The sequence below is a fragment of the Rubrobacter tropicus genome (assembly GCF_011492945.1).
Taxonomy (GTDB): domain Bacteria; phylum Actinomycetota; class Rubrobacteria; order Rubrobacterales; family Rubrobacteraceae; genus Rubrobacter_D; species Rubrobacter_D tropicus.
Window position 1 is genome coordinate 1 of record NZ_CP045119.1, and the last position, 57,671, is coordinate 57,671.

Here is a 57,671-nt window from a genome sequence, read left to right on the forward strand (position 1 = left end):
GTGGCGGGACGGGTAGACCAGGTATGGGCCGAGGTATTGGACCGGGCGTCCGAGCAGATCGACGTCTCCTCACTGAGGGTTTGGTTCGAGGGGATAAGGCCCGTGGACGTGCGGGAAGACAGGTTGGAGATCTCCGTCCCCAACACCTTCGCCAAGGAGTACATCGAGAGCCGCTTCCGCTCGCTCCTCGAAGAGGTTCTCGACTCGGTAATGGGCCGGGAGAGCTCGCTGGTGGTCAGCGTCGGCAGCCCTGCCGGAGCAGGGAACGGCGCCTCGGACGGGGCGGAGTCGGTGCTCAACGCCAGGGCGCCCCGGTCGTTCAAGGCCAAGTACACCTTCGACACGTTCGTGATCGGGGCCGGCAACCGGTTCGCCCACGCCGCGACCCTTGCCGTGGCCGAGACGCCCGGCGTCGTCTACAACCCGCTCTTCATCTACGGGGGCGTGGGCCTTGGCAAGACGCACCTGTTGCGGGCAGTCGGTCATTACGTCGAAGACCAGGACCCCAGCATGAGGATCCGGTACGTCACCTGCGAGCAGTTCACCAACGACTTCATAAACTCCATGAGGGACAACTCCCCTTTGGACTTCCAGAAGCGCTACCGGGAACAGGACGTTCTGCTCGTGGACGACATACAGTTTCTGGAGAACAAGGTGGAGACGCAAGAAGCGTTCTTCCACACCTTCAACGCGCTATACGAAGAGAACAAGCAGATCGTCATAGCCTCCGACCGGCACCCGAAATACATACAGACCCTCGAAAACCGTCTCGTCAGCCGCTTCGAGTGGGGACTCGTCACGGACATCCAGCCGCCCGACCTCGAAACCAGGATCGCGATCCTGCGCAAAAAGGCGATCATGGACCGCCTGGAGGTCGACGACGAAGTCCTGACGTTCATAGCGTCCAAGGTCTCGACGAACATCCGGGAGCTCGAAGGGGCCCTGGTCCGCATACTCGCCTACGCTTCGCTCTACGAGAGACGGGTAAGCGTTGCCCTGGCGGAGGAAGTCCTCAAAGACATCTTGCCTGACCAGGCGTACCGCGAGATCCCGATAGAGCTGATCCAGCACGAAGTCTGCCGGTACTTCGGTATCGCGAAGGCGGACCTCGTCGGCCAGAGCCGCTCCAAGGGCTTCGCCTACCCCCGCCAGGTCGCCATGTACCTCTCCCGCGAACTCACCGACGAGTCCCTGCCAAAAATAGGCAAGGCCTTCGGGGGCCGCGACCACTCGACCGTCATGCACGCGACCGCCAAGATATCCAGGCTCATAAACAGCGACAGGGACGCCTTCAACCAGATCCACGAGCTCACCTCGCACGTGAAGAGTAAGCGCTGAACCCCCTCCCCCCAGGGCAGCAACTTTGTAACAAATACACGGGCTCCCGACGCCGATATATCCACACCCTATCCACAGGTTCAGGGTTTTCCTGTGGATAACCCCCTCGAAACTGTCCACAGCTTTCGTGACTTATCCACAGGTTCTGTGGATAAGTGCTTGTTTTTGTGGATAAGTCGCGCGCTTCGAGTGGTTCACAAGAATACCAGTCGTATTTGCCTGTGGATAAACCTGTGGATAAGAGGGGTAAAAGCTGTGGATAAGTCTGTGGATAAAAATGTGGATAACCTCAGCCTGTGGATAACTCGGCACTTATCCACAATTTATCCACAGCAAAACGGGAGTTATCCACAATTTCTTCCACAGGCGTCACCGGTAGCATTGGGCTTAAGTAAAGCGGATTTTGGCGGTTATCCACATATCCACAGGCCTTATTATTATTATTAATCTAATAAATATATGTTCCAGTAGTAATAATAAGGGGAGAAGGGAGGCAAAATGAGGGCCGTTTGTAGCACCGATGTCTTTGGTAAAAAGCTTGCTCTGGTCTCGCGGGGGGTCTCTGCGAGGTCGACGATCCAGTTGCTTGGTGGGATCTTGCTCGAGGTCGAGGACGGGGCGCTGAAGTTGAGCGCTACGGACATGGAGATCTCGATCCAGACCACTTCGCCGGCGGAGATCGAAGGCGAGGGGCGGGTGGTCATCCCGGCTCGCATCTTCAACGACATCGTGCGGTCGTTGCCGGCCGGAAACTTCACGCTCGAGTACGACGGCTCCGAGGGGACCGTCAGGCTCGCCGCCGGCGAGAACGAGTACACCATTAGGGCCTACGCGGCGGACGACTACCCGAAGCTGCCGGAGTTCGACGCCGAGGGGGCGTTCAGGATGCCCGGCGAGTCGCTCGTGGAGACCGTGGAGAAGGTGTCCCGGTCGTATTCGAGGGACGAGACCAGGCCGGTGCTCACCGGGATCCTGATCTCCTTCGAGGACGCCAGGGTTCGGATGGTCACCACCGACTCCTACCGTCTCAGCATCAAGGAGACCGAGTTGGCGACGACGCCTTTCGAGGATTCGAGGGAGGCGATCATCCCGGCCAGGGCCATGACGGAGGTCTCCAGGATCTTCTCCGGCTCCGACGAAAACGACGTCGAGGTCTCGCTCTCGGAGAACCAGGCGCTCTTCAGGATCGGGGACGTGGTCTTCGGCACCAGGCTCATCGACGGGAACTTCCCGGAGTACCGGCGGCTGTTGCCGAGCGGCTTCGAGCGCGAGATCTCCGTCTCCAGGGAAGACTTGATGGGGACCCTGCGCCGGGTCAACCTGTTCGCCCAGAGGCAGACGCCGCCCGTGCCGGTGAGCCTCTCGTTCACGGAGGGCTCGGTCGAGGTGATCGTCAAGAACGGCGACGTGGGCGAGGCCCACGAGAAGCTGCCGGCAAACAGCGAGGACGATTTCCTGATCTCCTTCAACCCCGGCTACTTGCTCGACGGCGTCTCGGCGATAGACACGGAGAAGGTCAAATTCAAGCTCAACGAGGCGCTCAAGCCGGGCTTGATCGTGCCGGGCGAGAACGGCGAGGAGAACGGGGACGGCGGCGAGCCGGACTTCTTGTACCTGATCATGCCGATGCGCGACCCTTCCCGAAGCTAGTTGGACCCCGAACCCGGCATAACGCTCGGGCAGGCGTTGAAGGCCTCTGACCTCGTCGGGAGCGGGGGGGAGGCGAAGGTCCTGATCCAGGCGGGGGAGGTCCTCGTGAACGGCGAGGTCGAGACCCGCCGCGGCCGGAAGCTCGTCCCGGGCGACGTTGTCGAGGTGGGTGACGAACGCCTGGAGGTCGGTTGACCTCGTACCTGCGCGCCCTGCGCCTCGTCAACTTCCGCAATTACCCCGACGACACGGTCCTCCTCGGCCCGGGCCTGAACGTCGTGGTCGGGGACAACGCCCAGGGGAAGACCAACCTGCTCGAAGCGATCTCCTTTGCCGTCACCGGCTCCTCCACCCGCACCGCCAACGACGCCGAGGTGGTCCGCTGGAAACAGGACTTCGCCCGCGTCGAGGCCCGCGTCTCCTTCGACGACTCTTCGGACGAACGCAAGGTCGCCGTCGGCTACGCCCCCGGCCAGAAGAAGCGCCTCACCGTGGACGGGGCGTCCGCGGCTTCGCTCGCAAACTACTCCGCCGGCGGTGCGGGGGTACGGGCCGTCACGTTCTTCCCCGACGACATCAGGATCGTGAAAGGTTCCCCATCGGACCGTAGGGAGTTTCTCGATGGGCTCCTCTCGACCCTGAAGCCCTCTTACGCGAGGGCCGTGTCGGAGTACGCCAAAGCCGTCCAGCAACGCAACCAGCTGCTGCGAAGAATCAGGGACGGTTTCTCGTCAGAGCGGACGTTGTGGACGTGGGACCGGAAGGTGATCGAGCTCGGGGAAGAGGTGCTCCGGGGCCGCCAGGCGGCCATAGGGCCCCTCGAGCACTACTTCGAAAGCTCTCTAAGGGCCCTGTACGGCTCGGAGAAGGCCGCGATCCGTTACTCCTATAGCGCCACCCTCGACGGCTACGCGGAGACGCTCAGAGGGGCGCACAGCTCGGACATCGACAGGGGCACGACCTCCGTGGGGCCGCACCGGGACGACTTCGAGGTGCTGCTCGGCGGGGTGAACCTCACGACGTTCGGTTCGCAGGGCCAGCAGCGGCTGGCCACGCTCGCGCTCAAGTTCGCGGCCAGGGACCACATCAGGGGGGAGACGGGGGAGGACCCGATCCTGCTCTTCGACGACGTCATGAGCGAGCTGGACGAGCGCCGGCGAGACTTTCTCTCGGGATACTTTCTGGAGAGCACGCAGGCCGTCATAACCACCACGAACCTCGAATACTTCGACGCCGAAGTCCTCGGCCGGGCCCGCGTGATACGCATATCTGGTGGCGCCGTCGTGGATACTACAAGCGGTAGTGTAAGCGCGCGGGAGTTGTCGTCTCAGAAAAAGGCTTAGGTAAGCCACAAAACCGCAAAAACGCGCGTTGAGAAACGCGGGAGTTGTGTTACAATCTCCGGGTGCAAACCTCTATCGAAAAGAACGGTCTTGTTACTTTCGCGGAACATGAGATGAGGAGGGTCCTCTTTGGGGGCTAAAGCCGCTACCAAGCATTCCAGCAGCACGTACGATGCAAGTTCGATCCAGGTCCTCGAAGGGCTCGAGGCCGTCAAGCGGCGTCCGGGCATGTACATCGGGTCCACGGGCCCCAGAGGCCTCCACCACCTCGTCTGGGAGATCGTCGACAACTCCATCGACGAGGCGCTCGCCGGATACTGCTCGGAGATCCTCGTAACCGTCCACCAGGACGACTCCGTCTCCGTGACGGACGATGGTCGGGGGTTGCCCGTGGGGTCGATGGCCAAGTACGGCAAGTCGGCTGCCGAGGTCATCATGACCACGCTGCACGCCGGCGGCAAGTTCGACGGCTCGGGCTACAAGGTCTCCGGCGGCCTGCACGGCGTCGGCGCCTCGGTCGTGAACGCCCTGTCCGAGTGGCTGGAGCTCGAGGTCAGGCGCGAGGGGCACGTGTGGAGCCAGCGCTACGAGCGCGGTTTCCCGCAGGGTGAGCTCACGAAGGACCGCAAGCTCAAGAAGGGCGAGGGTACCGGGACCACCATAAGCTTTATGCCCGACCGGGAGGTCTTCACCGAGACCACCGAGCTCTCGTTCGACACGCTCACGCGGCGCTTCCGCGAGTCGGCGTTTTTGAACAAGAACCTCAAGATCCGGCTCATAGACGAGCGCGAGGAAGACCGGGACGTTACGTACCAGTACGAGGGCGGCATCAGGGACTTCGTGGCCCACATCAACGACGCCAAGGACCCGGTCCACAAGACCGTCTTCTATCTCGAGAGGGAGGAGGAGGTAGGCGCCGTCGAGGTCGCGATGCAGTGGAACAACGGGTTCCAGGACTCCGTCTTCACGTTCGCCAACAACATCAACACCCACGAGGGCGGGGCGCACCTCTCCGGCTTCCGGTCGGCGCTCTCGCGGACGGTCAACGCCTACGCCCGGCAGAAGGGAATCCTCAAGGAGAAAGAGGAGAACCTAACCGGGGACGACATCCGCGAGGGGCTCGCGGCCGTCATCTCGGTGAAGCTCTCCGAGCCGCAGTTCGAGGGGCAGACAAAGACCAAGCTCGGGAACACCGAGATCAAGGGCCTCGTGGAGAGCTCGACCAACAAGTTTTTGGCCGAGTTTTTGGAGGAGCGGCCTTCGGAGGCGAAGGCGATCATCAACAAGGCCTTGCAGGCGGCGCGCGCCCGGCAGGCGGCCCGGAAGGTCCGCGACACGATCCGCAAGGGCTACCTGGAGAGCTCGACGCTGCCCGGCAAACTGGCAGACTGTACTTCCAAGGACCCGGCCAGGAGCGAGCTTTACATAGTTGAGGGAGACTCGGCCGGTGGCTCGGCCAAGCAGGGCCGGGAGAGGAACTTCCAGGCGATACTGCCGCTCCGGGGCAAGATACTCAACGTCGAGAAGGCCAACATGAACAAGGTCCTCTCGAACGTCGAGATCCAGGCCATGATCAGCGCCATCGGCGCCGGCGTGGGGGAGACCTTCGACGTCGCGAACGCCCGCTACAACAAGATCGTCCTGATGACCGACGCCGACGTGGACGGCAGCCACATAAGGACGCTCGTGTTGACGTTCCTGTTCAGGAACATGCCCGAGCTCATAGAGGCCGGCTACGTGTACATCGCGCAGCCGCCCCTGTACAAGATCACGCACCAGCGCAAGGACCACTACGTCTACAACGACCGCGAGCTTCAAGAGACGCTTCGCCGGCTGAACGCCAACGGCAACGCCAACATCGGGCGCTTCAAGGGCCTGGGCGAGATGAACCCGAACCAGCTCTGGGACACCACGATGGACCCGCAGAACCGGACGCTCTTGCAGGTAACGGTAGAGTCCGCCGCGGTGGCCGACGAGCTGTTCACGGCGCTGATGGGCGACAAGGTCGAGCCGCGCAAGGCGTTCATCGAGGCGAACGCCGCCGAGGTCAAGAACCTGGATGCGTAACAGGGACGGCGCCGGGACACCCGGGCGGGAGAACCCGGGCCGGCGCCACGCGGACGGGAATACGAGGGGGAGGGATACCTGAACACCAGAGGCGACATAACGAGGAATCCAGATGCTTGATACTTTCTCGGGGAACATCCGTCCCCACTCCATAGAAGACGAGATAAAGGACTCGTTCCTTAGTTACGCGATGAGCGTGATCGTCTCCCGCGCCCTCCCGGACGTGCGGGACGGCCTGAAGCCCGTACACAGGCGGGTCCTCTACGCCATGCACGACCTCGGGTTGCAGCCGAACCGGCCCTACCGCAAGAGCGCCACGGTCGTCGGCGAGGTCATCGGTAAGTACCACCCGCACGGCGACTCCGCCGTCTACGACACGCTGACCAGGCTCGCCCAGAACTTCTCGATGCGCTACCCGCTCGTCGACGGCCAGGGCAACTTCGGCAGCGTCGACGGGGACCCGCCGGCCGCCATGAGGTACACCGAGGCGCGCCTCACGCGGATGGCGACCGAGATGCTCAGGGACATCAGTTCGGACACCGTGAACTTCGTCCCGAACTTCGACGAGAGCCAGCGCCAGCCCGAGGTGTTGCCGGCGCGGTACCCGAACCTGCTCGTCAACGGCTCGGACGGCATCGCGGTCGGGATGGCCACCAAGATACCGCCCCACAACCTCGGCGAGGTCATCGACGCGACCGTGGCGCTCATAGACGACCCCGAGCTCGACGACGAGGACGTCGCCAGGCACATCAAGGGGCCGGACTTCCCGACGGGCGGCGTCATCGTCGGCTTGAGGGGCATCAAGGACGCGGTGACGACCGGGCGCGGGTCGGTGCGGGTGCAGGCGCGGGCGCATACCGAGCAGATCAAGGGCAACAGGACCCAGATCGTGGTCACCGAGATCCCCTACCAGGTCAACAAGAGCTACCTGCTGCAGAAGATCGCCGAGCTCGTCAAGGAGCGCAAGCTCGACGGCATCTCCGACCTGCGCGACGAGTCCGACCGGAACGGGATGCGGATCGTCGTGGAGCTCAAGCGCGAGGCCATACCGAAGGTGGTCCTGAACAACCTCTACAAGCACACCCAGATGCAGCAGAGCTTCGGCGTGAACCTCGTGGCTCTCGTGGGCGGCGTCCCGAAGACCCTCTCGTACAGGGAGGTCCTCAAGCACTACGTCGCCCACCAGTTCGAGGTCGTAACCCGCAGGACCCGGTACGAGCTCGAGCGGGCGCAGGCGCGGGCGCACATCCTCGAAGGGTTGCTCATCGCGCTCCTGAACCTGGATGAGGTCGTGGCGACGATCCGCCGGAGCCGGTCCGTCGAGACGGCGCGCAACAACCTGATGAAGAACTTCAAGCTCTCCGAGCGCCAGGCGCAGGCGATCCTGGACCTCAGGTTGCAGCGGCTCACAGCGATGGAGCGGCAGAAGGTCGAGCAGGAGCACAAGGACCTGCGGGAGAAGATCGAGTACCTCGAGAGCGTGCTCGCCGACGAGGGCCTGGTGTACGGGATCATCAAGGATGAGCTCGCCGAGGTGCGCGCGGCCTACGCCGACGAGCGCCGCACGGCCATCACCGCAGAAGAAGGCGTCGACTTCGAGATAGAGGACCTCATAGCCGAAGAGGAGATGGTCATCTCCATCTCCAACGGCGGCTACCTCAAGAGCGTGCCCGTCAATACCTTCCGCAAGCAGGGCCGCGGTGGGATCGGTGTCGCCGGGATGGAGCTCAAGGAGGGCGATTACATCGACCACCTCTTCATCACGACGACCCACCACTACATGCTTTTCTTCACCAACAGGGGCAAGGTGTACAGGCTCAAGGTCCACCAACTGCCGAGGATGGGCAGAACTGCCAAGGGCCGGCACATCGCCAACCTGCTCCCGTTCGCTCAGGGGGAGAGGATCCAGACCGTCATCGCCACCAAGGAGTTCGACGAGGCGGCGTACCTGCTCTTCGCCACGAAAAACGGGATCGTCAAGAAGACGAACTTCCTGGAGTACAACACGCCGCTCAAGGCCGACGGGATCATCGCGATAAACCTCGCCGACGACGACGAGTTGATCTCCGTGCGTGAGGTCTCCGAGGGCGCCGACGTCATCATGGTCAGCCGCAACGGCAAGGGCATCCGCTTCAAGCAGAGCGACGCGAGGCCCATGGGCCGGGCGACCGCCGGCGTCAAGGGGCTCACGCTCGGCAAGGACGACGTCGTGCTCAGCATGGACGTCGTCAACGACGACGCGGCGGACCTGTTCATGATCACGGAGAAGGGCTTCGGTAAGCGCACGGCCCTCTCCCAGTTCCGTCCCCAGGGCCGCGGCGGTCAGGGCGTCATTGCCCTCAAGACCGACGGCGAGCGCGGCAAGCTCAAGGGCGTTCGGGTCGTGCGTCCGGGCCTGCACGAGCTGGTCATAGTCTCGAACTTCGGGACCACGATCCGGATCGACGCGGACTCGGTCTCGCAGCAGGGGCGCGCGGCGCAGGGAGTCAGGGTGATGAACCTGCGCAGCGGCGACTCGGTGAGCGCGCTGGCGAAGGTGGCGGCGTCGAGGTCCGCCGACGCCGACGGGGCCACCGACGAGCTCTCGCTGGAGGAGATCACGGGCGAGGAGGAGATCAACGATTCCGCCGCCGGCCTGCCGGAGGCGAACGGCTCAGGGGGAGGGGAATAGGGTGCACAAAGATTGCGACGGCGTGGTCGAGTGTACGGCGCTCGTCCTGGCCGAGGGTTGCTCGGAGCTCGAAGGCCGGCTCACGCTCTTCGGGATACTCGATGAGATCCGGCCCGCCGAGAGCGGCGAGACCTCTTTCGTCGTCTACACCAAGTTCGAGGGCTGCGAACACGCCACGGACGACGAGAGACGCGCGCGCCTGATTATCACCGACGAAGACGGGGAGATGCTCGTGGAGTCCGACGAGTACCCCATTTGGTTCGCCGACGCCGAAGACCCCGCCACCATCGTCGCCGCCTTCGACCTGCCGCCGGACTTCGCGGACGGGGAGACGGTCCTCTGGGTAGAGGCCGTGCTGGACGACGAGACACTGTCCCAGACCGCGGTCAGGGTCCACGACCGCTACAGCGTGTAAATACCGACAAGAGGCCCGGGAGAACCCCGGGCCTCTCTCATTTGCGAGGAAATAAACCTATGCCAGAAGATCTTGCGATATTCATCGACTGGGAGAACATCTACATCTCCACGGTCACGGAGTACAAATCAAAGCCGAACGTCTCGGCGATCCTCGAAAAGTCCCGCGAGTACGGCCGGATAGTCTCGGCCACGGCCTACGCGGACTGGACGGAGGGCGACTTCCGCCAGGCGCCGCCCACGCTCTACTCGAACGGCATCTCGCCCCGCTACATCTCGGCCCGCTACTTCCCGGGTGGCAAGGCCTCCAAGCGGCGCACCAACTCGATAGACGTGATGCTCGCGGTGGAGTGCTCGGACTTTCTGCACAAGCACCCGCAGGTGGATACCTACGTGCTCGTTACGGGGGACGGGGACTTTATCCCGCTCGTGAGCCTCTTGCGGAGCCAGGGGAAGACGGTCGTCGTGATCGGGGTTTCGGAGGCCACCTCTTACCACCTGATCGAATCGGCCGACCACTTCATCTCCTACGCCTCCTTGCTCGAGGAGGACCGCGCGGCGCGCACGCCGGACAAGGAGCCGAAGAAGAAGGCGGCAGACCCTTACCAGGAGCTCGTCAGGGCCGTGGAGACGCTGAAGAACGGCGGCAGGCCAAGGGTCCTCGGGCAGGTGAAGCAGCAGATGATCGTGCAGCTGGGCTCCTTCGACGAGCGAAACGTCGGCTTCAAGAAGTTCAAGGACTTCGTGGTCGAGGCCGAACGCCGCAACCTCGTCAACACCGTGGATCAGGACCTGGAGCTCCAGGTCTACCTCCCGGACGAGAAGATCCCCGACCTTCAAGGTTCCGACCTCGCCTCCGAGGACCCGAAGGAAGACACCACCACAAAGCAGCCCGTCCCGACCTCCCGCAACGACGGCAAGAACAACCGCGGGGACCAGAACGGGCGTCAGGCCGAGAAGCCGGAATTCGACCTTCTCGAAGACCTGACCTCCTACGAGCTCAAGACGGTCTGCAACACCGTCGCGGGGTTAAAGCAGCCCGCTTCGTTCGTGGAGATCTTCTCGAGCATCAGGGAGCTCGACGAGCGCGGCGAGCTGGAGCTGTCGAGGGATGAGATCGGCGAGGTCATCAACGCGATGCTCGAAGCCGACTACCTCGACAAGGTCCGCCAGAAGCCATACGAGGCTGCCAAGGCCGACATGAACCTCTACGCCCTCAACGCCGACAAACCGGAGGTCAAGACCGCCCTCAACGCCTGAAGCCGTGCCATCCGACCTAACGCTCTCCATCGCCAGGGAGGCGGCGGAAGGGTTGGCGGGGGATGGGGCCGAAGCCGTGGTCCTCGTCGGTAGCCACGCCCGCGGCGACGCCGGGCCCGAGTCCGACGTTGACCTCCTCGCCGTTGGCCCGCAGGCGTTCTCGTTCAGGCTCGAACGTCGCGGCGGGTCGCTCGTCTCCGTGAGCTCCCGTCAGCTCGGCTCGTATCGTCGGGAGTTGGCTGACCCCGGCTCCGTCTGTGCGGCCGTCCCCGGATGGCGCGAGGCCGTGCCGGTCCACGATCCGCTGGGGATAGCGGCTTCGTTGATCGGAGAGGCGAAAGCCTGGACCTGGAAGCCGCTGGCCGAACGCTGCGACGGATGGGTGGCCGAGGAGATCACATCCTTCGCCGAGGAGGTCCACAAGCTCGTCTCCGCGCTCCGTCGCGGCAATCGCACGGCCGCCGCCGTCCAACGCTCGCTGCTCGCGACGCGCCTGGCACCCATCCTCGCCGTACACCGGCGCATCCTCTACGGCTCCGAGAACGCCCTCTGGGACACCGTCGGGTCGGAGATGGGGGAGGAATGGCGGCGGGCGCAGTCTTCGTCCCTGGGGCTCGACGGCGAACCGTTCGAACAGACCTGCCGGGCCGCGCTAGAGTTGTACGGGCTCGCGGTTGACGACGCAGGATACCTCTTCGATGAGCGCCAGAAGCGAGTAGTGAGTCACGCCTTGGAACTCGCCGGTTTGGCTGACGACTGGAAGCAGATCGCTGAAAACTCTAGTCGTAGAGCGGCTTGCATAAGAGATGAACCCGGAAGTTCAAAAGGTTTTGAGGTTTTCAGTTAATCGCTGAAGCCTTCACAACGGGCTCCATCCTTATGCAAACCGCTTTAATCCGCCAGCTTGTCGACGGTCAATCGGGCGAGGACCAGGGCGGCGGCGATCTGGACCACCGATAGGCCTAGCGTCGCGGCCACCTGCGGCGCGGAGGAGCTGGTAAAGATCACGTAGAGAAAGATCAAGAGTCCGAACCCGACGGCGAACCAGAGGCCGGACTGGACCTTGTAGCCCGGGCCTCGCTCGCGCCAGATCACCGTCCCGATCAGGGCGGGGATGTAGAACGCGAGTATCATCGGCACCAGCCGCAGCAACACTACCCCGATGTCCAGAAGGTTTTCCACGGCAAAAGTCTACACCAAAGGCGGTGAAATACTGGAAAATATGCGCCAAAGTATGTAGGCTGATAGCCATATTGTTAGACAGAAGGCGGTAGGTCATGGGCATAAACCAGCGGATCTCACTCAGGAAGTTCGTGGACGACATCCGGCGCTGGGTCGACGAGGGGAGGAGCGACGATTGGATCGCGAGCGCCCTCGGCACGAGCCCGTCCTCCGTCCAGTCTTTCCGGTCGCGCAACGCGATCTACCGCCGCGGAAACGTCTCGACCCTGAATGACCCCCAGGACTACGCGGCCTACGAGGGAGTGCTCGAGTCGAGCGGCCCCGGCGTCTGGTTCGACCCCGGCATAGAGGACGACCCGCGCTGGAAGAAGCGCTGGAACGACGCCCAAAGAGTGGAGTTGCGCCTCACCCCGACCAGGATAGTCCTGGTCCGCCGCAACGGCGGCGCCAAATTCCGCACCAACCCCCAGCCTTAGGGCCTGCGTTATAATCGACGAGGGTTCGGGCCGTCCGACCCGTCGCTGCGCGCGGGGTTCGCCCCGTTCGTAGAGCAAAGTCCGGACTCGCAGCAGAGGCCGCTCGGGCCAACAACCCGAGGGGCGGGGGTCGCAAGCCCCCCGTCACGTCAAGTGCAACAGAGAGTAGACCAGCCGATGGATCGTAGCTTCGCTACAGATCACAGGTGATGGGTGAAAGGGTGGGGTAAGAGCCCACCGGCGGAACCCCGAGAGGGGCCGGCCAGGTAAACCACCGGTGCGAGCAAGCCAAAATCGTCTGGTCTCCAGACAGGTAGGTGCAGCTCCGCAAGGAGCCCGAAGTGAAAGCTTCGGAGATGGATGGCGGGATAGAGCAGAATCCGGCTTACGGGACGGCCCGAACTCAGGTTTCAGGCTACGGGTTACAGGCTTCAGGAGTTGGGTATCCACCGCGTCCGAACGCCGATCTTACGGCTGTGGCGGGGATCGGCTTCTACGGGAAGGGGACCGAATCGCACCCCTGAAGCCTGTAACCTGATACCCGTAGCCTCAGAATCGATTCACAGAACGCCGCTTGCCAATCCTCTATACTGCCCGGACTGAGAAAACGCCCTAAGTTACAAGTAGGCACAAGCATTTAGACAGGAGAACAAGCTTGTCAGCGATAGCATCCGCTTGGAAGAGGTTGCCGTGGTGGGTCGAGCCGATGACCGTGGTGTTGGTGTTGGGCTTTTTCGGCCTCTACTCTTTTGTCATAATCGCGCTGTTTCCCGGCACGTTCCAGCAGTTCGTGTCTCCGTTCTACTCGCCTGAGGTCCCGCTGCCGAACTGGATGCCTGGTTTCGTGACGGCGCCGATGCTGGTTTTGTGGATACCGCTCGGGTTCAGGGCGACGTGTTACTACTACCGCAAGGCGTATTACCGGGCTTTCTTTTTCGATCCTCCGGCGTGCCGGGTCGACGTGCAGCAGAAGGACCGCTTCTGGGCCGGCAAGAACGCGGCCGAGGGGTACAGGGGGGAGCGGGCGCTCTTCGTGTGGAACAACGTTCACAGGTACTTTTTGTACGCGTCGATCATCGTCGTGTTGTTCCTCTGGTACGAGGCTTTCGTGACGCTGTTCGGGCCTCAGGGGTTCCAGATCAGCATCGGCTCGCTGCTGTGGTTCCTGAACATCGTGTTGCTCTCGGCTTACACGTTCTCGTGCCACTCCTTCAGGCACCTGATCGGCGGAAACAAGGACTGTTACTCCTGCATCCGGGGTGGGAACGCGCGGCGCAAGACCTACAACTTCGTGAGCAGGCTCAACCTGAAGCATCCCCAGTGGGCCTGGCTCAGCCTGTTCTCGCTGCTTGCGACGGACATATACCTGAGGTTGCTGCAGACCGGCGTGATAACCGACCTCAAGATAATAGGGTAGGTGGTGGAGTTGCAGAGGGACGGATACCAGAACGGCTCTCGCGAGCGGTACGAGGTTCGGGAGCACGACGTCCTGATCATCGGCGCCGGCGGGGCGGGCCTCAGGGCGGCGGTCTCGGCGACGCAGCGCGGCCTCTCGGTCGGCATCGTTACGAAGTCATTGCTCGGCAAGGCGCACACCGTCATGGCCGAGGGCGGCATGGCCGCGGCTCTGGGGAACGTGGACCCGGACGACTCGTGGCGCCAGCATTTCATGGACACCATGAAAAGTGGGAAGTTCATAAACAACTGGCGGATGGCCGAGATCCACGCCAAGGAGTCCCCGGATCGGGTCTACGAGCTGGAGCAGTGGGGCGCCCTGTTCAACCGGACGCCCGAGGGCAAGATAAGCCAGCGGCCGTTCGGCGGGCACACCTACCGGCGTCTCGCGCACGTCGGGGACAGGACCGGGCTGGAGCTGATCCGGACGATGCAAGAGAAGGCCCTCGCCACGGACGCGAAGGTCTACATGGAGACCACGGTCACGAAGCTCCTGAAAAACAACGGCCGCGTCGTCGGAGCACTCGCCTACACCCGCGAGTCCGGCAAGTTCGTCCACTTCAAGGCGAAGGCCGTCGTGATGGCGACGGGCGGCTGGGGCCGCATCTTCAAGGTAACCTCGAACTCCTGGGAGGGCACGGGCGACGGCGTCGTCCTCTCCTACGACGCTGGTGCGGACCTGGTCGACATGGAGATGATGCAGTTTCACCCGACGGGGATGGTCTGGCCCCCAGGCGTGCGCGGCCTGCTCGTGACTGAGGGCGTGCGCGGCGAGGGCGGTCTGCTCCGCAACTCCGAGGGCAAGCGGTACATGGAGAACTACGACCCGCAGAAGATGGAGCTCTCGACGCGCGACGTGGTGGCGCGGGCCAACTACACCGAGGTCCAGGAGGGGCGCGGCTCCGAGCACGGCGGGGTCTACCTGGACATCACGCACCTCGGCTACGAGGGCATCATGAAGAAGCTGCCGACGATGTACGAGCAGTTCAAGAACCTGGCCGACATAGACATCTCCCGCGAGCCCATGGAGGTCTTCCCGACCGTCCACTACACGATGGGCGGGGTGAAGGTCGACCCCGAAACTTGCGAGAGCAGCGTTCCCGGCCTCTTCGCCGCCGGCGAGGTCGCGGGCGGCCTGCACGGGGCAAACCGCCTCGGCGGGAACTCCCTGTCCGACCTGCTCGTCTTCGGGCGCAGGGCCGGGGAGGGGGCCGCTGAGTACGTCCAGCAGAGCACGCACTCTACCGAGATCGAGGAGCAGGAGCTGCTGACGGAGATCGGACGCGTGCTCGAGCCCCTCGAGAAGAGGGGAGACGGCGAGAGCCCCTACCTCATCCAGCAAGAGTTGCAGGTCGCCATGATGGAGCACGCCAACCTGATGCGAGATGGTGACTCCCTGCAGGAGGGTCTCGGCAAGATCCTCGCGCTCAAGGACAGGTTGCCGCGGGTGAGCGTGCCGGGGAGCCGGCTCTTCAACCCCGGCTGGCACACGGCGCAGGACGTGAGGTATCTCGTTCAGATAAGCGAGATCATCCTCAGGACAGCGCTCGAGCGCAAGGAGCGGCGGGGCGCGCAGTGGCGTCTCGACTACGACGGTCCCGACGAGGAGCTCGGGGGGATCAACTTCATAGTTTCCAAGGACGAGCAGGGCGAGGTCGGCATCGAGCGGCGCGAGATCCCGCCGATGCCCGAGCACCTGGCGAAGCTCGTGGAGGAGGAGAAGGCCAAAGCATGACGACAGGCAACGGAAACGGCAAGAACCCGGGCGACGTGACCTCCATGGCCCACTCCCCGGTCCCGAACGAGGATTTGGGCAAGAGCGGCGGGACGGCGCGGCTCAAGATCTTCCGCGGCGACGCGGAAGGCGGCGAGGAGGTCGACTACGAGATCCCGCTCGTCGAGGGCATGGTGATCCTCGACGCGGTTCTCGGTATTCAGGCCGAGCAGGCCCCCGACCTCGCGGTCCGCTGGAACTGCAAGGCGGCCCACTGCGGCTCGTGCAGCGCCGAGATCAACGGCAAGCCGGCCCTTCTGTGCAAGTCCCGCGTGGACGAGTACGACGGCGATATTCACGTCGGCCCCATGCGGGCCTTCCCCGTTATAAAGGACCTCGTCTCCGACGTCTCATGGAACTACGAAGTCTCGAAGGGCATAACGCCCTTCCAGAGCGACGAGCAGGCGCCCTTCACGATGTACGAGGAGGACGTCGAGCGCCTCTACGAGCCGAAGAAGTGCATCGAGTGTTTTATGTGCCAGGACGTCTGCCACGTCTTGCGCACCCACCACAAGCACGCCGAGTTCGCGGGCCCGCGCTTCTTCGTCCGCAACCAGTGGCTCGAGATGCACCCGATGGACAACCAGGACCGTTTGCACGATCTCAAAGAAGACAACGGCCTCGGCTACTGCAACATCACCAAATGTTGCACCGAAGTCTGTCCCGTCGGCATCAAGATCACGGACAACTCCATCATCCCCCTCAAGGAGCGCGTCGCCGACGAGTACTACGACCCGGCGAAGTGGCTTATGCGCAAGATCAGAGGGCGCTAGGCTTCAGGTTTCAGGCATCAGGCTTTGTGGAGGGAGGCCGCCCCGACTTCGGGGCGGCCTCCCTCCCTTTGTGACGGAGACACGAAAAAGCTGAAAAGCACCGCGTCGTAGACCTGAAGCCTGAAACCTCTAATGGAGCGGACGACGGGCTTCGAACCCGCGACCTCCAGCTTGGGAAGCTGGCGCTCTACCAACTGAGCTACGTCCGCGTGAGGTCAGGATTTTAGCACGCCGGACGAGGCTCTAGTAACCTGGGAGGGCTTTGGAAAAAGAGTACCGGACTTCTGAATACGACTTCTGCCCCCGTTGCGGCGGCCGGTTGGAGACCCGCGCTCTCAAAGAAGGAGATCCTGAGCGGCTGGTGTGCGGGAACTGCGGGTTCGTCTTCTACCTGGGGCCGAAGCTTGTGGCCGGCGCCGTCTTCGAGCTGGACGGAGAGATAGTGCTGGTGCAGCGGGACATCGAGCCCGGGTACGGGAAGTGGACGTTTCCGGGCGGGTTCGTGGAAAGGGGGGAGAGGGCCGAGGCCGCCGCGGAGCGCGAGGTGTTGGAGGAGTGCGGGGTGGAGGTCCGGGCGAGGGGGATCATTGGTCTCTACTCTTATGAAGGCCAGATCCCGGCCATCGCCGTCTTCCGCGCCGACGTGGTCGGTGGCGAGCCCGTTCCCCTCGACGAGACGATGGACGTGAAGGGCTTTCCGCGCGACGGGCTACCGTGGAGCAAGATGGCCTTCCCGAGCACGGAGCAGGCGCTGAAGGACTACTTACGCCTGGCCTAACCCGAGACGGGGAGTGCTGAACGACGTGGGTCGGAAGGCGGGTGCAGAGTTGGTAGCCGCGCTATTCTTCGCCTCCGCCACCGTTTTGATCCTGTCCGGATGCGCGTCCCGCACCGGAGAGCCGGAACCGGCTTCGAACGGGGAGAGGGTCCCGGATACCGCCGTGGTCGTGTGCGGCCGGGACGAAACGCGCGTCCTCACGCCGCGGGTCGAGGCGCGATCCGACGGGGTGCATTTCGAGGTCCGAAATCGGCTGGGGGCTGATACCGGATTCGCTGCGCTGGGTCGGGAAGGAGGCGCGGGGGGCGAAGCCTCGAAAGGCGGCAGCAGCGAACTCGTGGGCGACGTCTCGCCCGGAGGGGCGCGGGCCGGTTGTGAGGAGCCGCCTTACGACGGTATCGGGAAGATCAACTACGCGGCCTTTGAAGTCGTGGACCGGAGGGGCCTCTACAAATCCGTCGGGCTCGAATGCCGGGGTGGCATGGCCGTCAGCGGCGGCGCCCAGTACGCCCCGGGAGCAAGAGGGGTGAAGGGGGATCTCGTAAAGCGCGCTCGGAACCAGTTTTCTGATGAGATCCGGGTCGACGACGTAGTGGAACTCGCCGGCTACCCGAAGCTCCCGGACTACAGGATAGTTCGCGTCGTGCGAGACGGCCGGGTGGTTGCCACGGTCCACTTCCTCGGTGAGGGGGACGGCTGGCTTCAGGACAGCTACGAAGCCTGCGAGGGTTTCTAGCCGAAAGGCCGCCCGGCCTAGCCGCCCCCGCCCGCGAGCAGCACGTTCGAGTCCTCCCAACCGTATGCCACCTCGGAGAGCCACGCGCCGCCGAGCTCGAAGCCGTCCTCGGCGATGGGTATGCCCCGAGCGATTCGTAGAAGCGGCGGGCGGGGAGGTTATCCGTGAACTACCCACAGGAGCATGGAGTTTACGCCGTTGTCCGCAAAGTGTAAGGACCACGGCGCCAACGAGAGCCGTCTTCCCGTGCCGGTGCCCTGGTGGGACGGGAGGACGTAGACGGTCTGGAGTTCGCCCTCGTATTCCCTCAGGTCCCGCCAGCGTTTCTCGCGGGTAGTACCGGAGGCGAACCCGAAGACGCCGCCTTCGTCCTCGGCGACGAAGACGCAGCCGTCTCCGGCCGTGACGACGTCTTGCCAGAGCCGCTCGGACTCGTCGTGGGAGAACCATCGAGATAGTCCTTCGGCACGATGCCCTCGTAGGCCGACCGCCAGGTGCCAACGTTAACGGCGGCGATGTCCCGCGCGTCGGAGATCTTCGCCGGCCGTATCAGGGGGACGCGTCCGTCGTGCGCGAACCCAGAGCCTCTCCGACGGCGGCCACTATCTCCGCCTCTTCCGCGAGACGGCCGACGCCGGGCAGCTCCTCGGTGGAAGCCATCAACCCCTCGGACGGCCCGACGAAGCGGTGGCCCCAGCCTCTCAGCGTCTCGACGTTGCGGGCCGTGGACGGGTTAGACCACATCTCCGGGTTCATGGCGGGCGCCCACAGCACCGTTCTCGCGCCGGCGAGGATGGTCGCCGAAAGCAGGTCGTCGCCGAGGCCGACGGATGCCCGGGCCATCGCGTCTGCGGTCGCGGGGGCCACGAGGACGAGGTCGGCCCAGCGGGCGAGGGAGACGTGCTCGACGCGGCCTGAACGCTCCCACCACGTCTCGTCCGTGTGGACGTGCTCCCCGGCTGCGACCGCCAGGGTCTCCTCCGGGACGAAGCGGAAGGCGGCCTCGGTGGCGGCGACCTTCACTTCGTGGCCGGCCTCTCTGAGGCGCCGGATCACGCCGGGCGCCTTGTACGCCGCGATGCCGCCCGTCACCCCGACGAGTATTTTTCCGGCGTCCATACGCGGCAGTATACCCGGCTCGAACCGCCGGAAATTGCCAGTTAGAAGCGGGCGCCGAGGTGGTACTATACGTGCCCCGGTCTCGAAGGTCGGGTGTGCGTTACGGACGGAAGGACGGAGGACAGTGGTCAGCAAGGTGCGCAGTCTGCGCTGGCTGGAGGATCTGAAGGAGTCACAGAGGCTGACCGCCCGCGAGGAGCGGCGCAAGGAGGAGATCCTGGCCGTCTTCCGCGAGCTTTACGATATCTCCGTCAACAACCCCGAACCACCCGTCTTCCCGCCCTGGCGCCCGTCCTGGTAGGGGGCATCCGCGGGGCTCGTCGAAACTTTCCTCGTCTTTCCCGCTAATATGGCTTCCCATGGAACACCCGCTAGAAGGTAAAGTGGCCGTCGTCACCGGCGCCTCGAGCGGCATCGGCGAGGCGGCGGTCCTGGAGTTGGCCTCCCGCGGCGCCTCGGTCGTGGCGGCCGCCCGGTCGGCCGAGAAGCTGAAGGACCTGGCACGCAGGGCCGCCGCTTCCGGCGTGCTTGCCGTCGAGACCGACGTGTCGGACCGCGACTCCGTGGAGGCGATGATCGAGAGGGTCCTGGGCGAGTTCGGCCGGCTGGACGTGCTGGTGAACAACGCGGGGCTCGGGCTCTCGGGCCGCGTCGCGGAGTTGCGGGCGGAGGATCTGCGCTACGTCTTCGAGGTCAACGCCGTCGGTCCCCTGAACTGCATGCAAGCAGCCCTGCCGCACATGGGGAGGGGGGGCCGCATCATCAACGTCTCCTCCGTCGTCGGCAAGCGGGCCATCCCGAAGGTCGGGGGATACTGCTCCACCAAGTTCGCCCTCAACGCTCTCTCGGACTCCCTTCGGGTCGAGGTGGCGGACCGCGGCATCTCGGTGACGAGCGTCTACCCCGGCACCACCAGGACGTCCTTCAGGGACAACTCCCGCCGGACGAAGGACGAGAAGCGCGGCTGGCGGCCGAAGGGCGTAACGCCCGACAAGGTCGCAAAGAAGATAGCCGCCGCCGCCGAGAAGGGGCCGCGCGACGTGTACGTCACGCTCTCGGACCGGCTCTTCGTCGCCGGCGTTACGCTGTTTCCCGGCCTTACGGACCGGGCCCTGCGGTCCTGGGCGAAGGACTAGACTCGTTGGGTTTCGAGGAGAGCGCTCTGTCCCGCCTGCGCCGCTACCGCGGGGAGGCCGACCGCTCGCGCGAGCTTGCTCGTGAGATCGAGGGCGTTGCCCGACGTCTCTCCGAACGGCTTTTCGGCGGGCTGGAGCACGCGGCGGTGCTCGCCCGGGAGGCCGGCTTCGAGGTCGAGGCCTCGAACGTCGGTGGTTTCTTCGCCCTCGGCGTCACCGTAGCGCCCGGCATGGAATCCAGGGTCGAGTTCGGGGTGCTCGGGGGAGTTGCTGCCGAGACGGACGAGGACCTCATGCACGAGGAGTTGAGCCGCTACAGCCTCGACCCTTCGGGCTACTCCGGCCGCGTCCTCGGCTGGTCTCGGGCCGTGGACGAGGGGCCCTGCCAGACGTTCGCCGTCTACAGGGACGGCGTGTGGAAGACCAAGGGACTCTTCGTGGCGAAGGCCCGAGGCAGGGTGGACGACCCCGACGACGTCCTCAACGGTTTCTGCCTGAGAATACTGGGCAGGCTCATAGACCTGGCCGCGACGACCGGGGGCGTGGGACGCCGGTGGGGAGACATTAGTGGGTACGGTCTCGCCAGGTACGCGGACGGCGAAGCCGCGCCGACGGAGCTGCGCCTTCCATAGAGCGGTCAGCTTATCTTCTGTCCCGGTTGGGCCCGCCTGGAGGAAACGAAAAGGCGCGGACCAGCGCCGTGTGACGACTGGCTGATGGCTGACCGCTGAAAGCTGACCGCTATCTCACAGCTTGCGCAGTTCGACTTCGACCACGCGGTGGTCCTCGCCCTTGTTCAGGATGAGGTTGGCGCGTTCGCGGGTCGGGAGGATGTTCTCCCTCAGGTTGACGCCGTTTATGTCGCGCCATATCCCACGCGCCACGGCCTCGGCCTCCTCCGCGGAGAGGCGGGCGTAGCGGTGGAAGTACGAGGCCTCGTCCTGAAATACCGTGTCCCGCAGCTTCAGGAACCGCTTCAAGAACCACCGCTCGATGTGGGCCTCGTCCGCGTCGACGTAGATCGAGAAGTCGAAAAAGTCGGAGACGAAGAGTGGCATCCGGTCCCCGCGGCGGCCGTTCCCCGTCTGAAGGACGTTGAGGCCCTCCACGATCAGGATGTCGGGCCGCGTGACGGTCTGGAATTGCCCCGGCACGACGTCGTAGGCGAGGTGCGAGTAGACGGGGGCCCAGACCTCAGGATGTCCCGCCTTCACGTCGGCCACCAAACGGATAAGGCGGCGCAGGTCGTAGCTCTGGGGGAAGCCTTTTCGGTTCATAAGGCCGCGGGCTTCGAGCTCGTGGTTGGGGAGGAGGAAGCCGTCCGTGGTTACCAGGCCGACCTCCCTGTGGTCGGGCCAGCGGGAGAGCAAGGCCCTCAGGATACGGGCCGTGGTGCTCTTGCCGACCGCCACGCTGCCCGCCACGCCTATGACGTATGGCGCCCCCGACGTCTCCTTGCCCAGGAAGGCGTCCGTCGTCCCGCGCAAAGCCTGCGTGGCCGCGACGCGGAGGTTCAGCAGCCGCGAGAGCGGGAGGTAGACGTCCGTCACCTCCTCCGGGGAGAGGCTCTCGTTGAGGCCCTGCAAGGAGGCCAGGTCTTCCTCCTTCAAGGTCAGCGGCGCGCTGTCCCGCAACTCTTTCCACTCCGGTCGCGAGAAGCGGGTGTAGCGGGAGAGGTCCGACCCGGAGTCCACGCTACCGCTCAGTCTCTCTCGCAGAGCGAACCTCGTAGGATGCTCCGGCGGCGTCGGGGACGGGACGCAGAAGTCCTTTGCCAACGAGCTCTCCCAGGGCGTCGGCTATGGCCGCGTCCGGGTGGTCCTTCAGCGTGCCGCGGAGGTCCTTGCGGTTGACCTCGCCCTGCGCCAGAAACGAGCAGAGGCCCGCGTACAGGACCCTGGCGGCGGGGGAGATGGGCAACGTCCAGACCTCCGGCTCGTACCAGAAAGCCCCGATGCCCGCCGCGTTCTCCGGGCGCTCCCCGCGGGCGTCCTTCAGCCGGACGACTTCCGGAAGCCCCCGGTCTTCCACTACAGGACGGTGCGGACCGTCTCGCCGACGGTTGGGGTGTGGATCTTGTGATCGGGGGCCAGGCGGAAGGCGAGGTCGCTGATGCGGCGGCGGGAGCCGTGGATCAGGATGATCTGGCGCGGAGAGAGCTTCCTCGTGATACCCAGCAACTCCTCCTGGGTACAGTGCGCGGCGAAGGAGACGCGCTCGACCCGCCACTGCTCCTCCTCGCCCTCCGCGCGGTGGGTGCCGTACGAAGAGGCGGCGTTTGAGGGCAGGATCACGGCGTTCTTCGGGTCTCCCTCCAGCCTGCGGCGGTAGAAGGCGCTGGCCCCGCCCTGCATGGTTACGGGTGAAGCTATTACGGCGCAGGGGTTGGTTAGTATGCGCTCGCGGGCCTTGTCGTCGTTTGCGACGGCCCTGATGTTGTCCGAGAAGAAGATCTCGCGCGGGTCGCTGTGCTGCAGGTACGGCTTCATGTACCCGAGCTGCTCGGCGTAGAGCCGCTCGGAGGTCGTTACCACGGAGCCGTCCACGTAGATAAAGACGTCCTTGTCGAGACCGTACTCCCGGCCGTAGTGTTTGAGGCCGAGGATTATCTCCTGCGCCTGCCCGAGCGCGTAGGTAGGGATGAGCACGCTCCCGCCCCGCTCCATGGTGGTCTCGTTGATGGTCTCGACCATCGTCCTTATGGAGTCGGAGAAGGGCTGGGGCTTCTGATCCGCGAGCGTGGCCTCCATGATCAGGAGGTCTATGTCCTTCACGTCCGGCAGTTGGGCCGAGGGGATGGAGAAGTGGTCCTCCATGCAGATGTCCCCGGTGTGGAAGACCGTCGCCGGCCCGGACTGGAGCAGCACGCTCGCGGCACCCAGGATATGGCCGCTCTCCGTGAGCGTTATCTTTGTCTCCCCGATCTTCAACGGCTTGCCGAAAGGCACGGGCACGAGCCGCTTGCGAACCTCGTGTATGGGCGCCCCGCCTGGCAGGCCGCCGCCCATCGCGGCGTGGTCGTTGAGCGCGCTCACGATGAGCTTGGCCGACGGGGGGGTGCAGTAGATCGGCATCCCCGGCCTATCCCTGACGAGCAGCGGCAAAGCCCCGCAGTGGTCCAGGTGGGCGTGGGTTATGACGGCCGCGTCCAGCCGGTCTATGGCGCCGAAGTTGGGGGCGGCCGGTCCCCTCCCGTCCGGCTTGATCCCCGCGTCCACGAGCACCCGCGACGCCCCGAAGTCGAGCAGGTGGCTGCTCCCGCCAACCTCCCCGGCCCCCCCGAGCGCCCGGAACGAGAGCGTGGGCCTCGGCCTGGCGTAGCCCCCGTTGCCGTTCTTCTCCGGCCCCTGCGGCTCTACGGGATCTTCCGGCTGCGGGGCAGGGGAGGGGTCCGGGTCTTCGGCCTCTTCCTCGGCCGGCCCGGCGGCCTGGGTTCGCGGGGCGCGCAGGTCGGCCTGGGCCTGGAGCACCTTGCCCATGAACTCGAGGAGGTGTGCGGTCCTGGCCGCGGAGTCGAGCGAGGCGGGCATGGCGCCTACCTCGTTCTTTACCGCGCGCACCAGCAGCTCGCCGAAGCCGTCGTCGGTGAACCGGGCGTTCTGCAGGGCGTTCTTTATGCGGTCGCGCTCGGCGACCACGCGACCGAGCTCCTCGTGCAGCTCGTCGACTCGCTCGGCGGCCCGGGAGTAGGCCGACCGCTCGCTCTGGAGGGCGCGCTCCAGTTGTTTGCCGCGCTGGTCGAGCTCGGCGATGCGTTCGTCGAGGCGGGCCCTGGCGTCCAGGGCGGAGGCTGCCTGTTCTTCGGCCTTGCGGATCAACTCGGACGCGCCGCTGCGCTCGCCGGTCAGGACGTCAACCTCTTCGGCGAGGGCCGCCGCCCGCTCGTTCGCGGCCCTGGACGCGAACGAGAGGCGCTCGTTCTCGCCCTTCAACCGTTCTAGCTCGGCCTCTAGCTCCCGCACGTGGGCGTCTTCCGAGGCCTTCTTCTGGGCGGCCCCCTTCTCGGACCGCCAGGCCGCCGTCAGGCCCGCTATGACGGCCGGGTCGAGCGTCTGCTCGGCGCTCAACGCGGCCAGGAGCAGGCCCTCCGTCGTGTGGGCGGCGGCCAGCTCTTCGAGGTTCTCGGTGTTGAGGTCATCGAGCGCGTCGAACGTCTCGGGGGGGATCTGCTCCTGGACGGCCGTACTGAACGCGCCCCAGGCTGCGGGGTCCTGGATGATCCTGCGCGCCACCCCCCGCAACAGCGCGGCCCCGCCCCCCGATTTGCGCGTCAGCGCGTCGGCCTGGATTCCCCTCGGGAGCAGGACTTCGTCGAGGCCCGGGACGCTCTTGCAGAGCTCCGCAAGGGCCCTGCGGGTGTCGAGCCTGCCGAGGCGGCCCATAAGCAACTCTTCTGGCAGGTCGTCGGGGGGACGCCTGTCTAGCCTGGACCGGCCGGCCTCCTCGTCCGCGTTTGTTGCCTCAATTTCTTCGTCTTTGGGTATGGGATCTGACACGAGAACTCCCTCCGCGAATGTGAATGTCATAAGGAGTCTTCATACTGCCGTGATTCTATCATGGGGTTAACAGGGCCCCGCCGGGCTTCTCCTGCGCCCCTTTCTCGTATAGACTCCGCGGCATGAACGATGCTTCTGAAACGGCGGTGAAGGTAAGGGCCAACTCGCCCGGAAGGTATCCCATCCTGGTCGTGGAGCTCTCTTCCGGGGAGCTACGCGCAACCTACTTCGAGACGGATTACGATCTTGAACGAGGAAAGACGGTGGAGGAGGACTGGCTCCGGGACAACGCTATCGGACGTCACAGCTTCGTCGGGGTGGAGCCGCCGGCCGAGGTCCCGGTCTCTTCCCTGGGCGACTACGCGCGGCGGGAGATCATCGGGTAGGCCTGGAGACCCGCGCGTAAGGGCGGTTCGCGAACCGCCCTTACGCCGACTTTCTAGTCGTTACCACCCCTGTTGCCGCGGTTCGGCCTGCCGTTCCCATTACCCTGTCCGCCGCCTGGCACGTTGTCGTTATTGTTTACGTTCTCCTGCACGTTGGGTGGGACGTTGCTGCCGCCGTTCGGCCTGCCGTTCCCATTGCCCCCGTTCCCGTTACCGCTGTTGCCGGGTCGGTTCTGGTTGTCCGGCTCCGTCGTGGTCGGTTCCGGAGAGGCCACCGTTGGTTCTGGCGGGCCCGCGCTGTAGTAGAGGGTAAGCGTGGAGCCGGGATCGACGAGCGCACCGACCCCGGGGTCCGTCTCCAGCGCCGTGCCGGCCGCCTCGTCGCCAGGCACCTCGACAGGACTGGAGAAGAGGCCTGCGTTCTCGAGCAACGCCTGGGCTTCGGAGAGGGTGGCACCGTACACTGCGGGGACCTCGACCTGCTGCACGCCGAGGCTCACCGTTACGTCGACTTCATCGCCCGGCTCCAGGCTCTCCCCGTCGACCGGGTCCTGGGAGATGATCGAGCCTTCCGGCACGGTGTCGCTGTAATCTTCGACCACCTCCCCGAGCGTCAGGCCGGCTCTTTCGAGGATCGGCTGCGCCTGGTCCAGGTTGTTCCCGGTCACGTCCGGCACCTCCACGGTGTCGGGCCCGGTCCCGACGGTTATGGTGACCTCGGAGCCCCTCTCGACGGTCCTCCCGCCGCCGGGCTCCTGGCCGATGACCAGGTCCTCGTCCTCGAAAGAGCTCTCTTTTTCGTCGGTGGAGACCTCGAAGCCCGCGTCTCTCAGGGCTTCTTCGGCCACGTTTCTGTCATCGCCGACGACGTTGGGAATGTCCGCGACCTGCGTGCCCACGACCTCCACCGAGATCGTCGAGCCCTCCCTGGCCTCCCCGCCGCTCTCCGGGTCCTGGCTCAGGATCGTGCCCACGGACTGCTCATCTTCCCTCTCGGCCGTGGTCTCTATGTCGAAGTCGTCCCCGAACTCGTCCTCGGCCCGGTCCACGTCCATGTTTACGAGGTCCGGGACGGAGATCATCGCGGGCGGGGGGGCTTCTTCCTGCTGGTTGCCGAGCAACGAGTACCCGGCCCAGGCGAGGGGGGCCAGGATGAGGAGGGCCAGGAGCGCCAGTATCAGGGGCATCGCCCTCCTGCGGCGTTTCCCCTTGCGGCGGACGCTCTGCGGGGGCTGCTGGGGGCCGACGCGCGTCGCCGCGGCGGGCATGGCGGCCGTCATCATCTCTGTGGTCGCGCCCGCCGGGTCGAGGCCGGCCACGACGCGCTCCAGGTCCTCTATTAGCTCCGCGTCGCTCCCGTAGCGGTCGGCCGGGTCTTTTGCCAGGAGCCGCACGGTCACGGCGTTTATGCCGTCGGGGACGGCCTCGTTCAGTATCTGGGGCGGCACGAGGTGGCCGTTGACGTGCTTCATCGCTATCCCGAGGGGCGTATCCGCATCAAAAGGCATCTCGCCCGTGAGCATCTCGTAGAGGACGACGCCCAGGGAGTAGAGGTCGCTCGCCGGGCCGACGGGCTCGCCCATCGCCTGTTCGGGGGAGATGTAGTGGGCCGTGCCGAGGATGTGGCCCGTGCGGGTCATCGTCGATGAGGAGGCGGCGCGGGCTATGCCGAAGTCCGTCACCTTCACGTCGCCCGAGCCGGTGATGAGGATGTTGTGGGGTTTTATGTCGCGGTGGATCACGTCCCGCTCGTGCGCCGCCTTGAGCGCCTCCGCGATCTGCAAGGCAACGGCTGCCGCCGTCCGCGGCGGAAGCGCCCCGCGCTTCAGGATGCGGTCCTTCAAGGTCCCGCCCGAGAGGTACTCCATCGCGATGTAGTACGTCCCGTCGTCGGCCTCGCCCCGATCGAAGATGGAGACGATGTTCGGGTGGGAGAGGGCCGCGGCACTCTGGGCCTCGCGCTTGAAGCGCTCGACGAACTCCTCGTCGCCCGCGTACCTGACGCTCATCACCTTGAGGGCCACGTCCCTGTCCAGGACGTCGTCGTGGGCCAGAAAGACCTCGGCCATGCCCCCGGACCCGAGCGGCTGCTGCAGGCGGTAGCGGTTGTCTACGAGCTGTTGCATCGACCCCGCATTATATCGTTACGCGCCCCCGTCTCTCAGGTGGGCCTCCATCAGGTCTTGCGCTATGGGGATCGCGGGTGTGGCCGCGTCGCCCTCCGCGTCGATCACGCCCCCGTTCTCGACCATGACCGCCACCGCTATCTCGGGGTCGTCGGCCGGGGCGAAGGAGACGAACCAGGAGTGGGGCTCGCGCGGCGGGTCCTCGGCCGTCCCGGTCTTGCCCGCCACCTCAACGCCCGGTATCTCCGCTTCGGTGAGTTGTCCCGTGGTGATGACGCCCTGCATCATCTGGTTGAGGGTGGCGGCGGTGGTCCCGTCGAGCACTTCGTTGCGGACGCTCGGGCTCGGCTGGTCGAGGATGATGCCGTCGGGGGAGCGGACCTGTTTCACGATGCGGGGCTCCATCATGGTGCCGCCGTTGGCGACCGTCGCGGCCACGAGGCCCATCTCGAAGACGTTGGAGGAGACGCGGTCCTGGCCGAAGCTTATCTGGGCCGTGTTCCCCTCTACCCACTGGTCAACCGGGTACCCGAGGTCGCTGCCCGAGACCGGCAGCGGAAAGTCGTCGTAGGGGTCGCCGTAGCCGAAGTCCTGGGCCGTGTCGTAGAGGAGCTGCGGGCCGATCTCGTTTATGGCGAGCTTCGCGAAGATGACGTTCACGGAGAAGGCGAGCGCCTCGGCGAACGTCAGCCGCCCGAAGTCCTTGCCCTGGTAGTTGAAGACCGTGTAACCGGGCGTCTCGAGCTCGCCCGGGTCGAAGAACTCGTCCGTGGGCTGCACCCCGGCCTTCAGCGCGGCCGCCGAGGTTATGACCTTGAAGGTCGAGCCTGGCGGGTAGAGGCTCTGCGTGGCCCGGTTGATGAGGGGGGCGTCGGGGCGCTGGGAGAGCTCGGGCAGGGTCTCGTCTATGTTGTTATTGTCGAAGGAGGGGTAGGTGGCGAGCGCCAGTATCTCCCCCGTCTTCGGGTTTATCGCCATCGCGGAGCCGCGTCCGGTGGGGCTCGCGGCGAGCGACTCGTGGGCCAGGCGCTGCAGATCCGGATCGAGGGTCAGCGTCACGTCGTTGCCGCGCTGGGGGCCGCCCGTGGTGCGGTTTATGAGCTCGTCGAGGGTGTCCGGGTCGCCGGCGACGCTGGAGAGGTCCGTGTTGTTGCCGATCTCTATCCCCGTCGCCCCGTACCTGGTGCTCCAGTACCCGACGACGTTGGTGAAGGGCTCGCCCCCCGGGTATACGCGCTCGTAGATGGGGCCCGAGATGCCCTGGCGCTTCTCGCTGCGGGCCAGCACCGTCTCGCCGTCTCCGGCCAGGATCAGGCCTCGGGGAGACTCTATGGCCCTCTGGGTCTGGAACCCGTTCTGCGGGTTGTTGGCGAGGGACTCCCTGGCGTAGACCTGCCAGTAGGCCATCATCACGACGAGCCCGACGAAGCCGAGCGCGAAGAGGTAGAAGCTGCGCCTGAGGTGCGCGTTCAAGAGCCGTCACCCAGCCCCGCCTGCTCGCGGCGTCCGGCCCTCTCCGAGATAAGCAGCAGGAGGCCCGTGAGTATGAAGTTGCCGACGACCGAGGAGCCCCCGTAGGAGACGAAGGGCAGCGTGATGCCCGTCAGAGGTATGGCCTTCGTGACCCCGCCGACGATGACGAGCGTCTGGATGGCGAACATCGCCGTCAGGCCGAAGGCGAGGAGCTTCGAGGCGTCGTCCTCGGCCATCAGGGCTATCTTGATGCCGCGGTAGACGAAGACCAGGAAGGCGAGCAGCACGGCCGTTGCGCCGAGCAGGCCGAGTTCGCTTGCGACGGCAGAGAAGACGAAGTCGGTCTCGACCTCCGGGATCGTCTGGGCGAAGCCCGCGCCGAGCCCGGTGCCGAGCAGGCCGCCGTCGGCGATGTTGAAGATGCTCTGCAGGATCTGGAACCCGTCCGTGTCCGGGTAGGACCACGGGTCGAGCCAGGCCCGCACCCTGACCTTTACGTGGTCGAAGAGCAGGAACGCCAAGAAGGACCCGACGGAGAAGAGGACCGTGCCGAGCAGGACGTAGGCGATGCGGCCGGTCGCGGCGTAGAGCATCAGGAGCGGGACCGCGAAGAAGAGGAGGCTGCTCCCTAGGTCCTTCTCGAAGACGAGCAGGCCGAGGGACGCGGCCCAGACCAGGGCGACGGGGCCGAAGTACTTGAGCGCCGGGATCTGGACGCCCAGGATCGTTCGGCTCGTCGCGGCCAACAGGTCCCTCGTCTCGGCGAGGTAGCCGGCGAAGAAGATTATCAGGGCTATGCGGGCGAACTCGGAGGGCTGGAAGCCGACGGGACCGAGGCTCACCCACAGGCGGGCTCCGTTCACCTCGTACCCGAGGGGGGTGAACGTCGAGGCGATCAGGAGGACGGCGACGACGGCGAGCAGGTACTTGTAGTCGAAGAGGCGGTAGTAGTTGCGGAAAAACAGGACGAGCAGGAACATGGCGCCGGAGCCGATCAGGATCCAGACCGCCTGCGTGATCGCGAGCCCCGTCTTGTCCTCGACGTTGTACGTCAGGCGGAAGATCATGACGAGCCCGAGCCCCGTGAGCAGCGTAACGAGCGGCAAGAGCAGCACGTCCGAGTGCGGCAGCAGGAGCCTGACGCCGAGGTAGAGCGCGAAGAGGGTCCCGGCGTAGTAGGCGCCGTAGATCAGGGGCGGGCTGGCGGCGCCCTGGGCGAAGATGAGGGTCGCGAAGCCCAAAGTGGTGACGAGCAGGGCCAGGATCATGGGCGTGGTGGCGCGCTGGGTCAAGGGAGGATCAACCTACTCGCCCATGTCCGCGAGAACCTTCTCGGCCTCGTCTCTGGTGTAGAGCTTGTGGGTCTCTATGGGCTCTTCGTAGGGCTCCTTGATCTCGGCCTCCGAGAGCCCCGGCCTCTGCCACTCCCGGTTGAGCTCGACCCCGAAGGGCGCGTACGGTATTCCCTGGTGGGCGACGACGTCCCCCTCCTCGAACGAGAAGTAGTACCGGCTCGAACCCCACAGGTACGCCGGCACGAGCGCGACGATTACCACGAGGATGACTGCCAGCCCCCTCGTCAGGGCAGCCAGGAACCTCGCGAACCCGCCGGAGCGCCGCTTGCGCCTCTTCGGGGACCCGGAGCTCTTCTGCGCGCTTCTCGCGGGTGCTCCCGTGGACGAACGCCTTGCGCCCCTCTTCCCGCGGGCCCCCCTCGCGGCGCCCGTTTCGAGGACCGGCATCTCGCTTGTGCCACCCGCCGGGTCTCCCGCGGCCGCGGTGGCGCGCGGGACCCTCTCAGGCTCCTCGCGCTCCTTGACGTCGATAACGACGACGGTGATGTTGTCGTTGCCGCCTGCCTCGAGGGCCGCGGCGAGGAGGTTCTTCGCCGCCTTCTCTGGGTCTTCGGACGCTTCCGTAAGGATCTCCGCGACCCTGTTCTCCCGCACCATGTCCGTGAGGCCGTCCGAGCAGAGCACGAACCGGTCCCCGGCCTCCACGGGGAGCGTGGCCGTGTCCACCTCCACCGCGTCCTCGGCCCCGAGGGCGCGGGTGATCAGGTTCTTCTGGGGATGCTCGGCCGCCTGGTCCCGCGTGAGGTCGCCGCTGCGGACGAGCTCGGCGACTAGGGAGTGGTCCTCTGTTACGGGCCTGAGCTCCCCGCCGCGCACGAGGTAGGCCCTGGAGTCGCCGACGTGGGCCAGCTCGGCGACGGGCTCCCGGCGCGTCCCCCCGAAGCGGACGGCCACGACCGTGGTCCCCATCCCCGACAGCCGCTCGTCGCCCCTGCCGGCCGCCAGGATGCGGCGATTCGCCTCCTCTATGGCCTGCCCGAACGGGTCGTTGGGGCCGAGGCCGCGGAGCACGTCTACGGCGATGGAGCTCGCCACCTCCCCGGCCTCGAAGCCGCCGACGCCGTCGGCCACGACGAAGAGCGTCTCGTCCTCGCCCTCGCCGACGAGGAGGGCGTCCTCGTTGTTCTGGCGCACCTTGCCCGGGTCGGTGACGCCGAAAGGCTGGAGTTCGAGGAGGGGCAAGGCCTACTCCTCGTACCGGAAGGTGGTCGAGCCGATGCGGACGTTGTCCCCGTTCCTGACCGGCGTGGCGCCGACGGTCTTGCTGCCGTTGACGAAGGTCCCGTTCGTGGAGCCGAGGTCCTCCACGTACAAGAGGCCGCCGTGGCGGGTGAGCTTGGCGTGCCTCCCGGAGGCGTAGTCGTCGCTCTTGAGGACCACGTCGCTCGCCGAGGAGCGGCCCACGCTCGTCTCGCCGTCGCGCAGCTCGAAGCGCGTCTGGGGGGCCAGGATGTCCGACTCTTCCACGACGAACTCGGGCGTCCCCGTGGGACGCGGGGCGTATGCCCTCTGCCCGTTGCCCTGGGGACCCGGGCGCCTCCCCGACCCACGACCGGGCACGTATGGTTCGTCGTCCGGCACCTTGCGGAGGTCTCCTATCCCGCGGCGCATCACGGCGTAGATAAAGGCGAAGAGCAAGAGCAAGAGCAGCGCCTTGGCCGCCAGGAGCGGCACCTGCAGCTCGAGCATAAGACTAGCGTCCCCTGCTCGGCGAGGGCCTCCCGCCCCGCGGGGTCCCGCCCGGGACATCTATGCGGCGCACGAATCGGGCCGCCGACTGTCCGAAAGTCAGCTCGTCCCCGCCCTCTATGCGCTCCCGGTCTATCGGGGCGCCGTCGAGCAGGGTGCCGTTCGTGGAGCCGAGATCTTCTACGACGAAGCCGTTGTCGGCGCGCGAGATCCTGGCGTGCCGCCTCGACACGTTCGGGTCGTTTACGGTGATGTCGTTCTCCTGCGAGCGACCGACCGTCCAGGGGCCGGAGCCTTCCAGCGGGTAGGCGCCGTCCTCGAGCACGATCTCGACGGTCTCCCGCGCCAGCCCGTGCCGCTCGGCCTCTTCGGCCGAGATCGCGGCCGTGCCCTGGTCCCCGCCCGTCGTCTCCTCGGTCTTGAAGATGCGGGTCTGGCCCGAGGTGTCCTGCGGGGCGCCCTTCTCCCGCGGCCCGTCCCCGCCCGTCAGCTTGGCCGTGACGCCGAACTCCCCGAATCGGAGCGTCTCCTCGGTCTCGAAGCGGATACGGGGCGGGGTCATCAGGTGGTAGTTCTTGTTCTCGGCGTGGGTGGAGGCGTACTGGATCAGCTCGTCCTTCAACGAGTCCTGGTAGGCCTGGATGGACTCCGAGTCCTCCTTGGAGAGGTGGACGGTGAAGTTGTTCGGGGCGTAGGTGCGGGAGATGGAGACCATGCGGCCCTCGTCCATCTGCTTGGTCAGGCCCTTGGCGATCTCGACCGGGTGTATCTGGCGCCTGAAGGCCCGCCCGAAGACGCCTTCTACCAGGGACTCCATCCTCTTCTCGATGCCCTTGAGGAAACCCACCGAAACCTACCCTCTCGTCCTCGCCACGAGATACCTTAACACCCCGTATATTATAGCCGCGAGCGCAAGGGAAGTCAGAGCCTCGGGCAACGCGTCCTGGGACCTCTCGGAGACCAGCAGCGCGTACCCTACCACGCCCCCGCCAACGGCGGCGACGAGCCCCGCCACCCACCCCCCCCACCACTCCGCCAGCGAGACAACGAGCGCCATCCCAACCCACAGGAGTACGAAGAAAGGCAGCCTCGGGAAGTCGGCCAGGATCAGACCGGCCCGCACCCACAAGTCCTCCAGCCCGAGCCGCAGCGGCACCGTAAAGAACTTCGCCCCGATGTAGGGCAACTCCGCGAAAGGACCCATGTCCCTGACCGTCAACTCGTAGCAGATCATGCTAAAAGCCCCCGCCGCCGCCGAGAGACCCGCGCCGACGGGACGCATGAGCGCCCCGAAGAGGAGCGGTAGCCCCGCCCCGAGGCCCGCGGAAAGGGTGACGAGCACGGCGAGCGCCGGGCCGAGCGGAAGCTTTCTGACGTCCGCGCTCGCGGAGCCCGCGCCCCCGACCCAGAGGCCGCCTAGCACCGGGGCGAGGATCGTGAGCCCCAGGCTCGCGCTGCTCTGCAGGAGGGCCACGAACAGCGCGACTATGACGGCCAGGGCGCCGAGGCGCGGGAGCAGGTAGGCGAGCACGCCGAGGCCCGCGGCGACGCCTATAGCCTGCGCCCCCTCCACCAGCGGCGCCCCGAGCATGTACCCGAGCCAGCCGGCCGTGATCCCGTTGATCACCCGCAAGGCCCCGTCTTTGGCGCCAGCGGAGATCCTGTCAACGGTCTTCTCCCTCCCCGCCGAGGAGAGACCACCGGCGACGGGCGCCCGCCTGCCGGTAAGTAGCTTCAGGGCGGCCCAGGCGCTCTGCGGGCGGTGGGCCGGGTTCGGGGAGGTCGCCCGGTCCACGAACTCCTTGAGCCGCCGCGGCGGCTCGTGCGGCTGGCGGGCGAGCAGGGTCCTTGCGGTCGCGCCGACGGCGTAGATGTCGGTGAGCGCCGTCGGGTCCGCGCCGTCGAGGATCTCGGGCGCTATGTAGCCCGGCGTGCCGACGGCGAAGCCTACCCTCGTGAGCCGCGTGTCCCCGGCCCTGAAGGCCACCCCGAAGTCGGTGAGCTTCACGCGGCCCCGGTCGTCCACGAGGGCGTTCTGGGGCTTTATGTCGCGGTGGATGATGCCCTCGCCGTGGGCGTAGACCAGGGCTTCGAGTATCTGGGTGAGGGCGTCCGTGAGCTCCCGTGAGTCGTAGGCGCGCGCCGCCTCGTCGAGCGGGAGGCCCGCGACGTACTCCGTCACGAGGAAGACCTCGTGGTCCCCTGGGATGACTTCCAGGGTACGGACGATGTTCTTGTGTTTGAGGCCCTCGGCGATCTGGCCCTCCCGGAGGGCTCGGGAGCGTTCGCCGGCGTTGTAGACGGGGATCACCTTTACGGCCACGTCCCGGTTTCTTCCCATGCCGGAGAGTGTCCTGGCCCTCCAGACGGTCGCGAAACCGCCGCGCCCGATCATCTCCGACAGCGCGTAACGTCCCTGTCCCTCGATGTAACGGGTCTCGGTCACGCAAGCGCATTGTATATCAGGCTGCAGGCTTCAGGTATCAGGCTTCAGAAAGCGTGGACCCGCGCTACCGGAAAAACTCTAATCCTACGCGTGGCGGGGTTCGGTCGCTGCGGGACGAGAGACGAACCGCACCCCCAAAGCCTCCGAAGGAGGCGACCCGATGCCTGTAGCCTGAAACCTGTCGCCTATCCCTGGTACAATTCGCCGGGTTCAGGACGTGTCCCGAAAGGGTCTGCGGGCGAGTGGCGGAATTGGTAGACGCGCTAGGTTCAGGGTCTAGTGGCCGAAAGGCCGTGGGGGTTCGAGTCCCCCCTCGCCCACCAAGTCTCTCCGAGGTGGTCACATAGAGCGTAGATCCCACAAGGCCGCCCCGAAGTCCCGCCGCAGGAGGCCTTCCGGAAGACCCGCGGCACGCTCCAGACGACCCCAGAACCGAACCAAAAAGCGCACGGGCAGGACGCTTCCGGCCTGGATCACGCTTATCGGCTCCCTCTTTCTCCTGGCAATGGCGTTCGGCTTTATCTTTTTCGTGGCCCGCGGCTGCGTGGCGACCCAGGAATCGACCCAGGTCCGCAAGTACGTAACCAGCGCCGACAGCGTCCTCACCGATTCCTCGAACGCCGGCAGGGGAGAGTTGCAGGGCACCCTCACCAGCTCCGGGGGCGACCCCGGGATGGTAGACGAGGAGGCGCTGGCCGGGGTCGCGCACCAGTCCGACAGGTACTACACGCAGGCCCTGCAGAACGACGAGGTTCCGCCCGAGTTCGAGGACGCGCAGCCGTACCTGGTCTCGGCTTTAGGCGTCCGCAAGGAGGCGACGGAGAACCTGGCGAGCGCCGCCACCGGCAGCGGGTCTGGCTTCGGGGACGCCCTGGCCACGGCCGTCGAGGACTTCAGGACCAGCGACTCGATCATCGCCAACCACTACATCCCGGCCGTCCGGGAGTCGCTGGAGCAGGCCGGGCAGACCGGAGATGGCGGCTACCTCGAAGAGCCCCGCCCCTTCATGGACTACCGCGAGATCGGCTTCGACGCGGCCTCCTCCGCCTCCACCGGCCGCAGCGACCCGAGCGCCGTTCACGGCGTCCAGATAGACGCCGTCACCGTCGCCGGACGCCCGCTCGCCCCAGGCGCAAACGTCGTGCTCACGGGCGGCGACGAGCCGACCTTCGCCGTAACCGTCGCCAACGGTGGCGAGGTCCCCGAGTCCGCGGTGGACGTCGAGGTCATCCTCAACACCGACGCCGAGCGCCAGTCCAAGAACGCGACCGTCGGGCGCATAGAGCCCAACGGGACGGCCACGGTAGAGATAGGCGGCTTCATCCCCGGCGCCCTGGACGAGACCGTCGAGACGACCGTCGAGGCCGGTCCGGTCAAGTACGAAAAGACAACGGACAACAATACCCTGCAAGGGTCGGTCACGTTTGGCTTGTAGAGGGGAGACCGGTTGGTAACGGCGATAGTCCTCGTCACGACCGAGGGAGAGCGCGTCCAGGAGGCGGCCCAGGCGATGCTCGCCGTCGAGGGCGTAACGGAAGCATACTCCGTAACCGGCCCCTACGACCTCGTGGTCATGGTCCGCATCCCGGACTTCGAGAGCCTCGCCGACATAGTCCCCGAGAAGCTCGCCCAGGTCCCCGGCGTCGCCCGCACGGAGACGATGGTCGCGTTCAGGGCGTACTCGAATTACGATCTGGACCGGGCGTGGAGCCTGGGGTTCGAGGAGTAAGGTAACAGGCTTCAGGTTTCAGGATGGTCGAGATCGAAACGGATAGGCTCCTGCTGCGCGGTTGGCGGGAGGAAGATATCGAGCCTTACGCGCGAATATGCGCGGACCCTGAGGTGATGCGCTTTATCGGTAGTGGCAAAACGCTCACCCGGGAGCAGAGCGGGGCGCAGATCTCGCGTTTCGTCCGGCACTGGGAGGAGCACGGCTTCGGGCTGTGGGCGGCGGAGGAGAAATCGAGCGGTTCTCTCTTGGGCTTCGTCGGCCTCGCCCATCTGGAGGATTGGACCGCTAGCGGGCACGATACCGAGGTGGGGTGGAGGCTGGATCGCGCCTACTGGGGACGGGGCTTCGCGACTGAAGGAGCGAAGGCCAGCGTGGACTACGGCTTTGAGAGATTCGGGTTAGCGACGATCATCAGCATCATCCAGCCCGGGAATACGACCTCCCGGCGTGTCGCGGAGAAAACCGGGCTTACCTTACGCGGCGAGACCCGTTGGCGGGGCATAGACGTAGTCTGGTACGCGATAGACCGCAACGATCCGAGGCCAGAAAGCTGAGAGCGAAGCCCGAAGGGCGCAGCGTGCTGACAGGCTGACTAGCTGAAACGCTGACTAGCTCTGCTCCTCTGCGAGCGCGGGTCTCGTCCCCTCTATAAGAAACGCGACCACGTCGAGGAAGTCGCCGCTGCTCTCGTAGACTTCCCGCTGGCGCTGGCTGCCCGTGCCGCCCTCGACTATCTCGATGATGCCTTCGAGCTCGGTCTCGCAGCCCAGATCCTGGGCGTGGGGTTTGAGCTCTTCGACCAGGTCGCGGGCGATGTCTGTGGCGGGGACGTTGGCGTCCTTATCGGCGTCGTAGAAGGCGGCGTCCATGCCGTGGCGGGAGGCCCGCCACTTGTTCTCCTCGGCGAGGTCCTTGTTGTATGGGCCGCGGGGTTCCCGCTCCTCGACGGCCTGGGCGACTACGCACTGGGTGAGGGCCGTGAGGGCCGTGGTGTATTTGAGGTTCGTCTGGGAGTCGAGGATGCGGAGCTCGATCGTGCCGATCTTGGCGTGCGGGCGGACGTCCCACCAGCAGTAGGTGTAGTCGTCCATGGCGCCCGAGCGGACCATGAGGTCGACGTAGGCCTCGAAGGATTTCCAGTCGGGGAAGGCGGGGGGGAGGCCCGCGCGGGGGAAGGTCTCGAAGATCTTGACCCGGCTCGACTCGAAGCCCGTATCCATGTCCTGCCAGAACGGGGAGTTTGCTGAGAGGGCGAGGAGCAGCGGGGCCTTCTCCGAGAGGCGGTTGTGGGCCTCGATGACCTTCTCCTCGTCGGGGACGGCCACGTGGACGTGCTGGCCGAAGATCACCTCCCGCTCGGCCACCCAGCGCAGGGTCTCTATCACCTGCCTGTAGCGGTCCTGGTCCGTGACCTTCTGGTCCTTATAGCGGCTGAAGGGGTGGGTGCCCGCCGAGGCGAGTGAGGCGCCGCAGGCGGCGGCCCACGAGCCCACGCGACCCCGAAGCTCGCGCAGGTGCTTCTCCGTCTCGGCGGCGGTGGCGCAGGGCGGGGTCTTTATCTCAAGCACGGACTGGAAGAGCTCGTAGGAGACGAACTCGCACAGCTCCTTCGGGAGGCGGGCCATTATCTCCTCGATCCTGGAGACGAGCTCTCCCGTGGTTGCGTCCACTATGTGGAGCTCCTCCTCGACCCCCAGAGAGTAGCCCGAACCGCCACCCTCGAACGCTATCGGCACGGCTCTCCTCCTCTATCCGTCGGGGCCTGGGAAGTTCCCGGCCCTGGGTCCCACCGGGGGACGCTTCTCTCATACCCCTCCCGCGGCCTTCGTCGGACGGGGGTCTGCGGATCATTCACGGTAAACGTCGTTTGCGTGGGGCACCATAGTACCCGCTTTGGCCGGGCGGGGCCAAGATCACACCGTCTTCCCCGTCCGGCCTGTTTTCCCTAACCTGAGTTGGGCAAGCACCGCGCCCGCGATCACGAGCCCGGCCCCAACGACTTTCGGGGCCGTCAATTCCTCACCCAGCAGGACCGCGCCCAGAACACCGGCCACCACGGGCTCGACGGTCGCCACGATGGCCGCGCGCCCGGCGCCGAGCCTTCCGAGCCCGAAGGTGTAGAGCGCGAAAGCGAGCGTGGTGTGGACCACGGCCAACATGAAAAGCAGGCCGTACGAAGCAAGAGAGAGTCCCGCGAGGGTGTGGAGCGTCGGTACCGCGGCGGGTACGAGCAGCGCGGACCCGAAGAAGAGCGCGTAGGAGAGGATCACGGCCGGTCCCAACCGGCCGGCGACGGGGCGGCCGAAGATCGAGTACAGCCCATAGGTGAGCCCCGCGAGCAACCCGGTTACGAGCACCGTCGGGGTGACCTCCAGGTTCGACGGGTCGTAGGCGCCCGCGACGAGAAAGACGCCGCAGACGGTCATCCCGAGCGAGACTAGCTTCGCCGGCCCGAGCCCCTCCCGGAGAAAGAGCCAGGCAAGCACCACCACGAAAGCCGGGGAACTGTACAGCAGCACCGCGGCCGTGCCCACCGCGCTCTCCCGCACCGTAAAGAAGTAGAAGAGGTAGAAGAGCCCGATACCTATAAATCCCAGGGGGATAAGAAACGCCAGGTCCCGGCGCGCGACCTTCAGACTCCTCAAGCCTCCGGTGGCCAGCAGGAAGGCCATCACGGCCAGCCACCCGACCGCCGCGCGGAACGCCACGAGCGACTCGAAAGAGACACCTTCGGCGTAGAGGATCTTCGAGAAGATCCCGAGCGTCCCCCACGTCGAGGCCGCGGCCACGACGGCGAGCGCGCCGAGCAGCGTGTTTCTGGTCTCCTGCAGAGTCTCCCCCAGTCTCGAACGTGCGCGGTAGTTATACGGCAAGCGCCTCCGGTACGCAGGCTTTGGTTAGACTGTCGGGGCGACTGAGTTCGACGATGCGGGAGACGTTTAGATAGACAGTCCCCGGTACGAGAGCGGAGATCGGGTCTGGGTCAAGAGCGGCTCGGGCGGACGCCTGCCCGGCGTGGTGATCGGGCACCACAGAACCTGGGACCTCTACCGGGTCGCCTACATGGTCGACGTCGCGGGCCGCGGCCCCAGGGCGATAGAGGAGTGGAGGTTGTCCGCCCGCGAAAAGGACGAACCGTCGCCCTCGGAGACGCACGATTAAAGGTTTCAGCATTTCAGATGGTCAGCACGCTCCGGCCTCCGCTGTCAGCATTTCAGCCGTGGTTGTCGGACATCCGTGGCGCAGGCGGGTTCGTCGGTGGCGGCGTAGCCGGCGCTTCGGACAACGTTCTCCTGGAACGTTGCTGACAAGCTGAAATGCTGACCGGCTGACCAGCTCTCTCAATGCCGGTCGAGCTTGCGGGCTACCTCGTTGAGACCTATGCGGTAGCAGATGGAGCGGCCGTGGGGGCAGGTGGCGGGGAGGCGGCAGGTGAGCCAATCCCTAATTAGCTTCTCCATCTCCGGCTGGGACATCTTGTCGCCCATCTTCACGGCGGAGTGGCAGGCTATGGTGGCGAGGATGCGGTCCTCGCGGCTGTGGCCCGGGTCCGAGCCCTTTATGGCCGAGAGGGCGTCCTTGAAGGCGCCCGCGACGTCCCTGTCGGCGAGGGTGGAGATCACGGCGGTCACCCGCACCGAGCGGGGGCCGAATGGCTCGGCCTCGAAGCCGTAGACGGCGAGCTCTTCAAGGCTCGCGGCGGCCAGTTCCGCGTCGCCGGGCGAGAGCTCGACGACCTCGGGGATGAGCAGGCTCTGCACGGTGGCCGGGCTGTCCGAGTCGTTTAGCCCGTCCAGGATGGCCCGCTCGTGGGCGACGTGCTGGTCGACAACCCACAACGACTCGGGCTCCTCGACGAGGATGTAGCCAGCGGCGAGCTGGCCTATTACCCTCAGATCCTCAAGCGGCGGAAGCGCGCCCCTCTCGGGTAACTCGCCGTAGGGAGGACGGTCCTCGGCCACCTGCTCCGTGAACGGCAGCGAGGCCTCCGAGAGGCGTTCGCGGACCTCGCGCAGGTCCCGCGGTGGGGTGGCGGGGTAGATAGGACGGTTTTCTGCAACAAAGGGGCCCCCTCTTGCCGGGGGGACGGAGAAGCGGTCCTGGGCGTAGGCCCGTTCGGTGGCGCGCGGGGTCGAGGTTGGGGCTGGGGGGCGCCACTCTATGGCGGCGCGGACGGCGGCCGTGAGTGCCTCGCGGGCGGCGCGTTCCTCCGAGAAGCGGACCACCTGTTTCGTGGGGTGGACGTTCACGTCTACGCGGCGGGGGTCGGCCGTGATCTCCACGGCCACAGGCGGATACCGGCCCGACGGAACCGTCGCCCTGTAGGCGTTATCGATGCCGCGGTGGAGGTTGTCCGCCCGGACGAAGCGTCCGTTCACCGAGATCGTCTGGCAGGACCGGCCGCCCTCCGTGAGGCTCGGCAGGGCGGCGTAGCCCGAGATCTCGAAAGCGCCCGACTCGTACTTGACCTCGCGCAGCGCCCGCGCCTTGGCGACGCCGTGGATCTGGGCGAGCCGCTCCAGCAAATCGCCTGCCTCGGGCAGGGACAGGTAATCCCTCCCGCCCTCAGTCAGGCGGAAGGCGACTTTCGGGTGGGCGACTGCGACGTGGGTGACGGTCTCGACGATGGCGGCGCGTTCGGCCCGCGGTCCCTTCAGAAAAGCCCTGCGGGCCGGGACGTTGTAGAAGAGGCGGTCCACGAGGACGGTGGTGCCTTTGGGGTGGGAGGCGGGGGAGACCTCCGCGTTCGCGCCGCCCTCCACGGCGACCTTCGTCGCGGCGCCCTCGCCCGTCGAGGTGGTGAGGCAGAAGGAGGAGACGCTCGCTATCGAAGGGAGGGCCTCGCCGCGGAAGCCCAGGGTGGTTACGGCTTCAATGTCTTCGACCTTTTGGATCTTGCTCGTGGCGTGGCGCAGGACGGAGAGGCGGGCGTCCTCGGGGGGCATGCCCGAGCCGTCGTCCCGGATCAGGATGCGGGAGGTGCCGCCGCTCTCCAGCTCGATTTCGATGCGTGTCGCCCCGGCGTCCAGGGCGTTCTCGACCAGCTCCTTCACGACGGAGGCCGGGCGGTCGACCACCTCCCCGGCGGCGACCTGCTGGGCCACCCGGGGGTCGAGGACGTTGATGCTCACGAAGACCCGATCATGGAACTTGGGGAATTGTACAACCGGGGGCGGGTTTTCCCACGGCGTGCCGTGTAGAATCCCGGGCTATGCGAAGCGAGGAAGAAAAACGGCAGGATCAGCTCCCGCTGGATCAGGTCGAGAAGGTGGTGGCCCTCCTGCGCGAGAGCGGGGTGGGGGAGATCCGGGTCCGCCAGGGCGAGACCGAGATCTCCGTAAAGGCGATGCCCGAGACCGCGCCAGCCCCGGTCACCGTGCAACGGTCCCCCGGGACCGAGGCCCCCGTCGAGGCGCCGGACGTCTCGCCCGAGGTGAACGGGTTGCACGCGATCCGCTCGCCGCTGGTCGGCACTTTCTACCGGGCGCCGGCGCCCGGAGAGAGCTCCTACGTGGAAGTGGGGGACACCGTCAAGGCTGGGCAGGTCTTGTGCATCGTCGAGGCCATGAAGATGATGAACGAGATCGTCGCTGACGTCTCGGGCGAAGTCGTCGAGGTCGTAGCCGAGAACTCAGCGGGCGTCGAGTACGATCAGACCCTCTTCCGCCTCCGACCCGACGAGGGGTAGATGATCGGCAAGGTCCTCGTCGCGAACCGGGGCGAGATCGCCCTCAGGATCATCCGGGCCTGCCGCGAGCTCGGCATCCGCAGCGTCGCCGTCTACTCCACCGCAGACCGCGACTCCCTGCACCACGAGCTTGCGGACGAGTCCGTCTGCATAGGCCCGCCGCCGGCTGGCCAGAGCTACCTGAACGTGCCGGCCATCATCTCGGCCGCGGAGCTCACCGGGGCAGACGCCGTCCATCCGGGCTACGGTTTTCTGGCCGAGAACGCCCGCTTCGCGGAGATACTCGAGAGGGTAGGGCTGAAGCTCGTCGGTCCTTCGTCCGGGGTGATCGCGATGATGGGGGACAAGGCGGCGGCCAGGGAGGCTGCCAGGAAGGCCGGCGTCCCGATCACGCCCGGCTCCGACGGCGTCTGCGGGAGCGCCTCCGAGGTGAAGCGGGTGGGCGCCGAGGTCGGTTACCCGCTGGTCATCAAGGCCAGCGCCGGCGGCGGGGGCAAGGGTATGCGCGTCGTGGAGAACGAGGGCGAGGTCGAGAACGCCTTTCTCGGCGCGAGCCGCGAGGCGGGGGCCAGCTTCGGCGACGGGGCCGTCTACGTCGAGCGGTACCTTACGAGCCTGCGGCACGTCGAGGTGCAGGTCCTCTCCGACTCCTCGGGGGCAACGGTCGCCTTCCCGGAGAGAGACTGCTCGATCCAACGCCGCTACCAGAAGCTTATAGAGGAGTCCCCGGCGCCCGACCTCACGGAAAAGATGCGCGATGGCCTCCTGTCCGCCGCCTCGGATTTGGTCGGCACTTTAGGCTACGAGGGGGCCGGGACCGTCGAGTTCGTCGTCTCCGGGGACGAGTACTTCTTTATAGAGATGAACACGCGGCTGCAGGTGGAGCACCCGGTAACGGAGATGGTAAGCGGGGTCGACCTCGTGGGCGAGCAGCTCATGATCGCCTCTGGCGAGCCCCTGGCTATCCCGGATTCTGCGCTCGTGGCCGACGGGCACGCGATGGAGTTCAGGATCAACGCCGAGGATGCCCGGCGGAACTTCCTACCGCAGGCCGGACCCGTGGAGTTCTACAACCCGCCCGGCGGCCCCGGCGTCAGGGTCGACTCGCACCTCTACGCCGGCTACAGGGTGCCTCCGAATTACGACTCGCTCTTGGCGAAACTGATAGTCCACGCCCGCACCCGCGACGCCGCCCTCAGGCGCGGCCTGCGCGCCCTGGACGAGTTCGCCGTCTCGGGTCCGGAGACGACGATCCCGCTCCACCTCGCCATCCTCGAAGACGAGGAGTTCCGCCGCGGCGGCGTCGGCACCCGCTTCCTCGCCGACAGGGAGCTCGTGACGGAGGCGGGTCTGCTGCGCCTCGTCCGTCGGGATGGTTCCTCGGCCGCGTAGGTATCGCATCGCGCGTGTTAATCTCTGTGCCTTGGTTTTTGCCCGAAGAAGGGATCGCGTGGCCGGAGACGCCGTGAAAGAAGAGCGGATGCAGTTTGGGGGGATGGCCCGCTGGGACGGGCTCGATCTCTTCGGCCCCAACTACATGAGCGTCGCCTACCGGAAGGGCGGGGAGATCCACGTCCAGGTAGAGCCGTCGAACATCCCCAAGATAGAGAACCCGTTGGCGTTGAAGATCTCGCGCCTCCCGATAGTCCGCTCGGTCTTTCTCTGGGGCAGGCTCCTGATCCAGGTCGTCGGATCCATCTGGACCCTCGTCTTCTTCGCCGCCACGATGGCCGTCCTCTGGCTCTTCGTCCGTCTGATGGAGTTCGGCAGCGGTGGAGGCGGCGCCCTTGGCGGCCTCTTCTCCTTCTTCGCCGCGTTCCCCATCTTGCCCATCCTGCTTCTCTTCTTCGCGGGGATGAAGCTCTCCCCGATAGGCCGCTACCACGGCGCCGAACACAAGGCCGTCGCCGCCTACGAAAAATACGGCGAGGTGACGATGCAGGGGGCGAGATCCAGCAGCCGCATCCACCCCCGCTGCGGCACCAACATCCTGGTCTACATAGTCCTCGCGGCCCTCTTAGACCCCCTCATCGCCTGGTGGGGCTACGCCTTCCTCCAGTTCATCCTCATCTCGGAAGCCTGGTTCGTCCTCGGCCAGACCCGCCCCTCAATAGCCATCGGCAACCTCTTCCAGAGGTACCTGACCACAACAGAACCCCGCCGCGCCGAGCTAGAAGTAGCCGTCGAGTCCATGAACCGCCTGCTCGAAGCTGAGCAGGGCCGCGCGGGCGACGAGAAGAAGGTCCAGGTGCCGGCGCGGTACTGACCGGGATCTTCTTCGTACGGAGACCGGATGCTAGAGGCACACCACCGTACGGAAAAGAAAGGCGCTTCTCAGTCCACGGGGCGCTCGTCGAAGAGATCATCTGTTTGCAGGCCACGTTCCACGAACCATTCGTCCGGGTAATCCGCAGATATAAGTTCAGCGTTGGCCTCGTCCAGCTTCCTTTGAGCCTTACCGAGCATCGCCCCCGCAATCCTGGTTGCCTCGGCCAGATTGCCGGGACCGAAGACGAAAAGCGCGATGAGTCCTATGAACAGGGCCTCCGGGGCGCCCACGCCGAACACGGTTGGTCGAACCGCCGTTATCCGGCAAAAGCGGTCAGCTGTACGGCCCGCACGACCATTGTCAGAACCATCAGTGCCACGCCGCCTATCCTGAGCGCGCCGGCTAGCCTTGTACGGTCCCGGGGTAGGATCTCTGCCAGCCCGAACCCCAAGACCGCGGTTCCGAAGGTCAGGTACGCGAGCCTGTCGAAGAGCCCCTCCCTGAAGAAGATCGTTTCGACGAAAAAGTAGCACGCTATCAGTAGGAAAACCCAAGCGCGTCTTCCGCCTGCGGGTTCCTTGAAGATCTTGCCCGTCACGAGCCTCCCTTCTCGCCCTCTGGTGTATCTAAATTCTGTCCTGTAAGAGAGCTGGCCCAACAGATTTATCGTTTAGTGGCACCAACCGCACCTCTTGCAACCGTAGCCTCCTCTGCAGCACTGACGCACGACGGCCCACGTGCAGATAACAAGCGCGCACGCGGCGCAGAGCAGGTAGCCTCCCCAGCAGGTGATCGCGCACGCCCGGCACTGGTACGCGACGCAACCTATCGACTTGAGGTATTTGCAGGAGCTGTACCCGTATGCGATATCGCACGGGTTGCTGCACTTCCTGTCTGGGAGACAGAAGCCGCTACCCCGTGTCGGAGGCAAAGAGTCGGCTTTATCCAGCAGGATCTGACGGTGTCCGTTCGAACTGGCCTCCTCCAACACCAGCCCTTCGCCTTCCTGCCTGTAGAGCATAGCCTCCGACTTGGTCTTTACCTGATCCTTAGGCAGGAACCTCGGCTTCTCGTACTCGTAGTAGACCAGCAGACGATCGCTGTGCGGCATTACGAAAGAGAGGGCCACCATGCCGTCTCCTCCCGACAGGACGTGCCTAGCGCCCTTCACGACGGCCAGATCGCCTGAGAAGGTAGGTTTGCCGTCGGCCGACGAGATCTCTCCGTTGTCGAGGTTGATCGCCTCCAGAATCATGCGGCGGTCCTTCCCGGCGTCTGCGATCTCCGCTTCGACGCGGCGGCCGTTCAAGACTTTGTCCCGCCAGCCTTTTCCCATCAGGTTCACAACGTCCGGGCGCCTGGCCACCCTACGGGCGGTGTTCGCTAGCTCGGCCCCGGTCAGTTCTTGGTAATCGACCGAGGAAGCTGCATCGGCCGGCGAAGGTAACTTGCCGGTGCCGGACAAAACAGACAACGCTACCGCAGCCCCACCCACACCCTTGAGAAACTGTCCGCGGGAGAGGCCCGATACCGCCCTGATGGCGGCCGAATCTGCCAACTCGAGATCTGCGTTGGCCGCTCCCAGCACCTGCATGACCCGCCACGTCGGGACGAGACCGAGGGCCCGGCTCAGACGGGCGCCCATTCGCACGCCGGTCCAGGCCTTCACCGGACCACCGTTGAGCTCGATAAGCGTAGGAGCCCAGGGCGCGTCATCCCCGAAGGCTTCCCTTCGCCAGTGCTCCATCATGGGGTCATTGAGGCTGAGAACCTCTACTTTATCTACGACGCGCTCCTCGATCCGCCGGGCCAGCTCGCTACAGGTCATGCATCCGGCGTCGAAGCCGAGCACCAGTCTACGCCCGCCGGGTTGGGCCTTCGTCTCCTCCACGTCCCCCGCTCCTCTCGTCGTTCGCCTGCGACAATACGAACATCGGAAGAAGCGAGCGGGACCTTTAGCGGATGGGCTCCTCTAAGAGAAAGGGCTCGGCTGCCTAGACGGGCTGCTGCGTCGGGCGGATCAGGATCTCGTTGACGCTTACGCGCTCGGGCTGGGTCACGGCGTAGACGATGGCGTTGGCTATGTCCTCGGCCTGCAGGATCTCCAGGTTCAGCAAGCCGCCCAGGCTCTCCCTGGCGTCCTCGTCCGTGATGTGGTCGGCTAGCTCCGTGGCTACCGCGCCCGGCTCGACGATGGTCACGCGGATGTTGTCCTGTAACAGCTCCTGGCGCAGGCCTTCGGAGATGGCGCCGACGGCGAACTTGCTGCCGGCGTAGACGCCGCTGGAGTCGCGGGTCACCTTGCGGCCGGCGACGCTGGAGATGTTGACGAGGTGGCCGCCGCCCTGGCGCTTCATCGTCTCTATGGCGGCGTCTGTGGTGTAGAGGAGGCCCAGGACGTTGACGTCGAACATGCGGCGCCACTCGTCGGAGAGGCCCTTGCCGACGCTGGAGAGGAGCATGACGCCGGCGTTGTTGACGAGGATGTCCACGCGGCCGAACTCCTCTTCGGCTTTTCGGATCAGGCCGTGCGCCTGCCCCTCGTCGGTCACGTCGCAGGACGCCGCAAGCACCCTGCCGCCGCCCTCTTCTATCCGATTGGACAGGTCGGCGAGCCGGTCCTCGCGCCTGGCCGCGACGACCACGGAGGCGCCCTCGGCGGCGAGGGCCTCGGCCGTGGCCTCGCCGATGCCGCTCGAAGCGCCCGTTATTACAGCTACCTTGCCATCGAGTTTGGGCATGCGTGAGCCTTTCCTTGGTCGTGGGTCCTACACGGGGTCTTGGATGTTGGGTGTTGGGAACGCATCCGGCGCGGTCAGGCGGAGGTAGGCGAGGGTCCAGAAGGCGTGGCCGAAGGTGCCGGCGGCGCCCGAGGCGATGAGGAAGATGGGGAGCAGGATCAGGCCGGCTATCACGCCGGTGATGACGGCCGCCGTGGTGTAGTCCGAGATGCCGAGCACGATCGTGGGGATGAACAGGATCAGGCCGATCAGCAGCAGGGCGATGATCATCGCTATCCCGATCGCGATCATGAGCCCCAGGTGTATGAGCCACAGGAGCAGGCTCCTGCCGATGTTGCGGCGGAAGACCCCGTACCCTGCCCTCACGGACCCGAATACGCGCTCGCCGCGGACCACGATCTCCCGCAGGGCGTACTGCCCGATCACGGACAGCGGGATGAAGACCGCGATAAGCGCCGCAACGCCAAGCAGCCCCACCAGAACGGCGACGGCGATCCGGACGCCGACCGACTGCGTGACGGCGAAGGTGCCGCCGATCAGCAAGGCGATCGGGATTCCAATCGCGACGAGCAGGCCGAGCCCTATCAGGAAAAAGACCACGTAGTACCCGAGCACCCGCCAGAAGTTGCCGAGACCCGACCGGAAGGTGGACCCGAACCCGCGCCCCTGGCCCCCGTCTACGGCGGCGACGCTCTCCGACAGGCCCCCCTGCGAGATCAGCGACATCACTATGAACAACAACGCGACAAGGACCGCCACCACCACGAGCCCCACGACGAACGCCGCGCCGCCGAGATCGCCCGGGCCAACCTGGGCGACCATCGACGAGGCGCCGCCGCCCGACTGCTCGAAGTTCTCCTGATTGAAGCCACCGCCGCCCCCCGAAGGTATCGACGCGCCGGCGAAGAAGCCGAAGAACCAGAGGTAGCGGTTACGGAGCGTTATCCGGAAGGTGTCCTTTATGAGGTCGCCGTACCTCACCTCTCGAGCACCCACGTATCTTTCATCTTGCCCCCGCTGGAGATGTTCACGACGTGCTTGCCCGGCGCCGCCACCCGGCTCAGAGAACCGGGCACGGCCTCCACGACACCGGGGTCTTCGGGATCCGGCGCGAGCACGAGCACCCGGTAGTCCGCGTACGAGTCGCGCAGGAGGAAGTCGTCGCCGGCTTCGTTCGTCTCGCAGAGGACGTGGGTCGAGAAGTCTATGGTCTCCTGGGCCACGTATTCGACCGGGTTCTCCTTTACCAGCCGGCGGAACTTCTCGACGCCCGCCCGTGTCTCCTCGGGCCCGATCATGACCTCCTTGCCGCCGTAGCCCCCCCGGCTCTTGACGACGAGATCCGCGAAGTTCTCCATCACGTAGCGCCTGTCCTCCTCGACGGCGAGCGACCAGGTTCGGGCGTTCTCTATCAGGGGCTCCTCCCCCAGATAACGGCGCACCATCTCCGGGACGAAGACGCCGACGCCCTTGTCGTCTATGACCTCCGAGTTGGGCGCGAAGAGGACGTGGACTTTGCCCGCGAGGTGGCACTCGAGGAGGCCCGGCACCTCCGCGTAGAGCGTGTCCTCGTCCACGCGTTCATAGACCACGTCTATGCGGCGCCCGGTCGGAACGTGCACGAGGAAGCCACCGTCTATCTCAAGCTCTTTGGTCTCGGCCAGAATAGCGCCCATCTCGTGGGCGTAGATGTGGTGGTCCAGGTAGAACTGGTCGGCGGGGCCGCTCGAAACGACGGCGAGCGTGGCTTCGGGGCCTTTGGGAGATGAGGCCCTCAGGGAGTCCCCGAGGCGGGCGAGCCAGCCGTCGAGGGGGTAGACGGGGAGGTTCTTGTAGGTCTTCGGGAAGAAGATCTCCTCCCCCATCCGTCTTCTTCTGGTCATGGCAGCGAGGCCGACGGGCATCTTGGCGTTCTCTTCTATTACCAGGTATTCCCAGCCGCCCGTCTGCCCGGCCTTGTGGCTCTCGACGGCGACGACGTCGAAGGCGATCTGGCGCACCGGCACGGGTCCGAAACGGTTGGGCGTACCCGTGTCGTAGAGGATGCTGCTCTCGAGGACTTCCTGCGGGACCACCTCATCTTTGCCGGCTTCGAGCCTTCTGAGGAACTCGTTTATGGCGCGCAGGCGCTGTTCGAGGCCGCTCCTGAGGCGGGCCCAGTCCGAGGCGGGGACTATGCGCGGGATCCAATCCGTCGGGTGCGTCTTGTCCCCCCGGAGCACCCCGAAAGAATGCTGCTCCTCCAGAAGCGCCTCGTGGGCCTTCGCCCTCTTCTCGTCCCAGCGGGCGGGGCCCGCCCCCTCCAGCTCCTCGAAGACGCCCTCGTAGATCCGGCGCGGCAGGCCGTCGGGCCCGAAAACCTCGTTTGTGCCAGGCAGTGCGCGCTCGAACCTCACAAGACGGGGATTATACTAGTACCCTGGCCGGGTACGCTTTGCCGGAACCACCCAGACACACGCGACGGGGGCGATTTTGACCGACGACAGGGATTCCAGAAGACCGAGCGAAGACCTCGGGGGGCCGGGCGAGGAGCGGAGCGCCGGCGGCGAGCGGCAGGTGAAGCTCCTGGCCGGCAGGCTCGCCTGCCTCGTCGGCATCCTCTTCGGAATAGGCGGCATCGTGGCCGCCTTTTTCGGGGGCGGCGCGGCCGTCTCGCCCGGTGCCGTCGGCGCGATGCTGGGCATCCTCGGCTACTTTCTGGGCTCCCGCAGGCTCGGCACGTTCACCGTCCTCCTCTGCGTCGGGGCCCTTTTCTTCGGCCTCGCCGCCAGCCAGGGCCTCATCCCCGGCATAGACGCCTCGGACCGCAACCTCCCCGCCAGGGAGCCCGCCGCAGAATAGCTGTCAGCGCGCTGCGGCCTATGGCCTCCGCTCTCGGCACGCTTCGGGCCTTGCGGCCCTCGCTTTCAGCTAAAAGCTTCTTGCCGTGCATAGCGGCATGAGTTAGCGCTCTGCACGACGGTTCGGATAACGTGCGACGCAACGAACAAAGACAACTGACTGAAAGCTGAACGCTGACGGCTGACAGCTTTTCGGCGTAGCCAGCGTGGTGCGAAGCTCTTATACTGGCGTGCAGGATGGAGAGGCTCAGGCTCACACCGCCGGGTGAGACTCGGGCGCGGGGAGGCCGCGCCCGGCTTTACGTGCGCTGGATGCCGCACCTCGGCGCCGAGGCCGTCGCCCTCTACGAGTTGCTGCGCGTCCTGCCCGACGTCGGGCATGATGCCGTCGACGCCGAGGAACTGGCGGAGCTTTTGCGTTTGACGCCCGAGGGGGTCGGGGAAGCCTTCGAGACGCTGGTGGAAGCCGGGTTCGTCTTCGAGCGGGAGGGCTGGCTGGAGGTCGCCGAGCACCCGCCGGCTGGATCGGCGCGGCCGAAGGAGGCCCGGCAAGAACGTCCCCGCGAGGTCGTTCGGAAGAGGGAAGAGTCCGTACGCGAGGCGCCGGTCCGGGACGTGCAGGTGGTGCGGGCCGAGCCGGAGGGGGTTTCGGCAGACGACTACTTCCGGTTTATGGGGACGTTGCCGGCGCCGCACATCCTGGAGTTCTTGAACGGGTATTGCGGGCGGGACGGGCTCACGCCCGACGCGGTGCGGGAGGCGCTCAAGATCGCCAGCGAGCGGGACGCGAGGCGCGTCGGCTACGTCAGGAGCATCCTGGAGCGGTGGGTCGAGCGGGGCGTCAAGACCGTTGAGGACGTTGAGCGCTTCGAGCAGGACCGCAAGCTCAGGCTCGTTCAGGAGAGTGGGGCCGTAAAGGGCGGGGCGTTGAAGGTAAGGGAGAGCTTCGCTGGAGGGGGGGTGAGGGGTGGAACGGATAGACAATCTGCTGCCAGGCGCAGGGAGGGGTACGAGTGGCTCTTCGGGGAAGAGGGGTAAGCCCGCGGAGGTCTTGAGGCTCGACGACCAGGTCTGTTCCCACTGCGGCCGGGAGCTGACCGCCGAGTGGGTCGAGTTCCCCCCCGCCCTCCAGAAGAAGTACGGCAAGGGCGGCGAGTGGTATTACCACCCCTGCACCCCCGAGTGCGAGAAAAAGAACGACACGCGCGAGTGGGAGCTCATGCGCCGCAACGCCCGCGTCGGCGCCCTCAAAGAAAAGAGCGGCCTCTCCAAGCGCATGAAGGGCTACACCCTCACTAGCTTCAAGCCCTACGTGAGTCCCGCCGCGGCGAGGGCCATGGAGAAGGTCCAGGAGTACCTCAAAGACTGGGACGAGAACCGGAAAACCGGCCACGGCCTGTACTTCGTCGGCGATGTTGGGACAGGCAAGACTCATCTCGCGGTCGCGGTGATGAACGAGCTAATAGCCCGCAAGCGGGTGCCTGCGCTCTTCGTCACGGTGCCAGAGCTTCTGGACAACATGCGCGGGACCTACAACGCCCCTGGCAGGAACATCGACGAGTGGATGGACTCCGTGAAGAACGCGGATCTTCTCTTGCTCGACGACCTCGGGGCGGAGCGGGCCAACGACTGGGTCAGGGAGCGCATCTTCGTCATCGTCAACCACCGCTACAGGGAGGAGTTGCCGACCATCTTCACGTCCAACACGGGGCCCAAGGACCTCGCCGCCCAGCTCGGGGAGAGGACGGCCAGCAGGATCATCTCGATGTGCGATTGGATCTCCCTCGAAGGCGAGGACTACCGCGAGGCCGAAGTGAGGCGAGGCCTGTGAGAGACGAGTTCATGATCACGAGGCAGGGAAAACAATACGTCCTGTTCCAGGGGTTGTTGGACGAGGCCCACGGCCAGGGCCTTCGCGGCATAGACACGGAACTCTTGCAGGTCCCCGATTCGGAGAATGGCAACGTCGCCATAGTCAAAGCGATCTGCGAGATGGAAGACGGGCGTAAGTTCTCGGGCATAGGCGACGCCTCCCCCGAGAACGTCGGACGGAACATAGCGCCGCACGTCATAAGGATGGCCGAGACCCGCGCCAAGGCGAGGGCGCTGCGCGACGCGGTGAACGTCGGCGCCACGGCCCTCGAAGAGCTCTCCGAAGGCGACGACGCGCCCCCCGCCTCGTCGGGTTACGGCAGGGCGTCCCGCGGCTCCGGGGCTTCCGCCCCGGCCAGGCCCACCCCTATCCGCCCCGGCAACGCCCGCCAGGGCGAACGCCAGGGCGAAAGCCAGGCCCCACAACAGGGGCCGCAGCAGAGGGCCCGTCGGAACACGCCCGCGGCGGAGCCCGCAACCGAGGCGGACTCGGGCAGCCCCAACGGCGAGGTGGAAGAGGCGCCTTCGGCGTCCGCTTCGGCCGGCCGCAAGGGCGGCGGGAGCAGGGCCGGGGCGAAGGCGCGCAAGAGTCAGGTGGACCTGCTCAGGACCCTGGCCGGCGAGTGGGCCGGCGACGGCGGCGTAGAACGCCTGGAGAAGCGCATCGGCAAACCGCTCACGGACCTGAACCGCGCGGAGGCCGACGAGTGGATCGACCGCCTCACCCCCGAGGGCCGCGAGTAGCGGGCCGATCCGGATACCGCATCCTCCGAACACGCCCGACGGCCCGGTGCGAAGGGTGCGTAGCCCAAACGGACTAGAATTTTATCCACCATACGAGCTATTGCGCCTCGTATAGCCCGTGACTAAGATTCTTGGACGAGGTTTCGGCTGGTAGAGGCCTAGATTTCCGTTCCTTGTCTGGGCACCGGGGCGGAGGGAGCCAGTGGTGCAACCGTCTACCGTTTTTGCCAACGCGAACCCGTGCCGGCGCTGCAACCACGCCGGCCAGGAGAGGATTGCTACGGCCGGATGAAGCGGACCGCAGAATGTGTTCGGGGACCGGGCGTCCCCGTAGTATCGACGGACCGCCCGCGGGACCCGGGCGTAGAGACCCTGGTGGTCTCCGGCGTGTTGGCCCTCCTCTTCTCCTGCCTCATCCTGTTTACCGCCGGACAGGCCCGGGCTCAGGTGGTCTCCGAAACTCCGGACGGTCCTCTTGCCGAAAGCTCGGCCGAACCCGTTGCTTCGCCCCAACCCAACGAACCGGCTCCGGAGGCGTCCGCGGGACCGCAGGCGGAGCAAGAGCCCCGGCCCGCGGCCGATCCACCTCCGGCGGACGTAGTACAACAGGACCCAACCGCGTCCGACCCGACGCAAGCCTCGGAGGACTTCCCTCCCACGGCGTCCCCCGCCCCCGCGACAGAGCCCACCCCCGAACCGCAACCGGAACCCACGCCAGAACCCACCCCCGAACCGCAGCCGCAGCCCCAACCGGAGCCCATTCCGCAGCCTACGCCGGAACCGCAACCGGAGCCTGCACCTCAACCGCAACCGGAACCGCAGCCCGAACCTGTGCAGCAACCGCAGCCGGAGCCCGTCCAGGAGCCCGTGCCGGACCCACCGCCATCAGACCCCGTGCCGGCAGACCCGCCCCCGGTCGACCCGGCACCGGGTGACCCTGTGGCGGAAGAACCGGTAATGCCGGACCCCGGGGCGGAGCCCCCCGCACAAGACCCCGGTTCCGCGCCGATCGAAGACCCACTCCCCGAGAGTCCCGCGCCCTCAGACCCGGTGCCCGATCCGGCTCCTGAGGCCACGCCTTTCACCGATCCTCCGGAGGGCGGGACGGCAGTAGATCCCGCTCCCGCGCCTCCGGTACCTTCAGAGAAGGTGGCCTCGCCCGGTGGTTCCGCGGCGGTGACGGACCCCGGCCCTACCGCCGCGGTCCCGATGGACGAGCCGGCGGCGCACGAACCCGCGCCGATCCCCGACGGCCCCGCCCCGAAGCCGGACGTACGGGACACTCCTGCGGCTTCCGCCGAGAAGACGCCCCAGACCGGGCCGGAGGCTTCCCGCCTGGCGTTGAAGAGCATGGCTGCCAGGGACGTCGTTTCAGAAGGGGATGTCGTGGAAGCCGCGGGCGCCGGTGAGAGAGACGGAATCGTCGGGCGTCTGGCGGGCGGGCTGGTGCGGTCGGCGACCGTACTTCTTGGGACCGTTCCGGAACGCGTCGGGGCCCTGATCGAAGAAAGTGTCGAGAACCTGGCGGATGGGCTGAAGCAGGCGGCCAAGGGTGTTTGGGGAGGGCCCGGGTCGCCGGCCGATAGCGCGCCGCCCGCGAGCTTCCCGGCGCCGCCTCCCGCGCCCGTCTCCCCCGGTTGCTCCTCGGGCAACTCCCTTACCTCCGGCCAGTCCGGGTCTTGCGGCGGCGCCGCCGAGAAGCTCTTCCACCAGTTCGCGGTCCTGGCCCCGTTCTCCGCCGTACTCCCGCGCGTAGACGGCGAGGTCTCGTGGCACTCGCGCGAACCCCTGGTACCCAGCTCCGCTCCACGCCCACCCAACGAGCGCCCCGGCTGACGCTCCTTACCCGCGGACCGCGCGAGTCGTCCGCAAGGTCGTTTCCCCCTCCCTTCGGGGAGCCGGGAGAAGAAAGACCGAAAAGGTAAGGAGGAGATGCTTTGATCATGCGACCGAACACAGAAGATAGGGGTGTACCCCCGACAGGCGAGATAAACGGCAAGACCGGGCGGATCATGATCCTCGACGACCACGCCGTCTTCCGGCAGGCCCTGGCGGTGATGCTGGAATACCGGGCCGGTTTCGAAGTCTACGCGGATATCTCCTCGCCGGAAGAAGCGAGCGCGGCCCTCGAAGGCTTGAACGGCGAACTGGACCTGGCAGTCGTGGACCTCGACCTCCCCGGCGGTGGAGCGGAAGAGTTTATCCGCGAGTTGGGTGAGAAGGCGTCGGGTGCCACGGTGCTAGGGCTGACCGCGAGCCGCGAAAACGTCGCCAGGCAATGGGGTACCTCCGAAGTGCTCACCACGGGGGTGTGCGTAGACGACATCCTCGCGGCGGCGAGGCAACTCGTTGGGTAGCGAGTGCCGTCCTGCGGGACGCGGGCTCCGCTTACGCGCCGCGGACGACTACAGGCGAAGGGGTTGTGGATTTGAGAGGCGGGCCGACAGAAATGCGGCTGCTAGTAGCGTTCGAAGAAGAGTACCGCGCCTACCAGGGGGCGATATCGTCGGCGATCCAGGTCCTGCGTCCCGGCGTGGAGGTGGAGGCAACAGGGGCCGACGCCCTGAAGGAAGGACTCGACCGCTTCGCGCCGCAGGCCGTGATCTGCAGCCGCCCGGAGGGGCCGGACCCGGACGGCAGGGTGGCCTGGATCGAGCTCCCCCCCGAACCCGACAGAACGGCGGTCGCCCGCCTGGGTGACCACCGCTTCGAGCTGGACAACCCCTCCCTGGAGACGGTGCTGGAAGTGGTCGACAGGGCCGAACTCCTCTTTCGCAGCGACGCGAAATCCCCCCTCACCTAGATTCACCCCCGTTTAAGAAGAACGCCCCACGCGCCGTATACCCACCTCGATCCGAGCGACAGGGGTGGACCACGGCGCGAAACGCCCACAAGCCAGAGCAGACCTCCGGAGCAGGCCGCCCTACCGATGCCCCACTGGCTGGGTCTCGCGGGCGTCTCTTCGCCGCCGTCCTGCTCTTCCTGATACTGTCCCTGGCCGCCTGCCGGGGCCCGTCCGGCGGCGCCGACCCCCCGCCCTCGGGCTCCCTCTCGGTCGGCTTTATAGACGTCGGCCAGGGCGACAGCGTGCTCGTGCAGGCGGGTGGCGAGAGTTACTTGATCGACGCCGGCAGGGCCGAGGAGGGCCCGAACATAGTTGATTTCCTCCGCGACCGGGGCGTCAGAGACCTCGACGGCATCGTCGTGAGCAACCCCGACGCCGACCACATCGGCGGCTTTCTAGACGTCTTCGACGCCTTCCAGGTCGAGACCGTCTACCTCTCCGGCGACCCCAAAGGCACCCTCACCTACAACACCTTCCTGCGCGGCGCCCGCGACGAGGGCTCCGATACCGAGGTCGTTCGCGCCGGGATGCGGATGGAGTGGGGCGGGGTTCAGGCCGATGTCGTCGCGCCCCCGACCGAGGCCGAGGGTGGCCTCTTCTCCGAGACCAACGACAACTCCGTCGGCATCTTGCTCACCCACGGCGCCGCCCGCATCCTGCTCGCCGGCGACGCCGAGGCCAAGAGCGAGGAGTACATGGCGAACGGTCCGTATACCGGACCACTCACGCTCTTGAAAGTCACACACCACGGTTCCAACACCTCATCGACGCCGCTCTTTCTCGGGCGGTTTCGGCCGAAAGTGGCCGTGATCCAGGTAGGCGCCGACAACTCCTACGGCCACCCGACGCCGGAGACGTTGGAGAGACTTCGCGGGTCCGGCGCCAGGGTGTTCCGGAACGACGAGGACGGGGACGTTATCGTGACTATCAAAGACCAGGAGATCGAGGTCGCCGTCACCAGGCCTTGATCCAGAGGCCACAGGCTGCAGGCCGCCTCCTTCAGGGGCGCGAAGTCGGGACCCGTCGACCATCCCTGATGCCTGAAACCTGTTGCCCGATGCCTCCCAGCTAAAGCCCAGGCGCTTGAGAACCGAGCATGTTCCTGTAGAGTTAGCGGGCGAGACAAAGAACAGGAGGAAGCAACCGTGGTCAGTTTCAACAGGGTGATCCTCGCGGGGAACTTGACGCGAGATCCCGAACTAAGGTTCACCAACGACGGTGTGCCGGTCTGCTCTTTCGGCCTCGCCGTTAACAGGGTCCGATCCCGCTCCGAGGAGGTCGACTTCTTCGACATCTCCGCCTGGCGCGAGCTCGGCGAGACGATCGCCAACTACAAGAAGAAGGGCGACCCGATCCTCGTCGAGGGACGTCTCCAGTACCGTACCTGGGAGGCCCAGGACGGCTCCAAGAGAAGCAAGGTCGACATCACCGCCGATAACGTCCAGTTCCTCGGCGGCCGGGGCGAAGGCGGCGAGGGCGGCGGCAACGGTGCCTCGGGCGGCCGGAGCGGTGGCAGCGGCAGACGGGGCGGCCAGCGCGAAGACGTGGATATCAACGAAAGCGATTTCGAGGATATCCCCTTCTAGGGAACCCGGTCCGCACAGTTTTGAAGGCCAGCCCTGAAATGAGGGTTGGCCTTCTTTTTGCGGGTAGCGTTTGGCGTCCCCTCGAACGTTCGAGGGCGGGCGGCCTCAGGCTTTCAGAGATCTGTCCCCGTTGGAGAGGCCCTCCGCCTCGATCATCTGCGTCCGGACGAGCGTCCCGTAGAGGGGACTGTTCTCCAGCAGTTCGTCGTGGGTGCCTTCGGCTGTGAGCCGGCCGCCGTCGAGCAACAGAATCTTGCCTGCCTCCACGACGGTCGATAGCCGGTGGGCTATGACGACGACGGCGCAGCGTTTGGTGACTTTGCTGATCGTCTCTTTGAGCGCCCTCTCGTTTCCGGCGTCGAGCTGGCTCGTCACCTCGTCGAGCAGGAGCAGGCCGGGCTTGCACAGGAGCATCCGGGCCAGGGCTATCCTCTGTCGCTCTCCGCCGGAGAGCAGTGTTCCGCCGTCGCCGACTTCGGTGTCCAGGCCGTTCGGCAGCTTCTCTATGAAGCGGTGCAGGTTGGCCAGGCCGATAACTTCGTTGAGGTCCTCTCCCGTCGCGTCCGGGTTCGCGTAGAGGAGGTTCTGGCGGACGGTGCCGGCGAGGACCGGCGCGTCCTGTTCCACGTAGGCAACCCGTCCGCGGAGCTCGTTTAGGGGCAGCTGCCGCACGTCGGTTCCGTTCAACTCCACGGTCCCGGAATCGGCCTCGTAGAAGCGCACGAGCAGGGAGAAAACCGTGGATTTGCCGGCCCCTGAAGGGCCGACGAGCGCGGTGAGGCCGGGCCCGGTGACCTCGAAAGAGACCCCGTTCAGCACCGGACGGTCCGGCCCGTAGCCGAAGCCGACGCGGTCCAGCCGGGCGACCGGGGCTGCCGGGTGTTCCGGTCCGGGCGTGGCGCCGGAAGATCTCTCCACGGGGCTTTCGAGCACCTCGCGGATGCGGCCCATCGCCGCGAGCCCCTGCTGCAGCTCGGCAAAAGAGGAGAAGACGATAACGAGGGGGCCGACGAGGTAGAGCAGGTAGAGGAGGAAGGCTACGAGGTCCTCGAGGGCAAGGTCGCCCGAGGCGAGCCTGGCACCGCCGACGCCGAGCACGAGCACGAAAGAACCCTGGAGGGCGACGTTGGTGGCGGGCCCGATCAGGGCCTCGTAAGCCGCGGCGCGGACCCCCGCCTCGTAGGCGGCCCCGGCCTCGCCCGAGATGGCT

The 57,671-nt window shown here is 66.0% G+C and carries 58 protein-coding genes, 2 tRNA genes and 1 other RNA gene (1 of these 61 running past the window's edge); 37 read left to right on the forward strand and 24 right to left on the reverse strand.

Annotated features, from left to right (window positions below; genetic code table 11):
• The 9 genes from dnaA to GBA63_RS00045 all read left to right on the forward strand — a co-directional run bounded on the left by dnaA (position 1) and on the right by GBA63_RS00045 (position 11,590).
• Positions 1–1,338 carry a chromosomal replication initiator protein DnaA gene (dnaA, locus tag GBA63_RS00005; protein ID WP_166172290.1) on the forward strand — a complete coding sequence of 446 codons (1,338 nt, stop codon included), beginning with the start codon at positions 1–3 and terminating at the stop codon, positions 1,336–1,338.
• Positions 1,339–1,836: 498 nt separating this feature from the next.
• Positions 1,837–2,988, forward strand: coding sequence for a DNA polymerase III subunit beta (gene dnaN, locus GBA63_RS00010; RefSeq protein WP_166172292.1), 1,152 nt, complete (start codon positions 1,837–1,839; stop codon positions 2,986–2,988).
• Positions 2,989–3,183 (forward strand): RNA-binding S4 domain-containing protein, encoded by a 195-nt coding sequence (locus GBA63_RS23865; RefSeq protein ID WP_166172294.1) that lies wholly within the window; start codon positions 2,989–2,991, stop codon positions 3,181–3,183.
• Entirely contained in the window at positions 3,180–4,331 is a 1,152-nt protein-coding gene (gene recF, locus GBA63_RS00020; protein WP_166172296.1) for a DNA replication/repair protein RecF, read from the forward strand. The genes GBA63_RS23865 and recF overlap by 4 nt, the downstream gene beginning before the upstream one ends.
• A gap of 129 nt (positions 4,332–4,460) precedes the next feature.
• On the forward strand, positions 4,461–6,398 hold the full coding sequence (gene gyrB, locus GBA63_RS00025; protein ID WP_166172298.1) for a DNA topoisomerase (ATP-hydrolyzing) subunit B: 1,938 nt from the start codon (positions 4,461–4,463) through the stop codon (positions 6,396–6,398).
• 112 nt (positions 6,399–6,510) lie between these two features.
• Positions 6,511–9,069: a DNA gyrase subunit A gene (gene gyrA, locus GBA63_RS00030; protein WP_166172300.1), complete on the forward strand. Its 2,559-nt coding sequence runs from the start codon at positions 6,511–6,513 to the stop codon at positions 9,067–9,069.
• 1 nt (position 9,070) lies between these two features.
• Positions 9,071–9,484: a hypothetical protein gene (locus tag GBA63_RS00035; RefSeq protein WP_166172302.1), complete on the forward strand. Its 414-nt coding sequence runs from the start codon at positions 9,071–9,073 to the stop codon at positions 9,482–9,484.
• Between the two features lie 59 nt (positions 9,485–9,543).
• Entirely contained in the window at positions 9,544–10,743 is a 1,200-nt protein-coding gene (locus GBA63_RS00040) for an NYN domain-containing protein (RefSeq protein WP_166172304.1), read from the forward strand.
• A gap of 4 nt (positions 10,744–10,747) precedes the next feature.
• Positions 10,748–11,590: a nucleotidyltransferase family protein gene (locus GBA63_RS00045; RefSeq protein ID WP_166172306.1), complete on the forward strand. Its 843-nt coding sequence runs from the start codon at positions 10,748–10,750 to the stop codon at positions 11,588–11,590.
• Positions 11,591–11,634: 44 nt separating this feature from the next.
• Here the strand turns inward: GBA63_RS00045 and GBA63_RS00050 are convergent, their stop codons facing one another.
• Positions 11,635–11,925, reverse strand: a complete 291-nt coding sequence (locus GBA63_RS00050) for a hypothetical protein (protein ID WP_166172308.1) — start codon at positions 11,923–11,925, stop codon at positions 11,635–11,637.
• Between the two features lie 95 nt (positions 11,926–12,020).
• Here GBA63_RS00050 and GBA63_RS00055 point away from each other — a divergent pair, with 95 nt between their 5' ends.
• From GBA63_RS00055 to GBA63_RS00075, 5 genes are all read left to right on the forward strand, one after another.
• Positions 12,021–12,401, forward strand: coding sequence for a hypothetical protein (locus GBA63_RS00055; RefSeq protein ID WP_166172310.1), 381 nt, complete (start codon positions 12,021–12,023; stop codon positions 12,399–12,401).
• A 26-nt stretch (positions 12,402–12,427) separates the two neighbouring features.
• Positions 12,428–12,805: RNase P RNA component class A (gene rnpB, locus GBA63_RS00060), an RNA gene on the forward strand.
• Positions 12,806–13,056: 251 nt separating this feature from the next.
• Positions 13,057–13,818 (forward strand): hypothetical protein, encoded by a 762-nt coding sequence (locus tag GBA63_RS00065; RefSeq protein WP_207956986.1) that lies wholly within the window; start codon positions 13,057–13,059, stop codon positions 13,816–13,818.
• Positions 13,819–15,591 carry an FAD-dependent oxidoreductase gene (locus GBA63_RS00070; protein WP_228282242.1) on the forward strand — a complete coding sequence of 591 codons (1,773 nt, stop codon included), beginning with the start codon at positions 13,819–13,821 and terminating at the stop codon, positions 15,589–15,591.
• 44 nt (positions 15,592–15,635) lie between these two features.
• A complete protein-coding gene (locus tag GBA63_RS00075) occupies positions 15,636–16,403 on the forward strand; it encodes a succinate dehydrogenase/fumarate reductase iron-sulfur subunit (protein WP_166179661.1) in 768 nt (255 codons plus the stop codon).
• A gap of 133 nt (positions 16,404–16,536) precedes the next feature.
• On the opposite strand, the gene GBA63_RS00080 is transcribed toward GBA63_RS00075, so the two are convergent.
• Positions 16,537–16,612, reverse strand: a tRNA-Gly gene (locus tag GBA63_RS00080).
• A gap of 53 nt (positions 16,613–16,665) precedes the next feature.
• Here GBA63_RS00080 and GBA63_RS00085 point away from each other — a divergent pair.
• Complete coding sequence (locus tag GBA63_RS00085) at positions 16,666–17,181, forward strand: NUDIX hydrolase (protein WP_166172313.1); 516 nt, start codon at positions 16,666–16,668, stop codon at positions 17,179–17,181.
• A 49-nt stretch (positions 17,182–17,230) separates the two neighbouring features.
• Positions 17,231–17,917: a hypothetical protein gene (locus tag GBA63_RS00090; RefSeq protein ID WP_166172315.1), complete on the forward strand. Its 687-nt coding sequence runs from the start codon at positions 17,231–17,233 to the stop codon at positions 17,915–17,917.
• 158 nt (positions 17,918–18,075) lie between these two features.
• On the opposite strand, the gene GBA63_RS24215 is transcribed toward GBA63_RS00090, so the two are convergent.
• Together GBA63_RS24215 and GBA63_RS00100 are read right to left on the reverse strand one after the other, a co-directional pair.
• Positions 18,076–18,411 (reverse strand): GNAT family N-acetyltransferase, encoded by a 336-nt coding sequence (locus GBA63_RS24215; RefSeq protein WP_166179663.1) that lies wholly within the window; start codon positions 18,409–18,411, stop codon positions 18,076–18,078.
• A gap of 55 nt (positions 18,412–18,466) precedes the next feature.
• Positions 18,467–19,036 carry a flavoprotein gene (locus GBA63_RS00100; RefSeq protein WP_166172317.1) on the reverse strand — a complete coding sequence of 190 codons (570 nt, stop codon included), beginning with the start codon at positions 19,034–19,036 and terminating at the stop codon, positions 18,467–18,469.
• A gap of 124 nt (positions 19,037–19,160) precedes the next feature.
• Between GBA63_RS00100 and GBA63_RS00105 the strand changes: the two genes are divergently transcribed.
• The 3 genes from GBA63_RS00105 to GBA63_RS00115 all read left to right on the forward strand — a co-directional run bounded on the left by GBA63_RS00105 (position 19,161) and on the right by GBA63_RS00115 (position 20,804).
• Complete coding sequence (locus tag GBA63_RS00105; RefSeq protein WP_166172319.1) at positions 19,161–19,337, forward strand: hypothetical protein; 177 nt, start codon at positions 19,161–19,163, stop codon at positions 19,335–19,337.
• Positions 19,338–19,419: 82 nt separating this feature from the next.
• Positions 19,420–20,172 carry an SDR family NAD(P)-dependent oxidoreductase gene (locus GBA63_RS00110; RefSeq protein ID WP_166172321.1) on the forward strand — a complete coding sequence of 251 codons (753 nt, stop codon included), beginning with the start codon at positions 19,420–19,422 and terminating at the stop codon, positions 20,170–20,172.
• A 5-nt stretch (positions 20,173–20,177) separates the two neighbouring features.
• Positions 20,178–20,804, forward strand: coding sequence for a hypothetical protein (locus GBA63_RS00115; protein ID WP_166172323.1), 627 nt, complete (start codon positions 20,178–20,180; stop codon positions 20,802–20,804).
• Between the two features lie 114 nt (positions 20,805–20,918).
• On the opposite strand, the gene coaA is transcribed toward GBA63_RS00115, so the two are convergent.
• From coaA to GBA63_RS00130, 3 genes are read right to left on the reverse strand one after another with little or no spacing between them, the layout of a single operon-like run.
• A complete protein-coding gene (coaA, locus tag GBA63_RS00120) occupies positions 20,919–21,866 on the reverse strand; it encodes a type I pantothenate kinase (RefSeq protein ID WP_166172325.1) in 948 nt (315 codons plus the stop codon).
• Between the two features lies 1 nt (position 21,867).
• Entirely contained in the window at positions 21,868–22,203 is a 336-nt protein-coding gene (locus GBA63_RS00125) for a hypothetical protein (protein ID WP_166172327.1), read from the reverse strand.
• Positions 22,203–24,668, reverse strand: a complete 2,466-nt coding sequence (locus tag GBA63_RS00130; RefSeq protein WP_166172329.1) for an MBL fold metallo-hydrolase — start codon at positions 24,666–24,668, stop codon at positions 22,203–22,205. The genes GBA63_RS00125 and GBA63_RS00130 overlap by 1 nt, the downstream gene beginning before the upstream one ends.
• Before the next feature lie 122 nt (positions 24,669–24,790).
• Here GBA63_RS00130 and GBA63_RS00135 point away from each other — a divergent pair, with 122 nt between their 5' ends.
• Positions 24,791–25,054, forward strand: coding sequence for a hypothetical protein (locus tag GBA63_RS00135; RefSeq protein ID WP_166172331.1), 264 nt, complete (start codon positions 24,791–24,793; stop codon positions 25,052–25,054).
• A 53-nt stretch (positions 25,055–25,107) separates the two neighbouring features.
• Here GBA63_RS00135 and pknB read toward each other — a convergent pair whose 3' ends face one another.
• The 7 genes from pknB to GBA63_RS00170 are packed head-to-tail and all read right to left on the reverse strand — an operon-like array spanning position 25,108 to position 34,143.
• Positions 25,108–27,180 (reverse strand): Stk1 family PASTA domain-containing Ser/Thr kinase, encoded by a 2,073-nt coding sequence (gene pknB, locus GBA63_RS00140; protein WP_166172333.1) that lies wholly within the window; start codon positions 27,178–27,180, stop codon positions 25,108–25,110.
• Positions 27,181–27,198: 18 nt separating this feature from the next.
• Complete coding sequence (locus GBA63_RS00145) at positions 27,199–28,653, reverse strand: peptidoglycan D,D-transpeptidase FtsI family protein (RefSeq protein WP_166172335.1); 1,455 nt, start codon at positions 28,651–28,653, stop codon at positions 27,199–27,201.
• Positions 28,650–29,945 carry an FtsW/RodA/SpoVE family cell cycle protein gene (locus GBA63_RS00150; RefSeq protein ID WP_166172337.1) on the reverse strand — a complete coding sequence of 432 codons (1,296 nt, stop codon included), beginning with the start codon at positions 29,943–29,945 and terminating at the stop codon, positions 28,650–28,652. The genes GBA63_RS00145 and GBA63_RS00150 overlap by 4 nt, the downstream gene beginning before the upstream one ends.
• 12 nt (positions 29,946–29,957) lie before the next feature.
• Positions 29,958–31,190, reverse strand: coding sequence for a Stp1/IreP family PP2C-type Ser/Thr phosphatase (locus GBA63_RS00155; protein ID WP_166172339.1), 1,233 nt, complete (start codon positions 31,188–31,190; stop codon positions 29,958–29,960).
• 3 nt (positions 31,191–31,193) lie between these two features.
• Positions 31,194–31,697: an FHA domain-containing protein gene (locus tag GBA63_RS00160; protein ID WP_207956988.1), complete on the reverse strand. Its 504-nt coding sequence runs from the start codon at positions 31,695–31,697 to the stop codon at positions 31,194–31,196.
• A gap of 4 nt (positions 31,698–31,701) precedes the next feature.
• Complete coding sequence (locus GBA63_RS00165) at positions 31,702–32,544, reverse strand: FhaA domain-containing protein (protein ID WP_166172341.1); 843 nt, start codon at positions 32,542–32,544, stop codon at positions 31,702–31,704.
• A gap of 6 nt (positions 32,545–32,550) precedes the next feature.
• On the reverse strand, positions 32,551–34,143 hold the full coding sequence (locus GBA63_RS00170) for a serine/threonine-protein kinase (RefSeq protein ID WP_166172343.1): 1,593 nt from the start codon (positions 34,141–34,143) through the stop codon (positions 32,551–32,553).
• A 236-nt stretch (positions 34,144–34,379) separates the two neighbouring features.
• Here GBA63_RS00170 and GBA63_RS00175 point away from each other — a divergent pair.
• The 4 genes from GBA63_RS00175 to GBA63_RS00190 all read left to right on the forward strand — a co-directional run bounded on the left by GBA63_RS00175 (position 34,380) and on the right by GBA63_RS00190 (position 36,429).
• Positions 34,380–34,466: transfer RNA gene (locus tag GBA63_RS00175), tRNA-Leu, on the forward strand.
• A 221-nt stretch (positions 34,467–34,687) separates the two neighbouring features.
• Positions 34,688–35,578 (forward strand): CARDB domain-containing protein, encoded by an 891-nt coding sequence (locus tag GBA63_RS00180; RefSeq protein WP_166172344.1) that lies wholly within the window; start codon positions 34,688–34,690, stop codon positions 35,576–35,578.
• A gap of 12 nt (positions 35,579–35,590) precedes the next feature.
• Positions 35,591–35,872, forward strand: a complete 282-nt coding sequence (locus GBA63_RS00185; RefSeq protein WP_166172346.1) for an Lrp/AsnC family transcriptional regulator — start codon at positions 35,591–35,593, stop codon at positions 35,870–35,872.
• A 23-nt stretch (positions 35,873–35,895) separates the two neighbouring features.
• Positions 35,896–36,429: a GNAT family N-acetyltransferase gene (locus GBA63_RS00190; RefSeq protein WP_166172348.1), complete on the forward strand. Its 534-nt coding sequence runs from the start codon at positions 35,896–35,898 to the stop codon at positions 36,427–36,429.
• A 54-nt stretch (positions 36,430–36,483) separates the two neighbouring features.
• Here GBA63_RS00190 and GBA63_RS00195 read toward each other — a convergent pair whose 3' ends face one another.
• A complete protein-coding gene (locus tag GBA63_RS00195; RefSeq protein WP_166172350.1) occupies positions 36,484–37,611 on the reverse strand; it encodes a glutamate--cysteine ligase in 1,128 nt (375 codons plus the stop codon).
• Positions 37,612–37,788: 177 nt separating this feature from the next.
• The gene (locus GBA63_RS00200) at positions 37,789–38,748 is read right to left on the reverse strand and encodes a DMT family transporter (protein WP_166172352.1); all 960 of its coding nucleotides are present in this window, start codon (positions 38,746–38,748) and stop codon (positions 37,789–37,791) included.
• A gap of 142 nt (positions 38,749–38,890) precedes the next feature.
• Here GBA63_RS00200 and GBA63_RS00205 point away from each other — a divergent pair, with 142 nt between their 5' ends.
• Positions 38,891–39,037 (forward strand): hypothetical protein, encoded by a 147-nt coding sequence (locus GBA63_RS00205; RefSeq protein ID WP_207956989.1) that lies wholly within the window; start codon positions 38,891–38,893, stop codon positions 39,035–39,037.
• A gap of 179 nt (positions 39,038–39,216) precedes the next feature.
• On the opposite strand, the gene mutL is transcribed toward GBA63_RS00205, so the two are convergent.
• Positions 39,217–41,007, reverse strand: a complete 1,791-nt coding sequence (mutL, locus tag GBA63_RS00210; RefSeq protein ID WP_166172356.1) for a DNA mismatch repair endonuclease MutL — start codon at positions 41,005–41,007, stop codon at positions 39,217–39,219.
• An 80-nt stretch (positions 41,008–41,087) separates the two neighbouring features.
• Between mutL and accB the strand changes: the two genes are divergently transcribed.
• The 3 genes from accB to GBA63_RS00225 are packed head-to-tail and all read left to right on the forward strand — an operon-like array spanning position 41,088 to position 43,830.
• A complete protein-coding gene (accB, locus tag GBA63_RS00215; protein WP_166172358.1) occupies positions 41,088–41,564 on the forward strand; it encodes an acetyl-CoA carboxylase biotin carboxyl carrier protein in 477 nt (158 codons plus the stop codon).
• Positions 41,565–42,956 (forward strand): acetyl-CoA carboxylase biotin carboxylase subunit, encoded by a 1,392-nt coding sequence (gene accC / locus GBA63_RS00220; protein WP_166172360.1) that lies wholly within the window; start codon positions 41,565–41,567, stop codon positions 42,954–42,956.
• A gap of 58 nt (positions 42,957–43,014) precedes the next feature.
• Positions 43,015–43,830: a DUF1385 domain-containing protein gene (locus tag GBA63_RS00225; RefSeq protein WP_166172362.1), complete on the forward strand. Its 816-nt coding sequence runs from the start codon at positions 43,015–43,017 to the stop codon at positions 43,828–43,830.
• A gap of 68 nt (positions 43,831–43,898) precedes the next feature.
• On the opposite strand, the gene GBA63_RS00230 is transcribed toward GBA63_RS00225, so the two are convergent.
• From GBA63_RS00230 to GBA63_RS00255, 6 genes are all read right to left on the reverse strand, one after another.
• The gene (locus tag GBA63_RS00230; protein WP_166172364.1) at positions 43,899–44,132 is read right to left on the reverse strand and encodes a Sec-independent protein translocase subunit TatA/TatB; all 234 of its coding nucleotides are present in this window, start codon (positions 44,130–44,132) and stop codon (positions 43,899–43,901) included.
• A gap of 17 nt (positions 44,133–44,149) precedes the next feature.
• Entirely contained in the window at positions 44,150–44,431 is a 282-nt protein-coding gene (locus tag GBA63_RS00235; protein WP_166172366.1) for a hypothetical protein, read from the reverse strand.
• Positions 44,432–44,503: 72 nt separating this feature from the next.
• A complete protein-coding gene (locus GBA63_RS00240) occupies positions 44,504–45,724 on the reverse strand; it encodes a hypothetical protein (protein ID WP_166172368.1) in 1,221 nt (406 codons plus the stop codon).
• 103 nt (positions 45,725–45,827) lie between these two features.
• Positions 45,828–46,574 (reverse strand): SDR family NAD(P)-dependent oxidoreductase, encoded by a 747-nt coding sequence (locus GBA63_RS00245; RefSeq protein ID WP_166172370.1) that lies wholly within the window; start codon positions 46,572–46,574, stop codon positions 45,828–45,830.
• A gap of 27 nt (positions 46,575–46,601) precedes the next feature.
• Complete coding sequence (locus GBA63_RS00250) at positions 46,602–47,570, reverse strand: DUF7544 domain-containing protein (protein WP_166172372.1); 969 nt, start codon at positions 47,568–47,570, stop codon at positions 46,602–46,604.
• Positions 47,552–48,970, reverse strand: a complete 1,419-nt coding sequence (locus tag GBA63_RS00255; RefSeq protein WP_166172374.1) for a circularly permuted type 2 ATP-grasp protein — start codon at positions 48,968–48,970, stop codon at positions 47,552–47,554. Before GBA63_RS00255 ends, GBA63_RS00250 begins: the two co-directional genes overlap by 19 nt.
• A gap of 76 nt (positions 48,971–49,046) precedes the next feature.
• Between GBA63_RS00255 and GBA63_RS00260 the strand changes: the two genes are divergently transcribed.
• From GBA63_RS00260 to GBA63_RS00300, 9 genes are all read left to right on the forward strand, one after another.
• Complete coding sequence (locus GBA63_RS00260; RefSeq protein WP_166172376.1) at positions 49,047–49,415, forward strand: hypothetical protein; 369 nt, start codon at positions 49,047–49,049, stop codon at positions 49,413–49,415.
• Positions 49,416–49,651: 236 nt separating this feature from the next.
• Positions 49,652–50,452: a DnaD domain-containing protein gene (locus tag GBA63_RS00265; protein WP_166172378.1), complete on the forward strand. Its 801-nt coding sequence runs from the start codon at positions 49,652–49,654 to the stop codon at positions 50,450–50,452.
• A 13-nt stretch (positions 50,453–50,465) separates the two neighbouring features.
• Entirely contained in the window at positions 50,466–51,245 is a 780-nt protein-coding gene (locus GBA63_RS00270) for an ATP-binding protein (RefSeq protein ID WP_166172380.1), read from the forward strand.
• The gene (locus tag GBA63_RS23035) at positions 51,242–52,030 is read left to right on the forward strand and encodes a hypothetical protein (RefSeq protein WP_207956990.1); all 789 of its coding nucleotides are present in this window, start codon (positions 51,242–51,244) and stop codon (positions 52,028–52,030) included. The genes GBA63_RS00270 and GBA63_RS23035 overlap by 4 nt, the downstream gene beginning before the upstream one ends.
• 1,149 nt (positions 52,031–53,179) lie before the next feature.
• Complete coding sequence (locus GBA63_RS00280) at positions 53,180–53,866, forward strand: hypothetical protein (RefSeq protein ID WP_166172382.1); 687 nt, start codon at positions 53,180–53,182, stop codon at positions 53,864–53,866.
• 107 nt (positions 53,867–53,973) lie between these two features.
• On the forward strand, positions 53,974–54,387 hold the full coding sequence (locus GBA63_RS00285) for a response regulator (RefSeq protein WP_166172384.1): 414 nt from the start codon (positions 53,974–53,976) through the stop codon (positions 54,385–54,387).
• Between the two features lie 92 nt (positions 54,388–54,479).
• On the forward strand, positions 54,480–54,833 hold the full coding sequence (locus tag GBA63_RS00290) for a hypothetical protein (protein WP_166172386.1): 354 nt from the start codon (positions 54,480–54,482) through the stop codon (positions 54,831–54,833).
• Positions 54,834–55,093: 260 nt separating this feature from the next.
• The gene (locus tag GBA63_RS00295) at positions 55,094–55,843 is read left to right on the forward strand and encodes a ComEC/Rec2 family competence protein (RefSeq protein ID WP_228282420.1); all 750 of its coding nucleotides are present in this window, start codon (positions 55,094–55,096) and stop codon (positions 55,841–55,843) included.
• Between the two features lie 177 nt (positions 55,844–56,020).
• Positions 56,021–56,461 carry a single-stranded DNA-binding protein gene (locus GBA63_RS00300; RefSeq protein WP_166172390.1) on the forward strand — a complete coding sequence of 147 codons (441 nt, stop codon included), beginning with the start codon at positions 56,021–56,023 and terminating at the stop codon, positions 56,459–56,461.
• 105 nt (positions 56,462–56,566) lie between these two features.
• On the opposite strand, the gene GBA63_RS00305 is transcribed toward GBA63_RS00300, so the two are convergent.
• Positions 56,567–57,671, reverse strand: partial view of an ABC transporter ATP-binding protein gene (locus GBA63_RS00305; RefSeq protein ID WP_166172392.1) — the 3' portion only. 668 nt of this gene lie beyond the right edge of the window; only the last 1,105 of its 1,773 coding nucleotides appear in the window; the start codon falls outside the window, past its right edge; it ends in the stop codon at positions 56,567–56,569.

Bases quoted from the DNA above. Each gene is read 5' to 3' on its own strand.
- GBA63_RS00290 (WP_166172386.1), top strand. From the start codon at position 54,480: ATGCGGCTGCTAGTAGCGTTCGAAGAAGAGTACCGCGCCTACCAGGGG.
- GBA63_RS00100 (WP_166172317.1), bottom strand. From the start codon at position 19,036: ATGGACGCCGGAAAAATACTCGTCGGGGTGACGGGCGGCATCGCGGCG.
- accC (WP_166172360.1), top strand. From the start codon at position 41,565: ATGATCGGCAAGGTCCTCGTCGCGAACCGGGGCGAGATCGCCCTCAGG.
- gyrA (WP_166172300.1), top strand. From the start codon at position 6,511: ATGCTTGATACTTTCTCGGGGAACATCCGTCCCCACTCCATAGAAGAC.
- GBA63_RS00135 (WP_166172331.1), top strand. From the start codon at position 24,791: ATGAACGATGCTTCTGAAACGGCGGTGAAGGTAAGGGCCAACTCGCCC.
- pknB (WP_166172333.1), bottom strand. From the start codon at position 27,180: ATGCAACAGCTCGTAGACAACCGCTACCGCCTGCAGCAGCCGCTCGGG.
- GBA63_RS00040 (WP_166172304.1), top strand. From the start codon at position 9,544: ATGCCAGAAGATCTTGCGATATTCATCGACTGGGAGAACATCTACATC.
- GBA63_RS00160 (WP_207956988.1), bottom strand. From the start codon at position 31,697: ATGCTCGAGCTGCAGGTGCCGCTCCTGGCGGCCAAGGCGCTGCTCTTG.
- GBA63_RS00265 (WP_166172378.1), top strand. From the start codon at position 49,652: ATGGAGAGGCTCAGGCTCACACCGCCGGGTGAGACTCGGGCGCGGGGA.
- GBA63_RS00190 (WP_166172348.1), top strand. From the start codon at position 35,896: ATGGTCGAGATCGAAACGGATAGGCTCCTGCTGCGCGGTTGGCGGGAG.
- GBA63_RS00075 (WP_166179661.1), top strand. From the start codon at position 15,636: ATGGCCCACTCCCCGGTCCCGAACGAGGATTTGGGCAAGAGCGGCGGG.
- GBA63_RS00285 (WP_166172384.1), top strand. From the start codon at position 53,974: ATGCGACCGAACACAGAAGATAGGGGTGTACCCCCGACAGGCGAGATA.
- accB (WP_166172358.1), top strand. From the start codon at position 41,088: ATGCGAAGCGAGGAAGAAAAACGGCAGGATCAGCTCCCGCTGGATCAG.
- GBA63_RS00055 (WP_166172310.1), top strand. From the start codon at position 12,021: ATGGGCATAAACCAGCGGATCTCACTCAGGAAGTTCGTGGACGACATC.
- GBA63_RS00245 (WP_166172370.1), bottom strand. From the start codon at position 46,574: ATGCCCAAACTCGATGGCAAGGTAGCTGTAATAACGGGCGCTTCGAGC.
- dnaN (WP_166172292.1), top strand. From the start codon at position 1,837: ATGAGGGCCGTTTGTAGCACCGATGTCTTTGGTAAAAAGCTTGCTCTG.